The organism is Streptomyces chengmaiensis, from assembly GCF_029846775.1.
Taxonomy (GTDB): Bacteria; Actinomycetota; Actinomycetes; order Streptomycetales; family Streptomycetaceae; genus Streptomyces; species Streptomyces chengmaiensis.
Window position 1 is genome coordinate 1 of record NZ_JARWBG010000049.1, and the last position, 47,535, is coordinate 47,535.

The 47,535-nt window shown below is 72.1% G+C and carries 43 protein-coding genes and 1 pseudogene; 19 read left to right on the forward strand and 25 right to left on the reverse strand.

Going from position 1 to position 47,535, the window contains the following annotated elements; translation table 11 throughout:
- Positions 1-315: adenosylhomocysteinase (locus QCN29_RS29325; protein ID WP_279931962.1), on the forward strand; the 315-nt coding region annotated here is incomplete at its 5' end.
- Positions 316-410: 95 nt separating this feature from the next.
- On the opposite strand, the gene QCN29_RS29330 is transcribed toward QCN29_RS29325, so the two are convergent.
- Genes QCN29_RS29330 through QCN29_RS29340 form a run of 3 tightly spaced genes read right to left on the reverse strand, consistent with a single transcriptional unit; the run spans position 411 to position 1,727 of the window.
- Positions 411-803, reverse strand: coding sequence for a hypothetical protein (locus QCN29_RS29330; protein WP_240137189.1), 393 nt, complete (start codon positions 801-803; stop codon positions 411-413).
- A gap of 28 nt (positions 804-831) precedes the next feature.
- On the reverse strand, positions 832-1,341 hold the full coding sequence (locus QCN29_RS29335) for a hypothetical protein (RefSeq protein WP_279931963.1): 510 nt from the start codon (positions 1,339-1,341) through the stop codon (positions 832-834).
- Complete coding sequence (locus QCN29_RS29340; protein ID WP_279932007.1) at positions 1,305-1,727, reverse strand: ATP-binding protein; 423 nt, start codon at positions 1,725-1,727, stop codon at positions 1,305-1,307. The genes QCN29_RS29335 and QCN29_RS29340 overlap by 37 nt, the downstream gene beginning before the upstream one ends.
- 168 nt (positions 1,728-1,895) lie before the next feature.
- Here QCN29_RS29340 and QCN29_RS29345 point away from each other — a divergent pair, with 168 nt between their 5' ends.
- Positions 1,896-2,756 carry a helix-turn-helix domain-containing protein gene (locus tag QCN29_RS29345; protein WP_240137187.1) on the forward strand — a complete coding sequence of 287 codons (861 nt, stop codon included), beginning with the start codon at positions 1,896-1,898 and terminating at the stop codon, positions 2,754-2,756.
- A 78-nt stretch (positions 2,757-2,834) separates the two neighbouring features.
- The gene (locus tag QCN29_RS29350) at positions 2,835-3,062 is read left to right on the forward strand and encodes a DUF397 domain-containing protein (RefSeq protein WP_279932008.1); all 228 of its coding nucleotides are present in this window, start codon (positions 2,835-2,837) and stop codon (positions 3,060-3,062) included.
- A 24-nt stretch (positions 3,063-3,086) separates the two neighbouring features.
- Here the strand turns inward: QCN29_RS29350 and QCN29_RS29355 are convergent, their stop codons facing one another.
- Both QCN29_RS29355 and QCN29_RS29360 read right to left on the reverse strand, forming a co-directional pair.
- A complete protein-coding gene (locus QCN29_RS29355; protein ID WP_279931964.1) occupies positions 3,087-4,886 on the reverse strand; it encodes a M64 family metallopeptidase in 1,800 nt (599 codons plus the stop codon).
- Positions 4,887-5,459: 573 nt separating this feature from the next.
- Positions 5,460-6,902: a glycosyltransferase family 87 protein gene (locus tag QCN29_RS29360; RefSeq protein WP_279932010.1), complete on the reverse strand. Its 1,443-nt coding sequence runs from the start codon at positions 6,900-6,902 to the stop codon at positions 5,460-5,462.
- A 108-nt stretch (positions 6,903-7,010) separates the two neighbouring features.
- On the opposite strand from QCN29_RS29360, the gene QCN29_RS29365 reads away from it, so the two are divergent.
- Positions 7,011-8,261: a molybdopterin-dependent oxidoreductase gene (locus QCN29_RS29365; protein WP_279931966.1), complete on the forward strand. Its 1,251-nt coding sequence runs from the start codon at positions 7,011-7,013 to the stop codon at positions 8,259-8,261.
- Positions 8,261-8,716, forward strand: a complete 456-nt coding sequence (locus QCN29_RS29370) for a hypothetical protein (protein WP_279931967.1) — start codon at positions 8,261-8,263, stop codon at positions 8,714-8,716. Before QCN29_RS29365 ends, QCN29_RS29370 begins: the two co-directional genes overlap by 1 nt.
- A gap of 447 nt (positions 8,717-9,163) precedes the next feature.
- On the opposite strand, the gene QCN29_RS29375 is transcribed toward QCN29_RS29370, so the two are convergent.
- From QCN29_RS29375 to QCN29_RS29400, 6 genes are all read right to left on the reverse strand, one after another.
- Entirely contained in the window at positions 9,164-9,874 is a 711-nt protein-coding gene (locus QCN29_RS29375; RefSeq protein WP_279931968.1) for a class I SAM-dependent methyltransferase, read from the reverse strand.
- Positions 9,871-10,488 carry a TIGR04282 family arsenosugar biosynthesis glycosyltransferase gene (locus QCN29_RS29380; RefSeq protein ID WP_279932011.1) on the reverse strand — a complete coding sequence of 206 codons (618 nt, stop codon included), beginning with the start codon at positions 10,486-10,488 and terminating at the stop codon, positions 9,871-9,873. The genes QCN29_RS29375 and QCN29_RS29380 overlap by 4 nt, the downstream gene beginning before the upstream one ends.
- 176 nt (positions 10,489-10,664) lie before the next feature.
- The gene (locus QCN29_RS29385; RefSeq protein ID WP_279931969.1) at positions 10,665-11,333 is read right to left on the reverse strand and encodes a glycosyltransferase family 2 protein; all 669 of its coding nucleotides are present in this window, start codon (positions 11,331-11,333) and stop codon (positions 10,665-10,667) included.
- Positions 11,330-12,397 (reverse strand): NAD-dependent epimerase/dehydratase family protein, encoded by a 1,068-nt coding sequence (locus tag QCN29_RS29390; protein ID WP_279931970.1) that lies wholly within the window; start codon positions 12,395-12,397, stop codon positions 11,330-11,332. Before QCN29_RS29390 ends, QCN29_RS29385 begins: the two co-directional genes overlap by 4 nt.
- Positions 12,398-12,505: 108 nt before the next feature.
- Positions 12,506-13,855, reverse strand: a complete 1,350-nt coding sequence (locus QCN29_RS29395; protein WP_279931971.1) for a 6-phospho-beta-glucosidase — start codon at positions 13,853-13,855, stop codon at positions 12,506-12,508.
- A gap of 28 nt (positions 13,856-13,883) precedes the next feature.
- Positions 13,884-15,641, reverse strand: a complete 1,758-nt coding sequence (locus QCN29_RS29400) for a hydroxysqualene dehydroxylase (RefSeq protein WP_398860215.1) — start codon at positions 15,639-15,641, stop codon at positions 13,884-13,886.
- 186 nt (positions 15,642-15,827) lie between these two features.
- Between QCN29_RS29400 and QCN29_RS29405 the strand changes: the two genes are divergently transcribed.
- The gene (locus QCN29_RS29405; RefSeq protein WP_279931972.1) at positions 15,828-16,283 is read left to right on the forward strand and encodes a YchJ family protein; all 456 of its coding nucleotides are present in this window, start codon (positions 15,828-15,830) and stop codon (positions 16,281-16,283) included.
- A 146-nt stretch (positions 16,284-16,429) separates the two neighbouring features.
- Here QCN29_RS29405 and QCN29_RS29410 read toward each other — a convergent pair whose 3' ends face one another.
- Both QCN29_RS29410 and QCN29_RS29415 read right to left on the reverse strand, forming a co-directional pair.
- Entirely contained in the window at positions 16,430-16,705 is a 276-nt protein-coding gene (locus tag QCN29_RS29410) for a hypothetical protein (protein ID WP_279931973.1), read from the reverse strand.
- 243 nt (positions 16,706-16,948) lie between these two features.
- Positions 16,949-18,115: a helix-turn-helix domain-containing protein gene (locus tag QCN29_RS29415; protein ID WP_279931974.1), complete on the reverse strand. Its 1,167-nt coding sequence runs from the start codon at positions 18,113-18,115 to the stop codon at positions 16,949-16,951.
- A 358-nt stretch (positions 18,116-18,473) separates the two neighbouring features.
- On the opposite strand from QCN29_RS29415, the gene QCN29_RS29420 reads away from it, so the two are divergent.
- Positions 18,474-19,118, forward strand: a complete 645-nt coding sequence (locus QCN29_RS29420) for a hypothetical protein (protein ID WP_279931975.1) — start codon at positions 18,474-18,476, stop codon at positions 19,116-19,118.
- Positions 19,119-19,165: 47 nt separating this feature from the next.
- On the opposite strand, the gene QCN29_RS29425 is transcribed toward QCN29_RS29420, so the two are convergent.
- Positions 19,166-20,230 carry an ATP-dependent DNA ligase gene (locus QCN29_RS29425; protein ID WP_279931977.1) on the reverse strand — a complete coding sequence of 355 codons (1,065 nt, stop codon included), beginning with the start codon at positions 20,228-20,230 and terminating at the stop codon, positions 19,166-19,168.
- Between the two features lie 52 nt (positions 20,231-20,282).
- Between QCN29_RS29425 and ligD the strand changes: the two genes are divergently transcribed.
- A complete protein-coding gene (ligD, locus tag QCN29_RS29430; RefSeq protein WP_279931979.1) occupies positions 20,283-21,296 on the forward strand; it encodes a non-homologous end-joining DNA ligase in 1,014 nt (337 codons plus the stop codon).
- Positions 21,297-21,554: 258 nt separating this feature from the next.
- Here ligD and QCN29_RS29435 read toward each other — a convergent pair whose 3' ends face one another.
- Both QCN29_RS29435 and QCN29_RS29440 read right to left on the reverse strand, forming a co-directional pair.
- Positions 21,555-23,699, reverse strand: a complete 2,145-nt coding sequence (locus QCN29_RS29435; RefSeq protein ID WP_279932013.1) for an OmpL47-type beta-barrel domain-containing protein — start codon at positions 23,697-23,699, stop codon at positions 21,555-21,557.
- A 113-nt stretch (positions 23,700-23,812) separates the two neighbouring features.
- Positions 23,813-26,302: a ThuA domain-containing protein gene (locus QCN29_RS29440; protein WP_279932015.1), complete on the reverse strand. Its 2,490-nt coding sequence runs from the start codon at positions 26,300-26,302 to the stop codon at positions 23,813-23,815.
- A 184-nt stretch (positions 26,303-26,486) separates the two neighbouring features.
- Between QCN29_RS29440 and QCN29_RS29445 the strand changes: the two genes are divergently transcribed.
- The 3 genes from QCN29_RS29445 to QCN29_RS29455 all read left to right on the forward strand — a co-directional run bounded on the left by QCN29_RS29445 (position 26,487) and on the right by QCN29_RS29455 (position 28,640).
- A complete protein-coding gene (locus QCN29_RS29445) occupies positions 26,487-27,452 on the forward strand; it encodes a multicopper oxidase domain-containing protein (protein ID WP_279931981.1) in 966 nt (321 codons plus the stop codon).
- Positions 27,453-27,495: 43 nt separating this feature from the next.
- The gene (locus QCN29_RS29450; protein ID WP_279931982.1) at positions 27,496-28,275 is read left to right on the forward strand and encodes an SDR family NAD(P)-dependent oxidoreductase; all 780 of its coding nucleotides are present in this window, start codon (positions 27,496-27,498) and stop codon (positions 28,273-28,275) included.
- 104 nt (positions 28,276-28,379) lie between these two features.
- A complete protein-coding gene (locus QCN29_RS29455) occupies positions 28,380-28,640 on the forward strand; it encodes a WhiB family transcriptional regulator (RefSeq protein ID WP_279931984.1) in 261 nt (86 codons plus the stop codon).
- A 269-nt stretch (positions 28,641-28,909) separates the two neighbouring features.
- Here QCN29_RS29455 and QCN29_RS29460 read toward each other — a convergent pair whose 3' ends face one another.
- The 4 genes from QCN29_RS29460 to QCN29_RS29475 form a co-directional block, all read right to left on the reverse strand.
- The gene (locus tag QCN29_RS29460) at positions 28,910-29,887 is read right to left on the reverse strand and encodes an acyl-ACP desaturase (RefSeq protein ID WP_279931986.1); all 978 of its coding nucleotides are present in this window, start codon (positions 29,885-29,887) and stop codon (positions 28,910-28,912) included.
- 136 nt (positions 29,888-30,023) lie between these two features.
- Entirely contained in the window at positions 30,024-30,800 is a 777-nt protein-coding gene (ddaH, locus tag QCN29_RS29465) for a dimethylargininase (RefSeq protein WP_279931987.1), read from the reverse strand.
- A 245-nt stretch (positions 30,801-31,045) separates the two neighbouring features.
- Positions 31,046-32,695: an ABC-F family ATP-binding cassette domain-containing protein gene (locus tag QCN29_RS29470; RefSeq protein ID WP_279931988.1), complete on the reverse strand. Its 1,650-nt coding sequence runs from the start codon at positions 32,693-32,695 to the stop codon at positions 31,046-31,048.
- A gap of 399 nt (positions 32,696-33,094) precedes the next feature.
- Positions 33,095-33,511: a spore wall synthesis regulator SsgD gene (locus QCN29_RS29475; RefSeq protein WP_240137162.1), complete on the reverse strand. Its 417-nt coding sequence runs from the start codon at positions 33,509-33,511 to the stop codon at positions 33,095-33,097.
- Positions 33,512-33,820: 309 nt separating this feature from the next.
- On the opposite strand from QCN29_RS29475, the gene QCN29_RS29480 reads away from it, so the two are divergent.
- The gene (locus QCN29_RS29480; RefSeq protein ID WP_279932016.1) at positions 33,821-34,849 is read left to right on the forward strand and encodes a WD40/YVTN/BNR-like repeat-containing protein; all 1,029 of its coding nucleotides are present in this window, start codon (positions 33,821-33,823) and stop codon (positions 34,847-34,849) included.
- A 155-nt stretch (positions 34,850-35,004) separates the two neighbouring features.
- Here the strand turns inward: QCN29_RS29480 and QCN29_RS29485 are convergent, their stop codons facing one another.
- A complete protein-coding gene (locus QCN29_RS29485) occupies positions 35,005-35,301 on the reverse strand; it encodes a YciI family protein (RefSeq protein WP_279931990.1) in 297 nt (98 codons plus the stop codon).
- A 63-nt stretch (positions 35,302-35,364) separates the two neighbouring features.
- Between QCN29_RS29485 and QCN29_RS29490 the strand changes: the two genes are divergently transcribed.
- Positions 35,365-36,066, forward strand: coding sequence for an endonuclease V (locus QCN29_RS29490; RefSeq protein WP_279931992.1), 702 nt, complete (start codon positions 35,365-35,367; stop codon positions 36,064-36,066).
- Between the two features lie 194 nt (positions 36,067-36,260).
- Here the strand turns inward: QCN29_RS29490 and QCN29_RS29495 are convergent, their stop codons facing one another.
- On the reverse strand, positions 36,261-37,451 hold the full coding sequence (locus QCN29_RS29495) for a saccharopine dehydrogenase family protein (protein WP_279931994.1): 1,191 nt from the start codon (positions 37,449-37,451) through the stop codon (positions 36,261-36,263).
- Between the two features lie 94 nt (positions 37,452-37,545).
- Here QCN29_RS29495 and QCN29_RS29500 point away from each other — a divergent pair, with 94 nt between their 5' ends.
- From QCN29_RS29500 to QCN29_RS29520, 5 genes and pseudogenes are all read left to right on the forward strand, one after another.
- Positions 37,546-37,929, forward strand: coding sequence for an MmcQ/YjbR family DNA-binding protein (locus tag QCN29_RS29500; protein WP_279931996.1), 384 nt, complete (start codon positions 37,546-37,548; stop codon positions 37,927-37,929).
- Between the two features lie 103 nt (positions 37,930-38,032).
- Entirely contained in the window at positions 38,033-39,229 is a 1,197-nt protein-coding gene (locus tag QCN29_RS29505) for a CaiB/BaiF CoA transferase family protein (RefSeq protein WP_279931998.1), read from the forward strand.
- Positions 39,226-40,368, forward strand: a complete 1,143-nt coding sequence (locus QCN29_RS29510) for an acyl-CoA dehydrogenase family protein (protein WP_279932000.1) — start codon at positions 39,226-39,228, stop codon at positions 40,366-40,368. The genes QCN29_RS29505 and QCN29_RS29510 overlap by 4 nt, the downstream gene beginning before the upstream one ends.
- A gap of 37 nt (positions 40,369-40,405) precedes the next feature.
- Entirely contained in the window at positions 40,406-41,620 is a 1,215-nt protein-coding gene (locus tag QCN29_RS29515) for an acetyl-CoA C-acetyltransferase (RefSeq protein ID WP_279932001.1), read from the forward strand.
- Between the two features lie 46 nt (positions 41,621-41,666).
- Positions 41,667-43,915, forward strand: a pseudogene (locus tag QCN29_RS29520) (3-hydroxyacyl-CoA dehydrogenase NAD-binding domain-containing protein).
- A gap of 28 nt (positions 43,916-43,943) precedes the next feature.
- On the opposite strand, the gene QCN29_RS29525 reads toward QCN29_RS29520, so the two are convergent.
- Entirely contained in the window at positions 43,944-44,669 is a 726-nt protein-coding gene (locus tag QCN29_RS29525; protein WP_279932003.1) for a MerR family transcriptional regulator, read from the reverse strand.
- A 119-nt stretch (positions 44,670-44,788) separates the two neighbouring features.
- On the opposite strand from QCN29_RS29525, the gene QCN29_RS29530 reads away from it, so the two are divergent.
- The gene (locus tag QCN29_RS29530; RefSeq protein WP_279932004.1) at positions 44,789-45,274 is read left to right on the forward strand and encodes a macro domain-containing protein; all 486 of its coding nucleotides are present in this window, start codon (positions 44,789-44,791) and stop codon (positions 45,272-45,274) included.
- A 30-nt stretch (positions 45,275-45,304) separates the two neighbouring features.
- Here the strand turns inward: QCN29_RS29530 and QCN29_RS29535 are convergent, their stop codons facing one another.
- Both QCN29_RS29535 and sph read right to left on the reverse strand, forming a co-directional pair.
- Positions 45,305-46,222 (reverse strand): cation diffusion facilitator family transporter, encoded by a 918-nt coding sequence (locus QCN29_RS29535; protein ID WP_279932005.1) that lies wholly within the window; start codon positions 46,220-46,222, stop codon positions 45,305-45,307.
- 190 nt (positions 46,223-46,412) lie between these two features.
- A complete protein-coding gene (gene sph / locus QCN29_RS29540; RefSeq protein WP_279932006.1) occupies positions 46,413-47,435 on the reverse strand; it encodes a sphingomyelin phosphodiesterase in 1,023 nt (340 codons plus the stop codon).
- Between the last annotated feature and the right edge of the window lie 100 nt (positions 47,436-47,535).

The window sequence follows — 47,535 nt, forward strand, 5'->3', positions numbered from 1 at the left end:
ACCTTCCCCGGCGGCAAGGTGCTGATCGTGCTGTCGGAGGGCCGGCTGCTGAATCTGGGCAATGCCACCGGTCACCCGTCGTTCGTGATGTCGAACTCCTTCGCGGACCAGACTCTGGCGCAGATCGAGCTGTTCACCCGGCCCGAGGCGTATCCGACGGATGTGTATGTGCTGCCCAAGCATCTGGACGAGAAGGTCGCCCGGCTGCATCTGGACTCGCTCGGGGTGAAGCTGACGACGCTGCGGCCGGAGCAGGCGGAGTACATCGGCGTCGACGTCGACGGCCCCTACAAGCCCGACCACTACCGCTACTGACCCACACCCCCGCCACCCCCGACCGGGACGTGCCAAGGCCCCCGCCCTCGGCGGGGGCCTTGGCACGTGCTCGTACCGGCCCGTCCAGGGGTGGGTCAGCGCATCGACGCGACGGCCCACTCCCCGGCGAGCGCCACCGCCACACCGAGCCCGAGCACCGCGGTGGCCACTCTCGTACGGCCCTGTTTGCTCAGTACCAGCGCGCTGCCGGAGAGGATCAGTGCCATGCCGTAGAAGCCGACGGTGAGCATGGAATGGGTGCTGCCGAGCCGCAGCGCCAGCACCGCGGCCGCGGCGAGCATGATGAGCGCCGAGAGGACTATCCGTACCCGGCGGGCCTGCCGCGGAGTGAGGCCCTCCCGCTCCGCGCCCTCCTCGGGGCCCGCCTCCGGGGCTGCGTCCGGGTCTGGGCCCGCATCGGCTGCGTCCAGGGTGGTGTCCGGGCGCGCGGCCACGCTCGCATCTGGGCTCGTGTTGGCTTCTGACATGGTCAGAAGAGTAGTCGCCGGGGCTGGCTCAGCGTCCGCTGCCCGCACCCGCCGTCCACAGCGGCGTGGCGCCCGTGAGCTGGCAGGCGAGCACATAGAGGGGGATGGGCGGTGTGTAGGGGGTGGCGACTCCGTGCGCGCCGTCGTGTGTCTCGTCGGGCCGGTGGATGAGCCGCGGGCGGGTGACCGGCACCCGGGCGCCCGGCGCGTAGTGTGCGGGCAGGGGCCAGACGACCTCCAGGTCGGAGCCGGCCGGAACGATCCACCACCACCAGTGGCCTTCCGCGAAGACACAGCCCGCGCGCGGCAGTCGGGCCAGCATCCGGGCGCCGTAGCGCGCAGGAAAGCCGACGGCGTCGCAGCCGAGGGTGGGGTCGAGCCGGGGCGGGAGCTCCAACTGGAGGAGCGTGGGCGGACCGCTCTGGTGGGCCGTGGCGCGGTGTCCTGCGGCAGGGTGTCCCGCGGCGCGGCGGCTGCGGCTCAGCAGCGTCGCCAGATTCCTCAGCACGGGCGTGCCGCGCGGGGCAGTTCGGCCCATACGACGCGGCCCGCTCCCGTGCCCGCCGCATACGTGCCCCATGCGCTGCTGACGGTTTCGACCAGCAGCAGCCCGCGGCCCCGCTCCTCGTCCGAGACCCGGCAGACGTGCGGACCCGTGGGAGCGACGCCCTGGTCCTGGACGGTGATGCGCAAGTACTCGGCCTGCATGAGGAGTTCGCAGGCGACAAGTGCGCCGCCGGTGTGCACGACTGCGTTGGTCACCAGCTCGGAGACGATCAGCAGCGCGGTGTCGCGGACTTCGCCGCCGATGCCCCAGCCGCCGAGGCGTTCGCCGGTCAGCGTGCGGGCGCGGGCGACGAATTCGACGCGCGCGGGCAGCTCGAAGCCGAATCGGTGGTGGTCGGTTCCCGAGGACGGGTCCATGAGCTGGGCAGTGAGCGCGTCACGGTTCACGTGACCACTCTCCCGTCCCCGCGCCCACCTTGGCAAGGCCCACTTTGAATTTTTCAGAGTGGGCATATTCATTATCGCGGGGCCCGTGGCACACTGCTCGCAACAGCACGTGGGAGGGATCGAAGTGGGTGACGCGAAGTGAGCGAACCGCGGTCCGCCCCCACCGTCGGCCAGGTGGTCCTGGGCAAGCGCCTGCAGGACCTGCGGGAACGAGCAGGGCTCCGGCGCGAGGACGCGGCGAAGGTGCTGCGCGTCGCGGCGGGCACGATCCGGCGGATGGAGACCGCCGAGGTCGCCTTGAAGATCCCGTATGTGCAACTGCTGCTGGGCGCGTACGGCGTGCCCGAGGAGGAGGCCCGGCACTTCGTCGAGCTGGCGGAGGAGGCCAACAAGCCCGGCTGGTGGCAGCGGTTCCACGATGTGCTGCCCAACTGGTTCAGCATGTACGTCAGTCTGGAGGGGTCGGCCAGCCTCATTCGTTCGTATGAACCGCACTACGTTCCCGGTCTGTTGCAGACCGAGGACTACGCGCGCGCCATCATGCGCAGCGGCGCCCTGGGCCAGACCGATCCGGAAGAGATCGAGGGGCATGTGGCCCTGCGCATGGAACGCCAGTCCCTGCTCACCCGGCCCGATGCGCCCAGATTCTGGGTGATCATGGACGAGACGGTGTTCCGCAGGCCGGTCGGCGGGCCGGGCGTGATGCGCGCCCAGATCGACAGGTTGCTGGAAGGGGCGCAGCTGCCCCATGTCACCCTGCAGATCGCGGAGTTCGCATCCGGGCACCACCCGGGCACCTATGGGCCGTTCGTCCTGTTCCGGTTCGCCATTCCCGAACTGCCGGACATGGTCTACAGCGAGTATCTGACCGGAGCCGTCTATCTCGACGCCCGCCCCGAGGTCGCCTCCCATCTGGAGGTCATGGACCGCATGGCGGCCCAGGCCGCGACTGCACAACGTACGAAGGAGATCCTCCGCGATCTCCGCAAGGAGCTGTGAGCTGTGACGGACGGCAAAGCCGAGGGGAAGCGCGACGGTGCGCGGGACGGCATATACCGGGACGGCATATACAACGGCATGCCCGCCTCGGAACTCGGCGAGGCGGGCTGGTTGAAGCCGTGGAGCGGAGGCAACGGCGGCAACTGCGTCGAAGCGCTCAGGCTCGCGGACGGCCGCGTCGCCGTACGCCAGTCCGCCGACCCCGACGGTCCGGCGCTGATCTACACCTCCTCCGAGATCGCGGCTTTCATCGAGGGGGCGAAGGCGGGGCAGGCGGACTTCCTGCTCACCCCGAGCCTCGGCTGACGCCGCCCCGCCGGCCCCCGGCGGCTACGGCGTCTTGGGGCCGTACGGCAGCGGCGGCAGCAGCGTCACGAGGAAGGTCCCCGGTTCTGAGACATTGCCCGCGGCGTCCACCGTCCGGTACTCGATCGTGTGGGTGCCGTAGTCGGGTGCGGCGTCGTCCCACGGCACCGCGCGATGCCTGCCGAGCTTGCCGAATACCAGGCCGTCGATGACGGTGCCGCTCGGAGTGAAGCGGTACGGGGCGTTCGAGTCGGTCGGCCAGCCGTAGTACGTCTGCCATCCGTCGCCGTCGACCCGGAACTCCCGCACCACCGCGCCCTCCCGGTCGTCCCGGGCCGAAAGCGCCATCGTGAACGGGCCGTCGTACACATACTCCACCGGCCGGCCCGGGCGGTGCACCGTGCGCAGCGGCTCCGAAACCCGGTACGAGGCCCGCGCCGGGGAGGCGTCCACCGTCCAGCTGAGCTGCGCCGCGGTGCCCGCGACACGGGCCGTGAGCAGATGTGTGCCGGGCCGCAGCCGCAGCGTGCCCAGATCCAGATCGCGGTCGTTGCCCCGGTCGGCCAGCGGACGGCCGTCCAGGGCCCAGCGCACCGACAGCGTCCGGTCGACCGGATGGGTGGTGTCGGCATGCACCACGGTCGACGCGCCCACCGGCGTCGCCGTGTCCGTGTGGCCGGTGAACGCGGACGTCACCGGCTCGGGACGGGTGTCGACCGAGGTGTCGACCGTCCAGACGACCGTGCGGGTCAGCGCGGCGGAGCGCCGGATCGCCGGGTCGCGGACGAACGGCGTCGGATCGCTCACCGTCGCGGTCAGCGTATGGCTGCCGGGAGACAGCCGCAGCCGGCGCAGATCGACCGTGCGCGCCCCCTGCGTACGCAGCGGACGCCGGTCGAGCCGCCACACCACGTCCAGTTCACCGCCCAGCGGATGCAGGGTCTCCACCCAGACCGTGCGGTCGTCGCCGATCGGGGCCGCGTTGGGCGTATGGTCCTGGACGAGGTCCACCTTGGCGGAGATCCTCTGCGTCAGCACCTCGCGCTCGACCTGGTCGAAGGCATAGCCCAGCGTCTTCATCGCCGAGTGCCGGCTGGGCCGCCACACCCCTTCGGTGCTGTAGAGACCGCCCTCATGACGGCCGATGATCCCGCCGGCCTCGCTCTCCTCACCCAGCCAGCGCCACCATTTCGCGCGCCGCTCGCGCATCTGCTCCTCGGTGAGCAGCGTATGGTGCGCCGAGCCCGGCTCGCCGCCCTGGTAGCCGCCGCCGGGCACCCCGCGCCGGTAGTAGTCGTACTCGTCCTGGAGCTTGCCGAGCGAGTGCCCCAGCTCATGCGGGGTGATCAGTGCGGAGAGCGCGTTGCCGCCGGACGCGGTGGCGTAGCTGCCGCCCGCGCCCCCGTAGGTGTCGCTGTTCGCGAGCGCGAGGATCTGCCGGTTGGCGGAGGTCGCACCCGGCACGAGATCGGCGAGCTCACCCGCCGGGCCGCGGTCGACCGTCAGCAGCCGCTGCACGCTCCCGGGATCGCAGCCGCCCCAGAAGCCCATGTTCAGGGGCGTGTCGCGGCGCGGCGAGTCCAGGGACGGGTCGCAGTCGACGCCGGACTCGCGGGAGGGGACCTCCACCGCCCACACGTTGATGTACGACCGGTACGAGGCGAACGGCTCCATGGACCACAGCACATGGAGATGCTCGTCGACGTCGGCGCGGAAGGCGGGCATCTCGTCGGAGGTGTAGCCGTCGCCGAGGACGACCAGATTGAAACGCTTGTCCGCGGGCCCCGTGGTCTGGACGGGGACGACGGTCGCGGACTCGGTCACCGGACCGGCCGTGTCTTTCACATCGGCGACGGCGGCCGAGGGGGCGCCGCCCAGCAGACAGGCGGCGACGTATGCCGGGTAAGGTCATGGGCCCGGAGGCTAGAGCCGGGCTCAGCGGACCGTAAAGACACCGATGTCGCCTGTGCGGGGCCGCTGTCCGGAAGCATGCGGGGTGCCGCGCGCCCGCGCTGCGGCGCCGGGCGTGACGGCCCGTCGCGCCCGGGCGCGACGAACGCGTCCGCCGCACTGCCCCGACCGTCGGGGGCGGCGGCCGTGCACGCCGATCCCGGGCCCGCTCGACGGCCGTCTCTCGCGCCGAGGTTGCCGTACGGCCGCGGTCATGCGTGCCACGCTCACGTTGCCCGGGGCACGGGCTCTGCGCGCCGCGGTCCGCGGTCGGGTGCGTTCGACGGCCGAGCGTCCCTGGCGCGTCGGACCGCGGGGTGTGCGCCGGGCTCCGGCAGTACCGGCTCCGGGCAGGCGTGCCCCGCTCGACGGCCGGGCTCCGCAGGGCGCAGCCGCCCGATGGTTCAGGGCGGCGGCTCAACGGGCGTCGGCTCAACGGGCGTCGGCTCAACGGGCGGTGGATCCCGCCGACGACAGCTCCGCCCGTTCCCCGTCGCCCGCCGCGCCCCCGGCACGGGCCTGCCGACGCGCCCGCCCCGCACGGCGCGCCACCCCTGCCGCGAGCACGATCCCGGCCGCGACCCCGTACGCCGTGGCACTCATCACCTGCGCATCCGCATCCGAGTTGCCCGTGACGTACTTCGCCGCCCCGGCGGCGGCCACCGCCAGCCACTCCCAGCGCCCGTCCAGCGCCACCAGGGCGGCCAGCAGCAGCGCGTACCACGAGTAGCCCGGGGTGGCGAGCAGAAAGGCCGCACCCGTCACCGCCAGGGCCCCGCTCCACGGGCGCTCCGGGTCCCCGCGCAGCAGCACATGCGCCACGACCGCGAGCACCCCTGCGACCAGCGCGGGCAGAGCCCAGTCGTCCGGCAGCACCAGACGCAGCAGCGCGTACCGCTGACGGGCCGAGGGGTCGTCATACCCCTCTTCCTCCGTATAGCCGCCGAGATAGCCCAGCACGGAGCTGTTCGAAACCAGCAGATACGGCAGATAGGCGAACGCCGTCACCGCGGCGGCGGGCCCCAGCACGGCGGCCGCGTCACGCACCCGCCGCACACCCGCCAGTGCGCCGGGCAGCACCACGGCCGGCATCAGCTTGGCCGCGACCGCCGCGCCGAGCAGCGCCCCGCCCGCGCCGCGTCGCCGCTGTGCGACCAGCGCCAGACCGGCCACCGCCAACAGCACCCCCAGGACGTCCACATGGGCGTTGTTGACCGCCTCGATCGGCACGATCGGGCACCACGCCCACAGCGCGGCGAGACGGGGATCGCCGCGCCGCCGCAGGACCAGCAGCAGGACCGCCGTCACACCGGCCGACAGCGCGACCCCGCCGATCTGGAGCCCCTTGTGCCGGGAGCCGTCCGGGGACAGCCCGTGCACCAGCAGGAAGTAGCCCTCCGCCACCGGCGGATAGATCGTGTGAACCTGCGGCCGGTTCATCCGGGTGCAGTGCGGTTCGCCCTTCGGCCCCGGAATCCGCACCCGCTCCGGAAGCCCGCAGGCGTCGCCGGCGGGGAACAGCCAGTCGTCGCGCAGCTTCACCAGCTCCGGCGCGGCGGGCGGATGATCGTACGGGGAGATCCCGGCGGCCTGCACCCGGCCGTCCCACGCATAGCGGAACGAGTCCGTGCTGGTCCGCGGGGGAGCCAGCAGCCCGGTCGCCGCGACCGCGACGCCCCCGGCCGCGATGAGCACCGCCGCCTGACGCGCCGGAACCTTCCGCACCGCGAAAACGGCCACGGCGAACAGCGCCCAGCAGGCGGCATACCACCAGGCCAGCCCCACGGGGTCGGAGACATAGCCGTCCTTGCGCACGGTCAGGGCGACGACGGCGGTCAGGGCCGCCAGCAGCCCTCCGGCGGCGAGGGTACGCGGATTGATCACAGGCATCAGCCTGGCATCCGGGGCGGGCGGGGAGAGCGACGCGGCACGCGACGTCCGCATTCCGTAAGGTGTCGCGCCCCCCGGGAGGGGCCCGCCGGGGGGATGGTGGAGGACATGAGGACCCCACGGCTCCCCTGGCCCCCGCGCTTCCGGCTGCCCAAGCCGTCGCTGCGCATGCCGTCGTTGCGGCTCCCCTCGGTGAAACTGCCGAGGCCCCGCCTGCCGAAGCCGCGCTTGCCGAAGCCGCCGCTGCCGGAGTTCAAAGGGCGGCTGCACGATCCGCGCACTGCCACGGTGATCGGCCGCTGGCTGGGCGTGCTGATCGCCCTGTGCTTCCTCACCGGGTTCCTCAGCCACTATGTGCAGCGGCCGCCCGACTGGCTGGCCGGGGTGCTGCCCAGCAGGCCCGTATGGGGCTACCGGCTCACCCAGGGCATCCACGTCGCCAGCGGCATCGCCGCGATCCCCCTGCTGTTCGCCAAGCTGTGGACCGTCTACCCGAGACTGTTCGTCTGGCCGCCGGTCAGCTCCGTGCGGCACGCGCTGGAGCGGCTCTCCATCGCGGTGCTCGTCGCGGCGTCGGTGTTCCAGCTGCTCACCGGGCTGCTGAACATCATCCAGTGGTACCCCTGGCCGTTCTCGTTCGTGCCCGTGCACTTCGCGGTCGCATGGGTCGTGTTCGGTTCGCTGGTGCTGCACATCGCCGTCAAGTACCCGGAGATCAAGGCGCACTGGAGTCGGCAGTCGCCCGGCACGCTGGAGCTGCCGGCGGCGGACGGTCCGGACCGGCGGTCCCTGCTGATCGGCGTGTCGGCCGCGGTCGGCGCGGTCACCGTGACCACCGTCGGCCAGACCGTCACCCCGCTCAAGAGCCTCATCCTCTTCGCACCGCGAGACCCCGACTACGGGGAACAGGGCCTGCCCGTCAACCGCTCCGCGGCCCAGGCCGGGATGGTCGGCCGAGACCTGTCCGGATACCGGCTGACCGTGCTGGGCCGCGACAGCTACGAGCTGACCCTCGACGAACTCGCCGCCATGGCCCAGCACACCGTGCGGCTGCCGATCGCCTGTGTGGAGGGCTGGAGCAAGTACGCCACCTGGAGCGGCGTCCGCATGCGCGACCTGGTCGCCCGCGCCGGAGGCCGTCCCGACTCGCTCGTCCGGGTCGTCTCCATGGAGCGGCGCGGCGCCTACCGGGTGATGGAGATGGGCGGAGGCTACACGGAGGACCCGCTGACCCTGCTGGCCCTGCGTCTCAACGGCCAGGTCCTCTCCCTGGACCACGGCTTCCCGGCCCGTGTCATCGCGCCCAACCGGCCCGGCGTATGGCAGACCAAGTGGGTCGCCAGAATGGAGATCATCTGATGGTGCGGTACGCCGTGGGCGCGTTCGGCGTCCTGCTGATCGCGATCGGCGGGCGGCTGCTGTGGACCGGCGGCGAGCTGTCGGAGGTGGCGGTGTGGCTGGCCGGGGCGATCGTGCTCCACGACGGCCTCATCGCGCCGTTCGTGCTGACCGTGGGGCTGCTCGTGGCGAGCGTCCCGGCGCGCGGGCTGGTCCGCGGGGCGCTGATCGTCGCGGCCGCGCTGACGGCGATCGCGCTCCCGCCGATGCTGGCCCCGGTCCGGCGCAACCCGTCGGTGCTGCCGCTGGACTACCCCCGCAACTGGCTGCTCGCCATGGCGGCGATCGCCGTCGTCACGGCCCTTGTCCTGACGGCCCGCGCCCTGCGGGGCCGCCGTCCCCGCCGCCCCTCCTGGCTCCGCGTCCCCCGCCGCCCCTCCTGGCTCCGCACTCCCCGTCTCCACCGCGACCAGTGAACATGGTGCGCTCCCCACGCGCCCGCCCGTTCCATGCGGGACAGGCTCCCACACCCTCAGACGGGTGGCGCCGCCCCGGCGCCGGGCGGTGGCCTGCCGCGGCAGGACCCCAGCCCCCTGTGTGTCCTTCGGCCGAGTCGTCCGTCCCCCCCGACCGCCTTCCCCGGACGGGCTGGAGATTCTCGGCCCCTCCGGCGATTGAGGAGCAGGGTCCGGGGCGGAGCCCCCGCCAGGTGAACCGGTGTCCCCCTGCCCGGCCGGCCCCGCGCGCCAGTCCGAGGGCACATCCCGGGAGCGTCGTCCACTGCCCGTGCGACGGGGCGCCGTCCCGGCGCGTTGCGGCGGCGTCGCGGTCCGGGCGGCCGCTCCCCCGTGCCGGTCCATGGCCGCCATCATCACGATCCGGCCCTCGCGGCGCGAAGCCGCCGCCTTCCGGGGAGCGGGGCGTCAGTCCTGCGGCTCCCTCCGGCGCGGGGGGCCGGGGACAGGGACCCCGGTCCGGGACGCCCGTCGCAGCGCCACGAACGCCCGGCCGCCCACCGCCCACCGGTCCACCCGGTGTTCCGGCGGGGTCGCCCACCCCGCCTCACGGGCGTGGCGGAGCAGTGCCGGGGCGCCCACGCGGGCCCAGGGGAACGCGGCGCCCTGGGCGCGGCCGCCGTCGCAGACGTGGACCTGGGCGCGTTCGTCCACGTCCTGGGCGGCCGTCTCCGCGAGCAGCACCCCGTCGGGCGCGAGGAGTGAGGCCACCCGCTCGAGGAGGGCCCGAGGGTCGCCGCCGATGCCGATGTTGCCGTCGATCAGGAGGGCGGTGCCCCAACTGCCCTCCCTCGGCAGAGGGTCGAAGACCGACCGGCGGAGCGCGCTGCCGCCGAGACGCACCGTGCGCTCCACCGCCTCCGGGGAAACGTCGATGCCCAGCGTCGGCCGGCCCAGCTCCGCGAGCGCGGCGACCAGCCGCCCGGGTCCGCAGCCGATGTCGAGGACCGTGCCCCGGCAGCGGCGCAGCACGGTCAGGTCCGCGGCGTCCGGGGCCCCGCACCACCGTTCCACCTCCAGCGGCAGCAGCCAGCCGTCGGCCCGCCGCAGATACAGCGGCCCGCGGCCGGTGCGCAGCGCTTCGGCGTACGGGTCGGCCTGCCAGGCGGGCGCGGTCATCGCACCCCGCTGGGCGTGCCCGACAGCGCGGCAAGGGCCGCCGCGAACCGCGTCCACGGGGCCTCGGCGGCCACCGTCCGGGCGTCGTGCGGCGTGTCGACGTCCCGCAGGACGGGCAGCTCGCCCACCGCGAGACCGGCGCGCACCAGCCGTGCACGCTGTACGGCCCCGGTGTCGGTCGTCGACATCGGCACCCCGAGCAGCAGTTCCGGGGCCGGCCGGGCGAGGCCCAGCGCCCAGAAGCCGCCGTCGGCGGCCGGGCCGAAGCAGGCGCCGCGGGCGGTGGTCTCAAGGCCCTCGGCGAGCAGTGCGCAGGTGATCTGCGGGGTGTCCATCCCGACCAGCAGGGCGGGCCCCGCGCACTGCCCGAAGGCGTGCGCGAGCCGGGTGTCGAGGCCGCCCGGACACTGCGGCACCACCTCGAAGCCGCCGGGCAGCCAGTCGCCGGGGCGCCCGTCGAGGACCAGGATCCGCCGCGCCGCCGGGGTGGCGCGCACGGTCTCCAGGGTGTCGGCCAGGGCCGCCTCGGCCAGCCACGCCGCCTCCCGCGGCGAGAACTCCGCCGTCAGCCGGGTCTTCACCCGCCCCGGCACCGGCTCCTTGGCGATGACCAGGAGGGTGCCCGCCGTCCGGCCGCCCGCCGTCCGGCCGCTCGCTGCCTGGCCGCTCGCCGTCTGGCCGCTCGCCGTCTGGCCGCTCGCCGTCTGGCCGCTCGCCGTCTGGCCGCTCGCCGTCTGGCCGCTCGCCGCCTGGCCGCTCGCCGCCTGGCCGCCCGCCGTCTGACCGCCCGTCACCGGACCGCACCTCCCGGCTCCGCCAGGACCGCCCGCATGTCGTGCACCGCCTGCCATGTGCCGCGCCAGGTCCCGGTGACCTTCGACCTGCCCGCGCGCGGCAGATACGGCACATCCCGCTCCGCGACCCGCCAGCCCGCGTCGGCTGCGCGCACCACCATCTGGAGGGGGTAGCCGCTGCGCCGGTCGGTCAGCTCCAGGGACAGCAAATCCTTGCGGCGCGCGGCGCGCAGCGGACCGAGGTCGTGCAGCCGCAGCCCGGTGCGGCGGCGCAGCATCCGGGAGAGCGCCAGATTCCCGGCGCGGGCGTGCAGCGGCCAGGCGCCCCGTCCCCGCGGTCGCCGCCGGCCGAGCACCAGGTCGCTCTCCCCGTCCGCCACCTGCCGGACGAACTCCCGCAGCAGGCCGGGATCCAGCGAGGCGTCGCAGTCGCAGAAGCAGACGACGTCCGCGTCGGCCGCCTGAAGTCCCGCATGGCACGCGGCTCCGAAGCCGCGCCGCCCCTCGTACACCACACGCGCGCCGAGCTCGCGCGCGATCCGGTCGGAGCCGTCCGTCGAACCGTTGTCGACCACGATCGCCCGCCAGCCGGCCGGGATCCGCTCCAGCACCCACGGCAGAGCCTCCGCCTCGTCCAGACAGGGCAGCACCACATCCGCCGTCACTCCGACGTCTCCGTTCCTCTGCGCAGGGCGCTCGCCGCGAACTCCGCCATGCCCTCGGCGAAGCCGACCCGTGCCTTCCAGCCCAGGTCGGCGGCGAGCCGTGACGAGTCCGCGGTGATGTGCCGCACATCGCCCAGCCGGTACTCGCCGGTGACCTCCGGCGCGGGCCCTCCGTACGCCCGCGCCAGCGCGGACGCCATCTCGCCGACGGTGTGCGGGGCGCCGCTGCCGGCGTTGTACGGGGTCAGCACGCCCGGCTCGCGCCCGTGCAGCGCCTCCAGGGCGGTGGCGTTGGCCTCCGCCACATCCCGGACATGGACGAAGTCCCGACGCTGCCGCCCGTCCTCGAACACCCGGGGGGCCTCGCCGCGGGCCAGCGCGGACCGGAAGAAGGAGGCGACGCCCGCGTACGGGGTGTCCCTGGGCATTCCGGGGCCGTACACGTTGTGGTACCGCAGTGCCACCGCCCGGCCGCCCGTCGCACGGGCCCACGCGGCCGCCAGATGCTCCTGGGACAGCTTGGTCGCCGCGTACACATTGCGCGGGTCGGCCGGTGCGTCCTCGGTGACCAGACCGGGCGTCAGCTCCGCCCCGCACACCTGGCACCGCGGCTCGAACCGCCCCGCGTCGAGGTCCGCTGCCGCCCGCGGCCCCGGCCGCACCGGCCCGCAGCGTGCGCAGTCGTAGCGGCCCTCGCCGTAGATCACCATCGAGCCCGCCAGCACCAGCTCCGCCACGCCCGTCTCGGCCATCGCCGCCAGCAGCACCGCCGTGCCCAGGTCGTTGCAGCCGACATATGCGGGCGCGTCGGCGAAGTCCCTGCCGAGACCCACCATGGCCGCCTGGTGGCATACGGCGTCCACACCGCGCAGCGCCCGCAGGACCGTCGCCGGGTCCCGTACGTCCCCGTGGATCAGCTCGGCGTCGGGGTGCGGCGGAGGGGGCTCGGGATGGGCGGAGGGGAGCAGTGCGTCGAGCACGACCGGATCGTGCCCGCGTGCCGCGAGAGCCGCCACTGCCTGCGAGCCGATGAAGCCCGCGCCTCCTGTGACAAGTACACGCATATCGCTGACGCTACGGGTCCGAGCGCCCCAGGTCGGTGTTGCGCGCCGGGCCGTCACAGGTACGTAAGGACTCCGCTGCTGCGTCCGGGTGAGATCGCCGGAGGCCGGTCAGCCGCCTCCGGCCAGATGAGCGAGCTCGCGATGCCCCGCGGCGTAGGCGTCGACGAGCCGGCGCGCGGTCGTCACCGAGTCGACCAGCGGATGCAGCGCGAACGCCTTCACCGCGCTCGCCCGCGAACGGTCCGCCACAGCGTTGAGCACCTCGCGCTCGACCGCCTTCACCGCGGTCACCAGCCCCGCCGCGTGGTAGGGCAGCGGCTCGACCGCCACCGGATGAGCGCCATTGGCGTCCACCAGGCACGGCGCCTCGATCACCGCGTCGTCGTCGAGCTCGGACAGCGTCCCGCGGTTGCGCACATTGAGGATCAGCGTGCTGCGCTCGTCGCACGCGATCGCCCGCATGAGCGCGAGCGCGACCTTCTCGTAGCCGCCGGACTCCAGGTCCTGCGCGGCGCGCTCCCCGGCCCCGGCGGCCGCCCGGTTCGCTGCCATATAGGTGGCCTCGCGTTCGGCGAGCGTCTCCCGCCACGCGGCCAGTGCGGGCGTGTCCGGCCGCCGCATCCGCTCGTAGAAGCCGGACTGCTGGTCCAGCAGAAACGCTCCGCGGGTGCGCCCGGCCTCCTGGTAGGCGCGCACCGCCTCCCGGTTGAAGTAGTAGTAGTGGAGGTACTCGTTGGGGATCGCGCCGAGCGACCGAAGCCACTGAGGGCCGAACAGCCGGCCCTCCTCGAAGGATTCCAGAGCCTTCTCGTCGGCGAGCAGCCGCGGCAGCTCGTCACGGCCGCCGACACGCAGTCCGCGCAGCCAGCCGAGATGGTTGAGGCCCACGTAGTCGAACCACGCCGTGCCCGGATCGGCCCCGAGAACACGCGCTACGCGCCGCCCCAGGCCCACCGGCGAGTCGCAGATGCCGATCACCCGCTCCCCGAGGATCCGTGACATGGCCTCCGTCACCAGGCCTGCCGGATTGGTGAAGTTGATGACCCAGGCGTCCGGGGCGAGCGCGGCCACCCGGCCCGCGATATGCATGGCGGCCGGCACCGTGCGCAGCCCATAGGCGATCCCGCCCGCGCCGACGGTCTCCTGTCCCAGCACCCCCTCGGCCAGCGCGATCCGCTCGTCCGCCGCCCGGCCCGCGAGCCCGCCGACCCGGATCGCCGAGAAGACGAAGTCCGCGCCCCGCACCGCCTCGTCGAGATCGTGCGCGACCGCTGTCTCGGGCGCGTCGGCGTGTCCGGCCGCCTGCTCGGCGAGGACCCTCGCCACCGCCGCGACCCGGTCGGCGTCCACATCGTGCAGGGTGACCCTGGTGACCCGGCCCTCGCCGCGGTCGCCGAGGAGCGCCCCGTAGACCAGGGGCACCCGGAAACCTCCGCCGCCGAGAATGGTGAGCTTCATGCCTCCGTACGCTACCGGCAGCAGGCCGTCATCCCAGGTCGAAGATATTGCGCAGCCCCAACCGGTAGCGGAGGCGGTCGTGCCGCTTGACGGCTTCCAGCTCCCGCGGACGGTACAGCGGTGTGACCGTGCAGCGTTCGGCCGGCGATTCGGTCCGCTCCAGCAGCGCGTTGACCGCTTGGCGCGCGGAGGCGTTGGCTCCCTCCATGGTCGCCAGATCGATGTCGACGGCGACGAAGTCCCCGGACAGATAGAAGTTGGGAATGCGGGTCCCGGCCGACGGCCGGTTGTGGAAGGTGCCGACCGGATGGATGAGCAGCTCGTCCTCGTTGACCGGGTTCGGTGTCCCCAGGCCGTCCACGCCCGGGTCGAGATGCCACGAGTGCAGCGCACTGTCCTTGAGCACCGCTTTTCCGGTGTCGTTGACGGAGGCCTTGAGCTGTGCCCACACCTCGCGGGCGACCTCGGTGCGGGTGCACTGCTTGGCCGTCCTGCCGTACAGGATGCCCGGCCTGTCCCACTCCGAGATGTCCACCGACAGGCAGTCCACGACCGTGCCGTCGCCGTAGTCCGCCGCGAAGGCCCGGCCGGGCCAGTGCCGGGCCTGGGCGATCGCGGTCAGCGACCAGGGGGAGTCGATGCAGTTGAAGTGGCCGCGCACGGTCGGCGGCGGCTCGGTGAGATAGAACTGGATGCCCGTCATCCAGTCCGTCTGCAGCAGGTCGCAGCGGCCCAGCTGGGGGTCGGCCGCCCGAAGAGCCGCGCCCCAGGTGCGCCGGGCGTGCTCCACGGGCATCGCCGAGACGTAGTGGTCGGCGGTGACGGTACGGCGCACGCCGCCGGGGTCGTCGACCGCGACGCCGGTCACCCGCCCGTCCCCGTACAGCACCTCCCGCACCGTCCAGCCGATCCTGAACTCCACGCCGAGCGAGCGCAGATGTGCGGCCCACGGGTCGAGCCACGCCTCGTTGGTGGGCGCGTTCAGCAGCCGGTCGGGCGGGCCGTCCGCACCGCGGCCCAGGGCGTTGAAGACAAAGGCCTCGCCGAGGGCGCCGACCGTGCGGGTGCTGGCTTCCTCGGCCTTGGTGGCCACGATGTTGCGGGTGATGCCGACCGCGAGGATGCGCTGGTAGTCGTACGACATCTCTGCGGCGCGGGTGAAGTCCCACCAGGGTGTGCGCTCCCAGGGCCCGTTGCGGCGCTCGTCGCAGCTGGTGAGGAAGACCAGAGCACGGTTGACGAAATACGCCGTCTCATGGAAGGGGAGGCGGAAGGCGGTGTCGAGGGCCGCCGTCAGGGCACGGCGGAGCTCCTCGGGGGTCAGCTCCTCGGGCCGGTGGCCGGGGTAGGGGATCGGCAGCCGGATGTCCTCGCGGCCGCCCGTCCGGGCGAACATCATCTCGCCGGGTGCGACCAGGTTGTCCCACACGCCGCGGGCGTTGCCGGGGAAGGGAATGCGCCGCATCGTGTCCGGCAGGTTGTGGTAGATGCCGGGGATGAAGCGGAAGCCGTGCTCGGCGGGCAGCGGCCGGCGGCCGCCCTTCGCGCTGCCGGGGACGTCCATGCTGCGGGCCTTGCCGCCCAGTGCCCGCCGCTCGTACACGGTGACGTGGAAGCCCCGCTCGGCGAGTTCGTGGGCGGCGGTCAGCCCTGCGACCCCGCCGCCGAGCACGGCTGCCGACGGGCGGCCGGCCCTTTGGGGCGGCCTCCGCTCCCTCGCCCGAGCCGTGCCGGCGCCCGCCGTTCCGAGCGCCGCCGTGCCGCCTGCCGCCGCGGTCCCCGCCATGAAGGTGCGTCGTGTACTGCCCACCCGTGGCCTCCCCATGCGCGCGTAGAGTGACATGGCGAGCGACATGGCCATGACACCTCTTTACCGGTGGTAACGCAGTGCTCGACGCAGGAGCATACGGAGGACCCGAGCGCCTCGGAAGGCACACGCGGGCCCCCGTGCTCAATGGCGGAAAATGGAGGCATGTCTCGACGCAGCCGCCTCCGCCCCGGACGAACCCGCACCCCGGAGCTCACCGCCGAATCGCCCTGCCCCTGCGGACTGCCGGAGCCGTACGGGAAATGCTGCGGACGATTCCACTCTGGCGAGTCGGCCGCCCCGACCGCCGAGACGCTGATGCGCTCCCGCTACAGCGCCTTCGTCGTCCGCGACGCGGCGTATCTGCTGCGCACCTGGCACCCGCGCACCAGGCCCGAGCGGCTGGAGCTCGACCCCGGCATCCACTGGACCGGCCTGGAGATCGAGGACACCGAGGACGGCACCGCCTTCCACACCACCGGGACCGTGACCTTCCGCGCCCGCTTCCGGCGCCACGGCAAGCGGGGCGCGCTGCACGAGCGCAGCTCCTTCGAGCGCCACGAAGGGTCCTGGGTGTACGTGGACGGAGTCTTCCTCAACCCCGCGGACGACGCCGGCTGACCGCCGTCAGGCCCCGGTCGTGGAACCCGGGCGGACGATCATCAGCACGGTGACCGTGGCCCACAGGGGTCGGCACCAGCCCGCACGCCTGCCGCCGTGCCTTCCGGTCGGCTGCGGGGGTGTAGAAGGGGTTCCGCCCCGGGGGGTCACACCCCGTACGGAGCGCCGCCGGAGCGCCGCGGCCGGACCGTCAGGCCCGGGTTGTAGGCGGCGAGGACCTTGTTGGCGGAGGCCAGGGCCGACAGGGCGTGCTCGCGGGCGGCCCGGGACTCGCCGGACAGAGGGTCGCGCAGCCGGTGCACCTCACGCGCGGCGCACTCCGCGTCCACCTCGGCCTGCAGGACGTGGATCGGCATGCAGGCCCCAATCATCGCTGCGACGCGATCGGGGATCGGCACGGGTACGAGGGGCGACGCGGTCACATGAAGTCCTTCGGGGTCTCGCTCTGCTGCGGCCGGCTCCGGGCGGTACCGGCCGCCGGCCTCGCCGAACACATCCGCCCCGAAGTGATCAGGGGAACGGCTCGTACAGGAGACGGCGCACAACCGGGCTCGCTGCACCCCCACAGCCGGGCAGCGCCGTCGGCCCACCATACGCGACCCCGGGCCCCGCACCCCAATCGATCGTGGTCCGGCGCCGCGGCGACGACGCACAGTGGCGTCCCGTCACCGCCGGTGGGTGGCCCGCAAGGCCGCCTCCATGGCGAACCGCCGCTCCGGGTCCGCCAGTTGGTCGCCGAAGAGGGACTCCAGGCTGCGCATCCGGTAGCGCACCGTCTGCGGGTGGACGGCGAGCAGCTCGCCCATCCGCACGGCCGTGCCGCGGGTGTCCAGCCAGACCCGCAGGGTCTCCACGAGCCGGCCCCGGCGCGCCGGCGTCAGCCCGGCGATCGGGGCCAGCTCCCGCTCGGTCAGCCGGTCGAGCAGGGCCGGGTCTGAGTGCAGCCACAGCGGTACGAGATGGTCCGCGGCCTGCGCCAGCGGGCCCGCCTCGATGACGCCCGCGTCGACGAGCTCCAGCGTGCGGCGCGCCCAGCGCAGCGAGTGGCGGGCCTCGGCGGTCGCGACGGTCAGGCCGACGGCGGCGCGGGCGCCGAACAGCGCGGTGTCCAGCATGCGCCGTCGGCCGGGGGTGAGGGGGCCGGGGATCAGCAGATGGGGCCGGGGGTCGCCGAGATCGGTGAGGACATCGTTGTCCAGATCGGACCGCTCCAGCTCGGCCGGTGCGCGCAGCGCGACCAGGGTCACCTGGACTGGCAGCGGCCAGGCGGCCTGCTCCGCCAGCTCCGCGACCGCCGTCCCGGGCGTCGGCCGACCCGCGAGCAGCAGATGCAGCAGCCGCCGGCGCAGCACCTCCGACTGCTCCCCGGACCGTGCCCGCACCTCCAGATAGCCCTCGCGGGAGAGCGCCTCCAGCTCCTCGACATAGGCGAACAGGGCGTCCGCGAAGCTCAGCATCGTCGTGGGGGAGAGATGGTGCCTGCGGCCCACCTTCTTCGCCCGGCGCAGCGCGATGCGCGCCCCGAGCCGGTAGGCGCCCTGGAGTGATTCCATGCTGCGGCCTTCGTACGCCTCGAACCTGCCGAACCTCCGGCACATCTCGTCCCGCAGGGCGGAGGGCGCCGAGGGCTCGGCCACCCGGTCGACGAAGGCGGAGATGGACTGCTCGACGCCGACGCGGATGCCGTGGCCGTAGGGGGCGTCGAGCAGCCGGGCGTACTCGGGGTAGGCGTGGACGACCTCGATCCCGATCTCCTTGATCAGACCGGGCAGTTCCGGGCGGATGAGAGCGGCGAACTCCGGGGGCAGCGGGCCGAGCGTGTCTTTGGGCATGGGGGTCTCTCCCCGGGGCGGCAGGCGGGGGCGGCATCGGCTGCCGAACATAGACCAAGTCCATACCAGTGCACACCGGTCGGGAGGGCGGGGCAGGGCGTGAGGGAGTGCATCCGGACACGGTTGTTCCGTCGCCGAGCACCCGGATTGCGCACGGTCTGACAAAGCGGCCGAAAGATTCGCTCGGCTGGTGCCAGGAAATTCCGCACCTCGGAAAATCTTGACCAGCGGCATTGTGCAGCTAAGTTTCCCGCAAGTAACGTCACGGATCGTCACGGTGCGCATGTGAACCGGAACACCGCGGCGTCCTGAGCCGCTCGCGTCGCGAAACCATTCCGACCCATCGGAGGAACGTCCCGTGGATACGTCCCGAAAGCAGCCGTTAGGAGCGCTCGCCGCCGTCACCGCGGCCGCGACCGCCGCCCTCGCCCTCGCCGCCGCCCCCGCCTCCGCGGCGCCGTCCGAGTGGACTGTCGGCCCCGCCTCTCCCGCCGCCTTCACCGCCCTGTCCGCGGACACCGTGCTGTCCGTCAACGGCTTCCAGGTCACCTGCCCCACGGCCGCAGCCGCCGGAGAGCTCTTCGACGCCACCGGCAACCCGGCCCACGTCGGCGACATCGCGGAGGCGAGCTTCGGCGCCGAGTCCCAGCCCTGCGCCAGCCCCGTGGGCTCCGTGACCCCGATCGCCGACACCGACCCCGCCTGGCGCGTCCAGGCGGTGACACACCAGGCTGAGACCGGTGTGACCACCGGGTTCATCGAGGGGATCAGCGCCCATCTCTCCATCGTCACCTGCGACTTCGATGTCACGGGCGAGGTCGCGGTGACATACGACAACGCCACCGGCACGCTGAGCATCTCCAACGACGACACCCGTCTGCTCACCGTCTCGAACGCCACGCCGGGCTGTATCGCCCTGGTGGAGGACGGCGACCACCCGACCTTCACCGGCTCCTACGTCCTGGACGCGGACGGGCAGCACCCCACCATCACCGGCGCCTGAGCAGCCGGCCGGCCCGGGAAGGCGCGTCGGGAACCCGGGGCGGCGATTCAGGGAGCCGACAGCACCTCGGCGAGGTCATAGCCGACCGGCTCCTCGAGCTGCGCATAGGTGCAGCTCTCCGGCGTACGGTCCGGCCGCCAGCGTCGGAACTGGGCCGTATGCCGGAACCGGTCGCCCTCCATGTGGTCATAGGCCACCTCGGCCACCCGCTCCGGCCTCAGCGCCACCCATGACAGATCCTTCTTGCCCGACCAGCGGCTCGGCGCACCCGGCAGCCGCGCGGTCTCATGCGCGCTCTCCCTGGCCCACGCGGCCCAGGGATGCTCCGACGCGTCCGCCATCCGCAGCGGTTCCAGCTCGGCTGCCAGCTCCTCGCGCCGTTTCATGGAGAACGCCGCGCAGACGCCGACGTGCTGGAGCGTGCCCCGGTCGTCGTACAGCCCGAGGAGCAGCGAGCCGACCACCGGACCGCTCTTGTGCCACCGGTAGCCGGCCACGACCGCGTCCGCGGTCCGCTCATGCTTGACCTTGAACATCAGCCGGGCGTCCGGCCGGTAACGAAGATCCAGCGGCTTGGCCACGATCCCGTCCAGGCCCGCCCCCTCGTACTGCTCGAACCACCGGGCCGCCACGGACTCGTCCCTCGTCGCGGGCGCCAGATGGACCGGCGGCCGCGCCTGGGCCAGCATCGCCGTCAGCCTGGCCCGGCGCTCTGCCAGCGGGGCGTCGAGCAGGGACTCGTCGCCCAGCGCGAGCAGATCGAAGGCGACGAAGCTCGCCGGGGTCCGCTCGGCGAGCATCCGCACCCTGGAATCCGCCGGATGGATGCGTTCGGTGAGCCGGTCGAAGTCCAGCCGCCCGCCGTGCACGATCACGATCTCGCCGTCCACCACGCAGCGCGGCGGCAACTGCTCCGCCAGGACGGCGGCCAGCTCGGGAAAGTAGCGGGTGAGCGGCTTCCCGGTGCGGGAGCCGAGCACGATCTCGTCCCCGTCCCGGTGGACGATCGCCCGGAAGCCGTCCCATTTCGCCTCGTACTGCATGCCGGGCGGGATCTTCTTCACGGACTTGGCCAGCATCGGCTTGACCGGGGGCATCACGGGCAGATCCATAGATGGATTGTCTGATATGCAATAAATATCGGCACGGCATACGCTGACGCACATGGCCGGAGCCGTGGAACTGGAGGTGGGGGAGCGGACCGTACGCGTCTCCAACCCCGACAAGGTCTACTTCCCCGAGCGCGGCTACACCAAGCTCGACATGGTCCGCTACTACCTCGCGGTCGGCGACGGGATCACCCGGGCCCTGCGCAACCGCCCCACCACCCTGGAGCGCTACCCCGAGGGAGTGAACGGCGAGTCCTTCTTCCAGAAGCGCGCCCCGAAAAACCTCCCCGACTGGATCCCCACCGCGCACATCACCTTCCCCAGCGGCCGCTCCGCCGACGAGATGTGCCCGACCGAGCCCGCGGCCGTCGTCTGGGCCGCCAACCTCGGCGCCGTCACCTTCCACCCCTGGCCCGTACGGCGCGACGACACCGAGCACCCCGACGAGCTGCGCCTCGACCTCGACCCGCAGCCCGGCACCGACTACGCGGACGCCGTCCGGGCAGCCCACGAACTCCGCGCCGTCCTCGACGAGCACGGACTGCGCGGCTGGCCCAAGACCTCCGGCGGCCGCGGCCTCCATGTCTTCGTGCCCATCGAGCCCCGCTGGACCTTCACCCAGGTGCGGCGCGCCGCGATCGCCTGCGGCCGGGAGCTCGAGCGCCGGATGCCCGACCGGGTGACCATCAAGTGGTGGAAGGAGGAGCGCGGCCAACGGATCTTCGTCGACTACAACCAGACCGCGCGGGACCGCACCATCGCCTCCGCGTACTCGGTGCGCCCCCGCCCCCATGCGCCCGTCTCCGCGCCGCTGCGCTGGGACGAGGTCGACGACGCGTCGCCGCAGGACTTCGACATCACGACGATGCCCGTCCGCTACGCCGAGGCGGGCGACGTCCACGCGGACATGGACGACACCCGATTCAGCCTGGAGAGCCTGCTGGAGCTGGCCCGCCGCGACGAGGCCGAGCACGGCCTCGGCGATCTGCCGTACCCGCCGGACCATCCCAAGATGCCGGGCGAGCCGAAGCGGGTCCAGCCGAGCCGGGCCCGACGCGACGGCGCCTGAACGCCCAGGGCTCAGCCCCGGACCCCGCGCCTCAAAAACGCCCAGGGCTCAGCCCCGGACCCCGCGCCTCAAAAGCGCCCAGGGCTCAGCCCCGGACCCCGCGCCTCAAACTCCCCCAGCTACCTCCCCCAGACTCCGTCCGGGGGCGCCCCCACGGAGGTGCCCCCAGGCGAGGCTGAGTACCGGCCCGGCCGGGGGAGTTCGGGGACACGGCCGGAGGTCCGGCGCCCGGGGGCGGAGCCCCCGGGCGCATCGCACTCACAGCTCCTTGATCCGGATGTCGCGGTAGGAGATCACATCCGCCGTGCCGTGCACCTGCAAGCCGATGTACCCCGTCGCGTACCGCCGACCGTCCGTGCCGGGATCGCCGGCGCGCGGCGGATAGAACTCCTGACCGCGGTCGTTGTCGAACTCATTGACCAGAACGCCGTTTCGGTAGACCTCGTAGTGCTGGCCTGTCACCCGGATCTCGTAGTCGTTCCAGGTGCCCTTGGGCGTCACCCCGGCGCCCGCGAGCCCCACCCGGTCGAACCCGTACACCGAACCCGTCTTGTACATGTCGCCGTCCGGCCGGTCGAGCACCTGCACCTCGTGGCCGTACCTGATGGCGACCCACTCGGGGCGCGGCTCCTCCGGATGGTCGTGCACCGAGGGAAAGCGCACGAACACCCCGCTGTTGGCGTTGGCGTCGCCCGCCGCGTCATCGCGCCACCGGAGCTTGAGGGAGAAGTCCCCGTACTGGCGCTGCGGGAACCACAGCATCCCGAGACCGCCCTCGGTCACGCCGCTGGTCATCGACCCGTCGTCGTTCAGAGCGAAGGAACCGCCCCCGACATGCTGCCACTTCGCGAACGACGAGGCCGTGCCGTCGAAGAGATCGCGGTAGCCCGTGTGCTGCCCCGGCCTGCCGATGCCGGAGTCCTCCGCCGCCCGGTAGACCGTCCCGTGCTCGCGCCGGTCGATCACCCCGTCGGCGAGCAGCCCGTCGAGCACCGCGTCGACATGCTTGAGGAAAAGGGCGTGCGACGACCAGTCCTTCTCGTCCTCGATCAGCTCGTTGACCGTGCAGCGGCGGTTGGTCATCCGGTTCGGCACCCCCGAGTCGACCGTGCCCACGATGACGGTCAGCCGCTCGTCGTACTCGGGGCAGTGGGGCGCGGGCACGCCCCCGCCCTCCGCGACCGTGAAGGAGACCTTCCGGGCCTCGGAGGTGTTGCCCGCCTTGTCGGTCGCCCGGTGCAGCACCGCGTGGTAGCCGACCCGGTCGACGACGACCGGCGCCGTGTACGCGAGATAGGGGCCGCCGTCGAGGGAGTACTCCGTCCTCTCCACCCCCGAGTCGTCGTCGGACGCCGTCAGCCGCACGGCGGCGCTCGTGATGTACGCGCCGTCCGAGTTCCGCTGACCGCTCACGGCGGCCGACGTCGTGGGCGGCGTGGAGTCCGGGGTCGGCGGGGTGACCACGGTGAAGGCGACCTCCTTCGGCGAGGACGCGTTGCCCGCCCTGTCTCTCGCCCGGTAGCGGACCGTGTGCTCCCCGGCCTCGTGGACCGCCACCGGCGCCGTGTAAGGCTGCCAGTCGCCGTCCGCGCCGAGCGCGTACTCGATCGCGTTGACTCCGGAGCCGGTGTCGGAGGCGGTCACGGTGACCGTGGCCGTCCCGAGATACCCGCCCTGATCGTTCTGCTCGCCGCTCACCGTCGCCGAGGTGTCGGGAGGCGTGGTGTCGTGTGTCGGCGGGGCGGCCACCGTGAACTCCGCGGACTGCTCCGGGGCCGTGTTGCCCGCCCGGTCGACGGCCCGGTAGCGCACCCGGTGCGCCCCCACCTCGCTGACGACCAGCGGATCGCCGTACGGCCGCCAGTCGCCGTCCGCGCCGAGCGCGTACTCGATCCGCTCCACGCCCGACCCGGCGTCGGCCGCCGTCAGGGTGACCGTCGCCTGCCCGACGTATGCGCCCTCGGCGTTGCGGTCGCCCTCGACCTTCGCGGAGGTGACGGGCGGCTCGGTGTCCTCGCCGCCGTTCTCGGAGACGGTGAGAACGCCCTGCATCGCGCCGTGGCCCGGGATGGTGCAGTAGTAGCGGTAGCGACCCGGAGTGAGCGTCACCTCGGCCGTGTGCCTGCCCCCCTGGGCGTCGCCCGGGTTGGCCAGGATGTTCAGGGAGACGTCGCCGTTGTACTCGGGGTCCGAGACGTCGAAGGTGAGCGTGTGCGGCATGCCGGTGGTGTTGCCGGTCGCCGCGCTGTTCTCGAAGACGATGGTCGTGGGGCCCGCCGTGGCCGTCGTGGGGAAGGACAGATAGCGGTCGATCGGATCGCCGGCGGTCCAGATCAGCGTCTGCGCGGCCCGCGCCTCGTCGGCCTTGCCGTACGCGACCGCGGACATCAGGCCCACGACCATGGCGAAGGCGGAGACGAGAGCCGCCCAGAAGCCCGCCGTCCGCCGTGGTCGTCCCGGCCGCCGTCCCGGCCGTCGTGCCGGCCGTCGTGCCGGCCGTCGTGCCGTCGTGAGCTTCACCGGGCCCCCTTGCGTACGACGTGATCGGCCGGAGGCGTCGGCCCGCCGCCCGTGTAGGTGATCCGCCACAGTGCCGACGCCGAGTGCGAGGTGAAGAACCCGCGGCCGTAGTCGAGGACGTACAGCGAGCCGTCCGGTGCGAATTTCCAGTCCATGAGGTTGCGGATGCCGCCCTCACCGACCGGGACGATCTTCTTCAGGGTCTCGGCGTGCACCGGGAGCCCGCCCTCGCCGGCCGTCCTGGGGTCGGTCAGCACCGCATGACGCGGCTGGCCGCCGTCGTAGAAGTCGCCGAGGAACCACTTCCCGTCCCAGTACGCGGGCCACTTCACCGTCGAGTCGCTGTCCGCGTCATAGCGGTACACGGGTCCGTTCATGGCTGCCTGCGCGCCGCCCTTGAGCCAGGGCAGCAGCAGTTTCTGGTCCTGGAGCCGATAGCTGGGCACGCCGTCGGCGTCGCGCGGGAAGTCCGGCGCGCCGCCCTGGGGCGCGTACCAGACGGTGTTCGGTGTGACGGGCGGCAGCCGCACCAGTCCGTCGTTGTGGGGGGACTCGTTCCTCGGCGCGTCGCAGTCGTACCAGCCGAGCGGCTTGCCGGGGTCGGGCAGATTGCGGTCCCGATAGGGCTGGTTGTTGCCCATGCAGTACGGCCAGCCGTGGTTGCCCGCCTTGGTGATCGCGGCGAAGGTGTCGTACTTGGCCGGACCCCAGGTCGTCGACGGCGCGCCCGCGTCCGGGCCGACCCAGCCCGCGTAGAGTACGTCGGTCGTCTTGTCGACGAAGATGCGGGCGGGGTTGCGCACCCCCATCACATAGATCTCGCCGCGGGTCTTGCCGCCGCCCTCGTCCGGCTCCTCGCCGGTGAACAGGTTCCCCGGGGGCAGGGTGTACGTTCCGTCGTCTTCCGGGTGGATGCGCAGGATCTTGCCGTTGAGGTTGTTGGTGTTGCCCGCGGTGCGGCGGGCGTCGGCGAACCCGACGCCCTTGAAGGCCGGCTCCGGGTTGTTGCCGGAGTAGCCGCCGCTGAAGCCGGAGGAGTTGTTGTCCCCGGTGGCGATGTAGAGATTGCCCCGCGAGTCGAAGGCCATCCCGCCGCCGGCGTGGCAGCAGCTGTGGATCTGCACCGGCCACTTCAGCAGCACCTTCTCACTGGCCGGGTCGAGTCGGCCGGCGGCCGGGTCGAAGGTGAGGCGGGAGACGCGGCGCTCGGCCATATGGGTGTCGCGGTCGATCCGCGAGTGCGGGGTGTAGTGCAGATACACCCAGCCGTTGGCCGCGAAGTCCGGGTCGAGCGCGATCCCGAGGAGCCCCTCCTCGTTCTTGATCAGCTCACCGCCGCCGCCCTTGTTGCCGAAGACCGTCAGCGAACCCGCCAGGGTGACCTGCCGCGTCCGCGGGTCATAGACATGGATCTCGCCCTGGCCCTTGCCGATGTCCGGGTCGTCCCAGTCGGTGACCACCGGCCGGCCCGGGTCTCCGCCGCCGCGCCCGATGTAGAACACCCGCCCGTCGGGGGCGATGTCCAGGCCGTGCGGCTCGCCGATCTGGTCGTGCCGGCCCGGCTGATTGGGCTTGGTGACCCGGGTCGCCGTGTAGTGGGCGTCGACAGTCGCCTTGCAGTCCGCGCGTGCGAGGCGCGTCGTCCAGGCGAGCGCGCCGCGCAGGTGCTCACGGAAGTCGGTCTCCGCGAAGGCGGCGGGCGTGCCGCCCATCGCGGTGTAGAAGGAGCGTCCGCCGTCGTAGTCGCGGCACCAGGACACCGGGTGGTCCCAGCCGTTCGGGCCCGCGGCCGGGGTGTAGCTGCTCTCTCTGACCCGGGCCACGGTGTGGACGGCGCCGGACGGGTTGTCCGTCCAGTTGAACCACCTGTCCAGACGCCTCCATTCGAGCGGCAGCGCGGCGGCGGCCGGATGGCGGCGGTCGCCCACCTCGACGACCGCACGCTGCACCGTACTCGGCGCGCCGGTCGGCCGGGCGCCGATGAGCCCGGTGAACCAGTCGGAGTACGGCTCTGTGCGCGCGGCCTCGTGGATGCCCAGAAAGCCGCCCCCGGCCTCCATATAGGCCTCCAGGCCCAGCTCCTGCTCCGGGTCCAGGACGTCGCCGCCGCCGGTGAGGAAGACGACCGCGTTGTAGCGGCCCAGACTCCGCTCGTCGGTGAATACGGACGCGTCGTCGGTGGCGTCCGTGCTGAACCGCCCAGCGGCCGGGCCGCTCAGTCCGATCGACTCGATCGCGGCGATCCCGGCGTCGACGGTGGGGGACTCCTCGGTCGCCGAGGCATGGAAGACCAGCACCCTGACGTCGTCCCCGCCGGGCGGCGAGGGTTGCGACAACGTTGTCGCATCCGGCTCCGGATGTGGCTGGGCCGCGGCGGACGTACCGCCTCCGGCGAACAGGGACGCAGTCAGTGCCCCGACCCCGAGGGTCAGGGCCAGACGATTTCGTAAGCGGTGCTGGGGCCGTACGGTGCGAGCGCGCTGCATAAGGTCACTCACCCCTCTGTGGTCACAACGACAGCCGTTGAAACTAGACGCCTTCTTGCCGTTCGCCAATAGGAAATACCGCAATGGCATGAACTTTGTCCTGAGCGTGGATAAACAAAGATCATTTCATTACGGTGTGATCGTCGTGTTCGTCAGTCTCCGGACGAGAGTGGAGTGTTCCGACATGGACAGACGGAGCTTCAACCGTCGGCTGCTCGCGGGAAGCGCGGCCGCGGCCGCCGGCGTGACATCGTTATCCATCCCCTCCGCCTCGGCGGCCGACACGGCCGAAACCGCCCCCCTCGGAAAGGCCCCGGCGGGCGGCCGGGTGCGCCATCTGAAGCTCTATGCACAGAAGCTGCCGGACGGCCGGCTCGGCTACGGTCTCCGAAAGGGCGAGCCCACCGTCCCCGGGCCGCTCATCGAACTGGTCGAAGGCGACACCCTGCACATCGAGTTCGAGAATCTGCTGGACGTGCCGGCGAGCCTGCACCCCCACGGGGTCGACTACGACATCGCCAGCGACGGCACCAAGCTCAACCGCAGCCACGTCCCCGCAGGCGGCGCCCGCACCTACACCTGGCGCACACATGCACCCGGCAGGCGCGAGGACGGCACCTGGCGTCCCGGCAGCGCGGGCTACTGGCACTACCACGACCATGTGGTGGGCACCGACCACGGCACCGGCGGCATACGCAAGGGTCTGTACGGCCCGCTGGTCGTGCGCAGGGAAGGCGACATCCTGCCCGACAAGCAGTTCACCGTCGTCTTCAACGATATGACGATCAACAACAGACCCGCGGACGACCCTCCCGAGTTCCGTGCCGTGATCGGCGACCGCGTCGAAATCGTCATGATCACGCACGGCGAGTTCTACCACACCTTCCATATGCACGGTCACCGCTGGGCGGACAACAGGACCGGCCTCCTGGAAGGCCCCGACGACGTCAGCCGCGTCATCGACAACAAGATCACCGGCCCGGCGGACTCCTTCGGCTTCCAGATCATCGCGGGGGAAGGCGTCGGAGCGGGGGCCTGGATGTACCACTGCCATGTGCAGAGCCACTCCGACATGGGGATGGCCGGACTGTTCCTGGTCGCCAAGCCCGACGGCACGATCCCGGGCTACGACCCCCACGACCACGGGTGACGCACCGTCCGGCGCCTCCGCCCGGCGCGCCTAAGGTGCGGGCATGGATGCACAGACGTACCTCTCGGACCTCTTCTCCCTCGACGGCCGCACCGCCCTCGTCACCGGCGGGAGTTCCGGCATCGGACGAGCCATCGCCGGAGCTCTGGCCCGGGCGGGCGCGGGCGTCGTGATCGTCGCCCGCAGGGAGGCGGAGCTCGCTGCGGCCGTCGGGGAGTTGACGGACGACGGCTGCCGGGCCGCCCGGGTGAGCGCCGATCTGAGCACCCGCGACGGTGTGCGCGCCGCAGCCGAGGAGGCGGCCGTGGCGTTCGGGGAGCCCGACATCCTCGTCAACTGCGCGGGCGTCAACCTCAGGCCGCCGCTGGACGACCTCGGCGAGGACGTGTGGGACGCCACGATGGCGGTCAATCTGGAAGCCCCCTACCTCCTGGGGCAGCGGTTCGGCCCCGGCATGGCCGAACGCGGCTTCGGACGGATCATCCACATCACCTCCCAGCAGGCGCACCGGGCCTTCGTGCGGAGCGGCGCATACGGGGTCTCCAAGGGTGCGCTGGAGTCGCTCGCCCGCTCGCAGGCGGAGGCCTGGTCGCCGTACGGGGTCACCTGCAACACGCTCGTGCCCGGGTTCGTGCCGACGCCGCTCAACGCACACCTGTCGGCGGACCCCGAACGAGTCGCGGCGCTGGCGGCCCGCACCATGGTGGGGCGCAACGGCCTGGCCGGGGACTTCGCGGGCGCGGCGGTGTTTCTGGCGAGCCGCGCCTCCGCCTATGTCACCGGGCAGGCCATCCACGTCGACGGAGGCTTCTCCGTCCACTGAGCCGCCTGTTCCGGACCGCCCGCAGTCAAGGCGGCGCGACCGGCGGACGCGCACGTCAATGGTTCGTTGATCGGTCGTTTATCGGCCCCGAGCAGTCTGTCCGCATGCCGATCAACACCACTGCCGAGCACACCGCCGACGGCCGCGAGCTGTCCTGGCCGGAGACCGCCCTGTGCGCCCAGGTCGGGCCGGAGTTCTTCTTCCCCGCCCCCGGGTCGTCCACCCGCGAGGCCAAGCAGCTCTGCGGGGCGTGCGAAGGGCGGGTGGCCTGTCTGGAGTACGCCCTCGCCCACGACGAGAGGTTCGGCGTATGGGGCGGGCTCTCGGAGAAGGAGCGGTACCGTCTCAAGCAGGGCAAGGGCTGACCGACCGATGCGGGGGCGGAGTCGGGCGCGAACGAGTACGACCACGTCGTGGTCGGCGAGGGTTCGGCGGGCTGTGTCCTCGCCCCGGCTGAGCGAGGACCCGTCGGCGCGCGTGGCGCTCGTCGAGTCCGGAGTTCGACGGGGTGCGCGCCGCGGGAGTCGTCGCGGGCCGGGCGTCGGGTGTCATCCGGGCACGCCGTGAGGTGATCCTCAGCGCCGACCGCGGGGCGGCCGGCGCCTGACGGCCCGATCGCCCCGCCGGGGCCGGGTCAGCCGGCGGCCGCGCGGGCCGCCATCCGGGCCTTGCGGGCGGCCAGCTTCTCGTCGAACTTCGTCGCCTCGGTGTTCAGCCCGCCCATGTAGCAGCCGAGCTCCTCCTGCGCCTTGAGGCCCTCAGGCCCCAGACCGCCGATCTCCATGACCTTCAGATAGCGCAGCACCGGCTGCAGCACGTCGTCGTGGTGGATGCGCAGGTTGTAGATCTCGCCGATCGCCATCTGCGCGGCCGCCCGCTCGAAGCCGGGCATTCCGTGCCCGGGCATTCGGAAGTTGACGACGACGTCGCGCACGGCCTGCATGGTCAGGTCCGGTGCCAGCTCGAAGGCCGCGCTGAGCAGATTCCGGTAGAAGATCATGTGCAGGTTCTCGTCGATCGCGATCCGTGCGAGCATCCGGTCGCAGACGGGGTCGCCCGACTGGTGTCCGGTGTTGCGGTGCGAGACGCGGGTCGCCAGTTCCTGGAGGGAGACATACGCGATCGAGTGCAGCATCGAGTGCCGGTTGTCGGACTCGAAGCCCTCGGACATATGGGCCATCCGGAACTGCTCCAGCTTGTCCGGGTCCACGGCGCGCGAGGTCAGCAGATAGTCGCGCATCACGATGCCGTGTCTGCCCTCCTCCGCGGTCCAGCGGTGCACCCAGGTGCCCCACGCGCCGTCCCGGCCGAAGAGCGTGGCGATCTCGTGGTGGTAGCTCGGCAGGTTGTCCTCGGTGAGCAGATTGACCACGAGTGCGATTCGGCCCACCTCGCTGACCTTGGACTGCCCGGGCTCCCATGCCTCGCCGTCCTCGAAGAGCCCCGGGAAGTTCCGGCCGTCTCCGAAGGGCACGTACTCGTGGGGCATCCAGTCCCGTACGACCTTCAGATGGCGGTTGAGCTCCTTTTCGACCACCTCTTCCAGTGCGTACAGCAGCTTGGCGTCGGTCCACGCTTCCGAGCTGCCGAGATGGGGAGAGGCGATCGTCACGAGGGCTCCTGGGGGCGGGAGGAATACATTGCCTACGGGGGCGTTACCTACGAGGTCGTAGGTTACGAAACCGTAGGTTAAGCACGCGATAAGCCCTCGTCCAAGCCCGCCAGGAGAGATATCCGGTTACGTTCTGTTATGTGTACAGGTGGCGCAGGCGCACCGAGAGGCAGGTCACGCAGCCCTCGAGCTTCTCGAACTCGCTGATGTCGACCGGAACCGGCTCATATCCCAAATCCGCGTACAGCTCCGCGGTCTTGGGCGCGCTCGCCGCCATCAGCAGTTTTCCGCCGCCGAGGAGCACCACATGTGCGCCCGACTCCTCTGGAACCGGCAGAAAGCGCTCGAACGCGGACGGGTTGTCGACCAGCGGCGGATGGCCCACGACCGTCGAGTCGGGCAGCGCGGTCACGGCCGACTTGAGGTGCAGCACCTTGCTCACCGGCACGGCGGTCACCCGCGCCCCCAGCGGCTCGAACGCGGCCCTCAGCTGCTGGACCCCGGCCGCGTTCGTCCTGCCGCCGCGGCCGACGTAGACGGTGTTGCCGATCTTGAGCACATCCCCGCCGTCGAGGGTGCCCGGAGCCCACACCCAGTTCACCGAGCAGCCCAGCTCGACCAGAGTCTGCTCCACGGCCGTCGTCTCCGGGCGTCGGGACTGCGCCCCGGGCCGGGCGATCAGCGCGACATTGCGGAACATCACCACTGTGTCCTCGACGAACACACCGTCCGGGCAGTCGTCGGCCGGGTCGACCTCGACCGTCTCCCAGCCGTGCGCGCGCAGTGCGGCCGCGTAGCCCTCCCACTGTTCGAGCGCCAGCGCGGCGTCGACGGGATGGCGTTCGATATGGGTGACCAGCCCCTCGGCGAGGCGCGGGCTCGGACGGCGGATCAGGGCTTTCCTGCTGGGCACGGCGGCGGTCTCCAGGTCGTACTCGGAGGTTGGGAGTGCCGCCCATCTTTAGCCGCTGCCCCCGGGGCGCGTAAAGACCCATCCGGCGCGAGCCCGCGCCGGGCCCGGCGCGGCCTCCCCCGGCCCGGCGCCCGGGCCCGGTTCCGCCTCCGGGCCCGGTGCGGCCTCCCTTGGCGGGATGCCCGTGCCCTTGCGCGATGCCCGGGCCCCTTGCGCGATGCCCGGGCCCGGCCAAGGGGCTCCGGTCAGCCGAACGCCGCCTGCACCTCGTCGGGGGATGCATCGCGCAGTTCCCCGTCGAGCATCAGCCACCGGGTGATCCCGATCGACTCCAGGAACGGCACGTCATGACTCGCCACGATCAGCGCTCCTTCGTAGGACTCCAGGGCGGCCGTGAGCTTCCGCACGCTCGCCATGTCCAGATTGTTGGTCGGCTCGTCGAGCATCAGCAGCCGCGGCGCGGGCTCGGCCAGCAGGAGCGCGGCCAGCGTGGCACGGAACCGCTCCCCGCCCGACAGCGTTCCGGCGAGCTGGTCGGCGCGCGCCCCGCGGAACAGAAAACGCGCCAGGCGTGCGCGGATGCGGTTGTTGTCCGCGTCCGGCGCGAACCGCGCCACGTTCTGCGCCACGCTCAACCCTTCGTCGAGGATGTCGAGCCGCTGCGGCAGAAAACGCAGCGGCACCTCGGCCCGCGCCTCGCCCGCCGACGGGGCGAGCTCGCCCGCGATGGTGCGTAGCAGGGTCGTCTTGCCCGCGCCGTTCCGGCCGAGCAGCGCGATCCGCTCCGGGCCGCGTACCTCCAGTTCGCCTTTCACCCGGCCTCCGTAGAGCAGTGTCAGCTCACTGAGCCGGAGTACGCCGAGCCCCGGATGGACCGTGGTCGCGGGCAGTTCGATGCGGATCTCGTCATCCTCGCGCACCGCCTCCACGGCCTCGTCGAGCCGCTCCTTCGCCTCGGCGAGCTTCTCGGTGTGCATGATGCGGTGCTTGCCCGCGGACACCTGGGCCTGTCGCTTGCGCTCCTTCATCACCGCCCTGGGTTCGCGTTTGGTTTCGTACATCTTCTGGCCGTACCGCTTGCGGCGGGACAACTTGACGTGCGCGTCGGCCAGTTCGCGCCTTTGCCGCTGGACGTCGGCCTCCGCGACCCGCACCATCCGCTCGGCGGCCTCCTGCTCGGCCGCGAGGGCCTCCTCGTACGCGGTGAAGTTCCCGCCGTACCAGGCCACCTCGCCGTCGCGCAGATCGGCGATCTGGTCGACGTGCTCCAGCAGTTCGCGGTCATGGCTGACCACTGCCATCGCCCCCGACCAGCCGGCCACCGCGTCGTAGAGCCGCCGCCGCGCATACAGATCGAGGTTGTTGGTGGGTTCGTCGAGCAGCAGCACATCCGGCCGGGCCAGCAGCAGCGCGGCCAGCCGCAGCAGCACGCCCTCCCCGCCGGAGACCTCTCCGATCGTCCGGTCGAGACCGATGTGACCGAGCCCCAGCTGGTCCAGCGCGGCCCGCGCCCGTTCCTCGACGTCCCAGTCGTCGCCGATCGCGGTGAAGTGCTCCTCACGCGCGTCTCCGCCCTCGATCGCGTGGAGCGCGGCGCGCTTGCCGGCGATGCCCAGCGCCTCGTCCACGCGCAGTGCGGTGTCGAGCGTCAGGTCCTGCGGCAGATAGCCGATCCGGCCGGCTGCGCGCACCGTGCCTTCGGACGGGGTCAGCTCACCGGCGATCAGCCGCAGCAGCGTCGACTTGCCGCACCCGTTGAGTCCGACGATCCCGGTTCTGCCCGGGCCGATCGCCAGCTGGAAGCCGTCGAAGACGAGGGTGCCGTCCGGCCAGGAGAAGCCGAGCGAGGTGCAGACGATATGCGCGGAAGAGTGAGCAGCGGAACAGGTGGACATAGGGGCCTCCCCGGTTGCGAGAAAAGGTGGTGCGAGGGCAACGGGTGGAGACACCGGATCGCGTGCCCGGCCGGGCGTCGGCCACAGAGGCGGAAAACCCCGAAAACCCGGAAAACCCGGCGGGGATGCGGCTGATGACGGCTGACGCCTCAACGCCTTGGACCGCCGTGGCAGGGACGTTCATCCGCTCGTCCGCCGAGGTCGCACGCGATGCGCGGCACAGCCTTGTGTCGGCTGTGGCACACGGTGTCTCAAGACCTCAGACGAGCAACGTCCTTCTCCAATCGGCGGCGACAGAACCGGTACAGACCGTAGAAGGGACACCCTGCGGCGTCAACGCATTTAATCGCCGGCGGGTGTCAGGTGGTCAGGTGGTCAGGTGGTCAGGTGGTCAAGCGGTCAGGCGGCATCGCGCATCAGCTCGGCCAGATCGTGGTCCAGGTCGAGATGCAGATGCTCGCGGCCGACCGGCACCAGCGACTGGGCGCGCCTGAGGAAGCGGCGCAGTTCGCCGGTGCGGATATGGACGATTGCCACGCCCTGCGGGGCATGGAACTCGATCACCGTGCGGTCGTAGCCGTAGGGGCGTACGCGCACATCCCCGACCCCGGCCGGGGCGTCGACCCCCGACATCAGCAGCTCACGGGAGAACACCCAGGACACTTCGGCGCCCTCGAGGGTCGCGGGCGGCGGAAAGGCCATGCGGACCGCGAAGGGGTCGACGCGGTCATAGCGAAGCGTGACGGGAATGGTTTCCATCCGGGGCGCCGAAGCGACCATCCGTGCCTGCGCGGCCTGCTCGATGACGGTGGACAAGGCCGTGCTCCTTGCTGCGGTGCTTCGCTGACGTCTCGCTGACGCTGGGGAAGACGGCGGATGAAGCGATTCAGTGCACGGCGGACAGTGTGACCTGTATCACTTGGAGGCGGTGTGCGGGGCCTGATCCGCCCGGGTCCTGCCGGGCTCCGGCGCTCTGGACGGGCGCGCGGCCCTGGGCTAGCTTCCGGCGCCATGACACCCATGACACCCATGACACCCATGACACCCAGGACGTCCAAGGGGGCGGCGAGGCGGGCGTTATCGCCGGGGTTGTGTGCGGTGGCGCTCGCCACCGCGCTGACGACCATGCTGACCGTCGTGTTCGCCGTCACGCCCGCCCAGGCCGCGGTGCAACGGGCGGCGCAGCCGGGGTGGCGGCTCAAGGACACCGGCACGGATGCGCGGTTCCGGGGCCTCGCTCCCGTCAGCCGCGGCGTCGCCTGGGTGGCGGGCTCCCGGGGAACCGTGCTCCGCACGGACGACGGCGGCCGCAGCTGGCGCGATGTCTCCCCGCCGGACGCGGAGGACCTGGAGTTCCGCGATGTCGAGGCGTTCGACCGGCGGCGCGCCGTTGTGCTGGCCATCGGCGAGGGGGACGCCTCCCGGATCCTGCGCACCGACGACGGAGGCGCGACCTGGACGGAGTCGTTCCGCAACGCCGACTCCAGGGCCTTCTACGACTGCATGACCTTCTTCGACCGCCGGCACGGACTCGCGATGAGCGACCCGGTGGACGGCAGATACCGCATCCTGTCCACGCGCGACGGCGGCCGCTCATGGACGGTCCTGCCGAGCGACGGGATGCCCGCGGCCCAGCCGGGGGAGGCCGGCTTCGCCGCGAGCGGTCAGTGCCTGGTCAGCTCCGGCCCCCGCGATGTATGGCTGGCGACCGGGGGCGGAGCGACCGCGCGCGTGCTGCACTCCGCCGACCGCGGCCTGACCTGGACGGCCGCCGAGACGGCCATCCCGGCGGGCGACCCGGCGCGCGGCGTCTTCGCGCTCGCCTTCCGCGACCGCGGCCACGGCCTCGCGGTCGGCGGCGACTACCGCGGCGACCAGGAGTCCCCGCACGCGTCCGCGGTCAGCCGCGACGGCGGCCGCAGCTGGGTGCGCTCGGCCGTCCCGCCCCCCGCCTACCGCTCGGGCGTCACCTGGCTCCCGCACTCCCGCACAGCCGCGCTGGCCGTCGGTCCCACGGGAACCGACCTCACCGTCGACGGCGGCCGCACCTGGCGGACCGTCGACTCCGGCTCGTACGACACGGTCGACTGCACCCCCGACTTCGGCTGCTGGGCCTCGGGCGAACGGGGGCGCGTCGCCCGTCTGGAGTTCTAGGCCGCTTCAGCTGAAACTCGGCCTCGCCCCGCGTCTGAGGCGCGGGGTCTGGGGCGCGGGGTCTGGGGCGGAGCCGCGGTCCGGGAAGGGGCGCGCAGGGGCGGGGCAGGAGAAAGATCCGCCATGCGCACCCCGGACCCGCAACGGCCTTGCGGCTACGGCATCTGCTCGCGGTACTCGGCGAGCGCGGGTGCGGTCTTCGTCGCATGGAACTCCGTGATCCGGTACGCGCACACCTCGCCGACGACGAAGGGATCGGCCGCGGCGATCTTCTCGATCTGCCCGCGGTCGTCCCCGACGGCGAGGATCACCCCGCCGTCGCGCGGGTTCTTGCGGCCGGAGGCGATGAAGACGCCCTCGTCGTAGTACGTGTCCAGCCACTCCCGATGCGCTTCGAGGAGCTCGTCGACCCGCTCGACGGGCGCGGTGTAGGTCAATTCGAGTACGAACATGATCGCCAGGCTATCGACCGGGGTCGGCGGCGCCGCGCGGGCCCGCCGTAGGCTGACGCCATCATGAGGATCATCGAAACGCCCGCGGACTGGCCCGCCGACGAGGCCGCGGCCCTCGCCGTCCAGGACCGGCTGCGCGCCCGCGTCATCCTGGACGAGCCGGGCCCGCCGGTGGGGGAGGGGCGGGTGACCGGGGTGGACGTCGCCTACGACGACGAGCGCGACATCGTCGCCGCGGCCGCCGTCGTCCTGGACGCAGCGGGTCTGGACGTGGTCGAGGAGGCCACTGCGGTGGGCCGGGTGGCCTTCCCCTACATCCCGGGGCTGCTCGCGTTCCGGGAGATCCCGGCGGTGCTGGCCGCGCTTTCCTCGCTCTCCGGGGAGCCGGGCCTGGTCGTCTGCGACGGCTACGGCGTGGCGCATCCACGGCGCTTCGGGCTCGCGAGCCATCTGGGAGTGCTGACCGGACTGCCGACCCTGGGCGTCGCGAAGAACCCGTTCGTCTTCTCGTACGACGCCCCCGGCCCTCGCCGCGGCGACAGCGCACCGCTGCTCGCCGAGGACGGCGAGGAGGTCGGCCGGGCCCTGCGCACGCGCGACGGAGTGAAGCCGGTCTTCGTCTCGGCAGGCCACCGCGTCACCCTCGACGCGGCCTGCGCCCACACCCTGCACCTCGCCCGCCGTTTCCGCATCCCCGAGTCCACCCGCCGCGCGGACACCCTGTGCCGCGCCGCCCTGGCCGCGGCGCGCGCCGCCGCCGCATGAACCCGGCCCCTGCCCCGTTCGGGAGAGGGCCGTACGGGGCCGGAGACCACGACGGCGCGTCACACCCGGCCTGTCGGCCTGCTGGAGCGGGGGGACTGCGCCGCAGCCTGCTGCCAGCGCCATGGCAGGGCAGCGCGGGGGCGAGTCCCGGGCAGGCGCGTACGACTTAACGCTTACCGCGTGGCACTTACCGCCTACCGCGTGGCCGCGACGCGGAATGTCAGGCCCGCCTTCCGCAGCCGGGACAGCAGTGCGTCGCCCATCGCCACGGCCGTCGTGACCTGGCCCGATGTCGGCGGCAGGTCGTCCAGGGCGAGGCACAGCGCCGACTCGGCGAGCATCTTGGCCGTTTCGCCGTAGCCGGGGTCGCCCCCGGCGACCTCCGTGAAGACGCGGCGGCCGCCGCCCTCGCCGACGAAGCGGACCGTGAACCAGCTCGCCGCCCGGCGCTCGGCGTCGGGGCCCTCTCCCGCGGGATAGCGGTCCATCAGCCGGCGCCGCGCGGTCGGCAGCTGGGCGAGCGCGACGCCCGCGCCCATCGCCGCCGCGCCGCCGAGCGCCACCGGCAGCCACTTGACCGCGGCGTAGTGGCGGTAGCGGAAGTCGGGGCCGTACCGGCGCAGCGCACGGGCCGAGCGCGTCACGATCTGCGGATCGACCGTCGGCAGCGGCATCGCCCACATGCCGGTCTCCCGGCTGAACCGGGGGGCGGACAGCGGGGCGCGCGCCCGCCGGTCCACCAGCCGCGGCTCGTGCAGCCGCCGCTCGTGCGCGGCGCGCCGCACCTGCCGGCCGTGGCTCATGACGGTGAGCGCGGAGGCCAGCGTGCCTCCGGAGAACATGGCGTTGGAGCGAACGAAGCCGTCCACCCGCAGCGGGACGTCCTGCGGCAGCTGCTGCACCGTGAAGTAGACGCCGAGATCGTGCGGCACCGAGTCGAAGCCGCAGGCATGGACCAGCCGTGCGCCGCTCTCCCGGGCCCGGGCGTCGTGCCGTACGTACATCAGATCGATGAACTCCGACTCGCCGGTGAGATCGGCGTAGTCCGTCCCGGCCTCGGCGCAGGCCGCGACGAGCGGCTCGCCGTACCAGAGGTACGGTCCCACCGTCGTGGCCACGACATGCGTTGATTCGGCGAGTTCACGGAGCGCCGCGGGGTCGCCGGCGTCGGCGACGAGCAGCGGGAGGTCCGCGCAGTCCGGGTTGAGGGCCGTCAGCCGATCCCTGAGCCGCTCCAGCTTCTCCCGGCTGCGGCCGGCGACCGCCCACCGGCAGTCCTTCGGTCCGTGCTCGGCGAGGTGGCGCGCGGTCAGTTCGCCCACGAAGCCCGTGGCTCCGTAGAGCACGATGTCGTGCGCACGTTCTGCCCCGACCCGTCTGTTCATGCCGCCCTCCTGGACGTCCTCGCCGCACCGCGCCGTTGTCGGCAGCCGAGGCTAGCGTGAGTCACCGAGAGCCGCGCGATCAGGGAGGTGGACGATGGCCGCCGTGCCGAAGGGTCCGTTGAAGAAGCGGGAGCGGGTGCTGGCCTTTGCCCTCGGGCTGCCGGGGGCGTACGAGGACCATCCATGGGGCGAGACGGTCGTCAAGGTCAACAAGAGGATTTTCGTCTTTCTGGGGGTCGGGGACGGCAGTCACCCGCTCGGCGTCGGCGTCAAGCTCACGGACGAGGCCGTGCACGCGCACGCCCTGACGTCGCCGGGCGCGACGCCGTCGGGGTACGGCCTGGGCAAGGCCGGCTGGGTGCAGATCCCGCTGGCGGAGAAGGGCGCGCCGGCCGCCGAGCTGCTCTGCGAGTGGGCGGAGGAGAGCTATCGCGCCATCGCGACGAAGAAGCTCGTCGCCGAGCTCGACGCCCGCTGACCGGACCAATGCCCACAGGCCTTGTGTCGGGTGGAACGTGTTCTTACCATCACTGGTGTTACATCAGTTGTGTCATAGCTGGCCGGACAGCGCAGGGGGCGCGATGGCGGAGTCGACGGCAAAGACGCCGACAGCAGCGGAGACGCCCGGGACCGGGGGTCCGCTGGCCGGGGTGCGCGTGGTGGAGCTGGCGGGCATCGGCCCGGGCCCCTTCGCGGCCATGCTCCTCGCCGACCTGGGCGCCGACGTCGTGCGGGTCGACCGCCCCGGCGGCGCCGGGCTCGCCATCGACCCCGCGTACGACCTGACCAACCGCAACAAGCGGTCCGTGCTGGTCGACCTCAAGGCCGAGGACGGCCCGGGACGGGTCCTCGACCTCGTCGAGCGGGCCGACATCCTGATCGAGGGCTACCGGCCCGGCGTCGCCGAGCGGCTCGGCGTCGGCCCCGACGCCTGTCTGGCCCGCAATCCGCGGCTGGTGTACGGGCGGATGACCGGCTGGGGCCAGGAGGGGCCGCTCGCCCAGCGGGCCGGCCATGACATCGCGTACATCGCCGTCACCGGCACCCTCGGGATGATCGGCAAGGCCGGGGAGCCGCCCGCCGTCCCCGCAAACCTCGTCGGGGACTACGCGGGGGGCTCCCTCTACCTCGTCATCGGCGTGCTGGCAGCGCTCCACCACGCCCGCGCCGAAGGCGGCGCCGGCCAGGTGGTGGACGCCGCCATCGTCGACGGCGCGGCCCATCTCGCCACGATGATCCACGGCATGATGGCGGCCGGCGGCTGGCAGGACCGGCGCGGGGCGAACCTGCTGGACGGCGGCTGCCCCTTCTACGGCGTCTACGAGACGGCCGACGGACAGTACATGGCGGTCGGCGCGCTGGAGCAGCGGTTCTACGACCGGTTCATCGAGCTGCTCGGTCTTGAGGAGCAGGTCCCGGCCCGTAAGGACTTCGCCCGCTGGGGCGAGCTGCGGGACGCGGTGGCCGCCTGCTTCAAGACCCGGACACGGGACGAGTGGACCGCGGTCTTCGAGCACTCGGACGCCTGCGTCGCTCCCGTGCTGTCGCTGCGGGAGGCCCCCGCCCACCCCCATCTCGCCGCCCGCGCCACCTTCGTCGAGCACGGCGGCATCACCCAGCCCGCGCCCGCGCCGCGGTTCGCCGCCACGCCCGTCTCCGTACGCCGCGGCCCCGCGCTGCCGGGCGCGGACGCGGCCGAGGTGGCCCGCGACTGGAACGTGCCGTCGGCCGCTCCCGCGGCCGGGAGGCAGAGTCGACAGCCGGGAGGCCCGAGTTGAAGCGCCAGATCTTCGCCGCCGAGCACGACGCGTTCCGTGACACGGTGCGCGCCTTCCTCACCAAGGAGGTGCTGCCGCACTACGCGCAGTGGGAGAAGGACGGCATCGTCAGCCGGGAGGCGTGGCGTGCGGCCGGCCGGCAGGGGCTGCTCGGGCTCGCCGTCCCGGAGGAGTACGGAGGCGGCGGGGAGCCCGACTTCCGTTTCGCCGCCGTCCTGGCCGAGGAGTTCACGCGCGCCGGCGCCGCGGGCCTCGCCGTGGGACTCCACAACGACATCATCGGCCCGTATCTGACCTCGCTCGCTGACGACGAGCAGAAACGCCGCTGGCTGCCCGGCTTCTGCAGCGGCGAGACCATCACGGCGATCGCCATGACGGAGCCGGGCGCGGGCTCCGACCTCCAGGCCGTCCGCACCTCGGCCGAGGACCGCGGCGACCACTGGGTGCTGAACGGGACGAAGACCTTCATCTCCAACGGAATCCTCGCCGACCTGGTGGTCGTCGTGGCGAAGACCACCCCCGAGGGCGGGGCCAAGGGGCTGTCCCTGCTGGTCGTCGAGCGCGGCGCGGAGGGCTTCGAACGCGGCCGCAACCTCGACAAGATCGGCCAGAAGGCGCAGGACACGGCTGAGCTGTTCTTCCACGACGTCCGGGTGCCCAAGGAGAATCTGCTCGGCGAGCTGAACGGCGCTTTCGCCCATCTGATGACCAACCTCGCGCAGGAGCGCCTGGCCATCGCGGTCTCCGGCATCGCCGCCGCCGAGCATCTGCTGGAGATCACCACGCAGTATGTGAAGGAGCGCGAGGCCTTCGGACGGCCACTGGCCCGGCTCCAGCACACCCGCTTCGAGATCGCCGAGATGGCCACCGAGTGCGCCGTCACCCGTGCGTTCATCGACCGCTGCATCGTCGATCACTCGAACGGGGAGCTCGACGCCGTACACGCCTCGATGGCCAAGTGGTGGGCCACCGAGCTGCAGAAGCGGGTCGCCGACCGCTGTCTGCAACTGCACGGCGGCTACGGCTATATGAACGAGTACCCGGTGGCCAGGGCCTTTGTCGACGGCCGCATCCAGACCATCTACGGCGGCACCACCGAGATCATGAAGGAGATCATCGGCCGCTCCCTGCTCGGCTGACCCTCCTCCCCACCGACTTCCCGGAAAGGCACGACCAGTGAGCACCGAAGCGTACGTCTACGAAGCGATCCGCACCCCGCGCGGTCGCGGCAAGGCCGACGGGGCCCTGCACGGCACCAAGCCGATCGACCTCGTGACCGGACTCATCCACGAGCTGCGGGGCCGCTTCCCCGGTCTCGACCCGGCCGCGATCGACGACATCGTCCTCGGCGTCGTCGGCCCGGTCGGGGACCAGGGCTCCGACATCGCCCGGATCGCCGCCATCGCCGCAGGACTGCCCGACACCGTCGCCGGGGTCCAGGAGAACCGCTTCTGCGCCTCCGGCCTCGAAGCGGTCAACATGGCGGCGATGAAGGTCCGCTCCGGCTGGGAGGACCTGGTGCTGGCAGGCGGGGTCGAGTCGATGTCGCGGGTCCCGATGGCCTCCGACGGCGGCGCGTGGTTCGCGGACCCGATGACCAACTTCGACACCGGATTCGTCCCCCAGGGCATCGGCGCCGACCTCATCGCCACCATCGAGGGCTTCAGCCGCCGCGATGTCGACGAGTACGCGGCGCTGTCCCAGGAGCGCGCCGCGGCGGCCTGGAAGGACGGCCGCTTCGACCGCTCGGTCGTGCCCGTCCGCGACCGCAGCGGCCTCGTCGTGCTCGACCACGACGAGCACATGCGCCCCGGCACCACGGCCGACACCCTCGCCGGGCTCAAGCCCTCCTTCGCCGCCATCGGCGAGATGGGCGGCTTTGACGCGGTGGCGCTGCAGAAGTACCACCGGGTGGAGCGGATCGACCACGTCCACCACGCGGGCAACTCCTCCGGCATCGTCGACGGCGCGGCGCTCGTCGCCATCGGCTCCCGGGCGGTCGGCGAGCGGTACGGGCTCACTCCGCGCGCCCGCGTCGTGTCCGCCGCGGTCTCCGGCTCCGAGCCGACCATCATGCTCACCGGTCCCGCGCCCGCCACCCGCAAGGCGCTCGCCAAGGCCGGACTGACCATCGACGACATCGATCTGGTCGAGATCAACGAGGCGTTCGCCGGCGTGGTGCTGCGTTTCGCCCGCGATATGGACCTCTCCCTCGACAAGGTCAACGTCAACGGCGGCGCCATCGCCATGGGCCACCCGCTGGGCGCGACGGGCGCGATGATCCTGGGCACCCTCGTCGACGAACTGGAGCGCCAGGACAAGCGGTACGGGCTGGTCACGCTGTGCGTGGGCGGAGGGATGGGAATCGCCACGGTCGTCGAACGCCTCTGAGGCACGCCCGCCCACAGCCGCACCGCACACCTCACGGAGACATCGCATGACCGAGACCACCGCCAGCGCGAGCACCATCCGCTGGGAGCAGGACGACGACGGCGTCGTCACCCTCGTCCTGGACGACCCGAACCAGTCCGCCAACACCATGAACCAGGCCTTCCGGGAATCCCTCGGCGCGGTCGCCGACCGCGCCGAGGCGGAGAAGGACGCCATCCGGGGCATCGTCATCACCTCCGCGAAGAAGACCTTCTTCGCGGGCGGCGACCTCAAGGACATGATCAAGGCCGGCCCCGGAGACGCCCAGCGCATCTTCGACGCGAGCATGGACGTCAAGCGCGCCCTGCGCCGTATCGAGACCCTCGGCAAGCCCGTCGTCGCGGCGATCAACGGCGCAGCGCTCGGCGGCGGATACGAGATCGCGCTCGCCTGCCATCACCGCGTCGCCCTCGACGCGCCCGGCTCCAAGATCGGCCTGCCCGAGGTGACCCTGGGCCTGCTGCCCGGCGGCGGGGGAGTCACCCGCACCGTACGCCTCATGGGCATCGCCGACGCCCTGCTGAAGGTGCTGGTGCAAGGCACCCAGTACAGCCCGCGGCGCGCCCTGGACAACGGTCTCGTCCACGAACTGGCNAAGGCACCCAGTACAGCCCGCGGCGCGCCCTGGACAACGGTCTCGTCCACGAACTGGCCGAGACCCGCGAGGAGATGCTCGCCCGGGCGCGCGCCTTCATCGACGCACACCCCCGGTCCCAGCAGCCCTGGGACGTCAAGGGCTACAAGATCCCGGGAGGGACGCCGTCCAACCCGCGGTTCGCCGCCGACCTCCCCGCCTTCCCGGCGAATCTGAAGAAGCAGACGGCCGGCGCACCCTACCCCGCCCCGCGCAACATCCTCGCCGCAGCGGTGGAGGGCTCCCAGGTCGACTTCGAGACCGCGCAGACCATCGAGGCCCGGTACTTCACCGAGCTGGTCACCGGCCAGACCGCGAAGAACATGATCCAGGCGTTCTTCTTCGACCTCCAGGCCGTCAACTCCGGAGCCAGCCGGCCCCAGGACGTCGAGCCCCGGCGGGTCCGCAAGGTCGCCGTGCTCGGTGCGGGCATGATGGGCGCGGGCATCGCCTACTCCTGCGCACGCGCCGGTATCGACGTCGTCCTCAAGGACGTCTCCCTCCAGGCCGCCGAGAAGGGCAGGGCGTACTCGGAGAAGCTGCTGGACAAGGCGGTGGCCAAGGGCCGCAGGACCGAGGCGGAACGCGACGAGCTGCTCGCCCGCATCACGCCCGCGGCGGACGCGGCGGATCTTGCGGGCTGCGACGCCGTGATCGAGGCGGTCTTCGAGGACACCGCCCTGAAGCACCGGGTCTTCCAGGAGATCCAGGACATCGTGGAGCCGGACGCGCTGCTCTGCTCCAACACCTCCACGCTGCCCATCACCCTGCTCGCCAAGGGGGTGGCGCGGCCCGCGGACTTCATCGGGCTGCACTTCTTCTCACCGGTCGACAAAATGCCCCTGGTGGAGATCATCAAGGGGGAGCGGACCGGCGACGAGGCCCTGGCCCGCGCCTTCGATCTGGTCCGCCAGATCAACAAGACGCCGATCGTCGTCCATGACTCCCGCGGCTTCTTCACCTCCCGGGTCATCGGTCAGTTCATCAACGAGGGCGTCGCCATGGTCGGCGAGGGCGTCGAGCCCGCGTCGATCGAGCAGGCAGCGGCCCAGGCGGGCTACCCGGCGAAGGTGCTCTCCCTCATGGACGAGCTGACGCTCACGCTTCCCCGCAGGATCCGCGACGAGACGCGCCGGGCGGTCGAGGAGGCCGGCGGGACCTGGCCGGGCCACCCCGCGGACGCCGTGATCGACCGGATGGTCGACGAGTTCGGCCGTACGGGACGCAGCGGCGGCGCCGGCTTCTACGACTACGCGGAGGACGGCGGCCGGACGGGCCTGTGGCCGGGCCTGCGCGAGCACTTCGGCGTGCCGGACGCCGCGGTCCCCTTCGAGGACATGCAGGAGCGGATGCTCTTCTCGGAGGCCCTGGACACGGTCCGCTGCCTGGAGGAGGGGGTGCTGACGTCGGTGGCCGACGCCAACATCGGCTCGATCATGGGCATCGGCTTCCCGGCGTGGACCGGCGGCGTGCTGCAGTACATCAACGGCTACGAGGGCGGGCTGCCCGGCTTCGCGGCACGCGCCCGCGAGCTGGCGGAGCGCTACGGCGACAGGTTCGAGCCGCCGGCGCTGCTGCTTCAGAAGGCGGAGAAGGGCGAGCGGTTCACCGACGACCGGTGACCGGCGCGCCCACGCCTGCGGGAGGCGTTCACCGCGTGGCGAACGCCTCCCGCAGCTCCTCCTTCAGGAACCGCTGAAACGCGGTCACCAGCGCCTGCACCACGATCGGCTGCATATGCGCGGACAGCGACCTCATCGCCGCCACCTGCTCCGGGTCCCACACCTCGTCGCGGAAGAGCCGGGTGAGCTCCTGGGCGGCCGCCCGCGAGTGCTCCAGCAGCACGCTGCGGGCGGCGAGGATCGTCTCGTGCGCGACGGGCACGTCGAGCAGCTCCACGCCGAGCCTCAGCAGCCCCGGATCGAGCCGGTAGCCCTCCGCGTCCTCGCCGGCGCGCTGGAGCACGCCCATGGCCGCGAGCCGCTCGACGTCCTGCTCGGACAACTCCCGCCCGGCGCGCCGCTCCAGGTCGGCGCGGGTGGCCTCCTCGGGCGAGTCCGGCGCCCAGGAGGCCACCACCGCACGGTGGATGGCCAGGTCGTGGGCGCTCAGATCGCCGGGCAGCTGCTCCAGATAGCGTTCGATCGCGGCGAGCGTCATTCCCTGGTGCTGGAGCTCCTCGATCAGCGCCAGCCGGGCGAGGTGGGCCGGGCCGTAGCGGCCCACGCGCCGGGGCCCGATCGACGGCGGGGGCAGCAGCCCGCGGGTGCCGTAGAACCGGACGGTCCGCACGGTCACCCCGGCCCGCGCGGCCAGCTCGTCGACGGTGAGCGTCATCTCCTCGCCGTGGCCATCGACGTCGGCCTCGGTCGCCATGTGCCTCGCGCCTCACTTCCCGGGTGCCGCCTCCTCGCCTTAAGTCCAACAGTATTGCTGTCTCACCACTTGTGAGAAACCCTGAGGCGCCTGTCAGCGCCGCCCCCTACTGTGAACCCATGTCCGAGATCTCTTATCTGCGGGGGGACGCCACCGCGCCGCACGGCGCAGGTGTCAAGATCATCGCGCATGTCTGCAATGACGCGGGCCGCTGGGGCAGAGGGTTCGTGCTCGCGCTGTCCCGCCGCTGGCCCGAGCCCGAGGCCGCGTTCCGCCGCTGGCACCGCGAGCGCGCGGACAGCGGTTTCGGCCTGGGCGCGGTCCAGCTCGTGCAGGTCGCGCCGTACACATGGGTGGCCAACATGGTCGGCCAGCACGGCATCCGCATCGGCCGCACGGGCCCGGACCCCGTGCGGTACGAGGCCATCGACGCCGCTCTCGCCGCGCTGGGCGACAAGGCCCTGGAGCTGGGCGCCTCGGTCCATATGCCGCGCATCGGGTGCGGGCTGGCGGGCGGCACCTGGGAGCGGGTCGAGCCGCTGATAGCCGAGCGGCTGACGGCGCGGGACATCGCGGTGACGGTGTACGACGCCGACGCGGCATAAGCCTGCCGGGACGGCCAGCCTGACGGAGCGTCAGGGGTGGATCTGGACCGTCGCCGCCGTCAGCCGGCGGACTCCGCGGACCAGCGCGTGCTCCGCCGCCTGCGCCACCGCATGGGCCTGCGCCACCGTCAGCGCCGGATCGACGCGGATCGAGGTCTCGGCGCGCAGTCCATGGCCCAGCCAGCGCAGCCGCACCGCGCTCACCGCCCGCACGCCCTCCACCCCCGTCAGGGCGGTCTCCGCCTGGTCGACCAGCGCCGGATCCACGGCGTCCATCAGCCGGTGCCAGATGTCCCGGGCCGCTCCCCGGAGCACCGCCATGATGGCCGCGGTGATCGCCAGGCCGATCAGCGGGTCCGCCCAGCGCCAGCCCAGCGCCGCGCCGCCCGCGCCCAGCAGCACGGCGAGCGAGGTGAAACCGTCGGTGCGGGCGTGCAGCCCGTCGGCGACCAGCGCCGCGGAGCCGATCCTCCTCCCGGTGCGGATCCGGGCTCGGGCCACCCATTCGTTCCCGGCGAAGCCCACCAGGCCGGCCGCCGCAACCGCGGGCAGATGGGTCACGTCCTGCGGTTCGACCAGCCTGCGCACGGCTTCGTATCCGGCGAAGAGCGCGGAGGAGGCGATCACCAACACCACGAAGACGCCCGCCAGATCCTCGGCGCGCCCGAATCCGTAGGTGTAGCGGCGAGTGGCGGCCCGCCGCCCCAGGACGAAGGCGAGAGCCAGCGGCAGCGCGGTCAGCGCGTCCGTCGCGTTGTGCACGGTGTCGCCCAGCAGCGCCACCGAGCCCGACGCCGCCGCGATCACCGCCTGCACGAGCGTCGTCACCGCCAGCACCGCGAAAGAGAACCAGAGCGTCCGCAGGCCCTGTGCGGACCCCTCCAGCACCTGATCATGATGGTGGTGATGATGGTGGTGGTGGCCATGGACGTGACCAAGACCCGTCATGACCACCACCGTGGCACAGAGAACCCCCTGCAGCCACTGCCGAAGAACGGCCTCTGACCAGCTGCGAAGAGCTTGCGAATGCCGTGCGGCGGCTACAGCTCGGCGGCTGCTGCCCGCCGGTCACTGCCCGCCGGTCATTGCCTGCCGGTCATTGCCTGCCGGTCATTGCCTGCCGGTCATTGCCTGCGGGTCACTGCCCGGAGGCGACGACGGGGTAGTGGTCGGAGAGATTGGCGTAGGTGTAGTCCACGCCCCAGCTGGTGACCGTCCAGGGCGCGGACGCTTCCTTGATCACCTCATTGGTCCAGCCGGCCGGCCGGGCGTGCCCCGCCCGGTGAAGCACGTAGTCCAGGTCCTCGCGCGGGTCGTCCGGGTAGCGATACGAGGCGATCGAGTTCTCAGCGGTGTCGAAGGAGTACGGGTGGCCGGTGCGCGCGTCCGCGTCTGCCAGACCGGCGTCGGACAGCATCGAGCCGTACTCCGCGGTGCGCGAGTCGACGTTGAAGTCGCCCGCGACCACGACCTGCTCCGAGGCGGGGATGTTCTTTCCGTCCAGGAACGCGTCCATGGCCCGGAACTGACGGCTGCGCATCTCGGCCGCCTCACCCGGGTCGCAGCCCGGGTCGGTCGACTGCGCGTGCGTGCCCACGACATGCACCTTTGTGCCGTTCACATCGAGCACCGCATAGACGAAGCCCTTGTTGGACCACCAGTCGGCGCCGCAGGCGTCCTTGTAGACGTACTGCTCCTTGCGGATGATCGGCCACTTGCTCAGCACCGTCACTCCGCCGTCCTCCGGCGTCATGGAGGAGTACGCGCCGCCCGTGGCGTCCCAGCCGCTCCTGGACCGCCCCATCACCGGCGTCTGGTACGGGTACTCGGCCGCGGCCCGGTTCATCAGCGCGTCCGAGGACGAGTTGTCGAACGCCTCCTGCAGCACGACCACGTCATTGCCCTTGAAGAACGCGGTCTTCGGCATCTCGGCGGCACGGTGGTCCTGCCCCCAGTTCGGGTACAGGTTCTTGCTGAACAGGAACACGTTGTACGACAGCACCTTCAGCCCGGGCGTCTGAGCGGCCGACCCGGCCGTCGCGGTCGAGGCGGCGGAGGCGGCCGTCGCGCCCGGCGCGGTGACGGCGAGGAGCGTGGCGGCGAGCGCCGAGGACAGGGCTGCGCCGCGGATCTTGCGCAGCGCGGAATGTGAGTGCGGCACGGATTCTCCGTAAGTTGTTAGGTGGCCCGGGAGGGCCGGATGTGGCTGACGGGTTCTTGCCGACCGTGGCTTCCCAGGAGTGGCCGTCCGGCTCTCTCCG

What these genes read in the sequence shown, in the direction of transcription:
- QCN29_RS29330 (WP_240137189.1), bottom strand. Translation starts at nt 803, where the DNA reads ATGTCAGAAGCCAACACGAGCCCAGATGCGAGCGTGGCCGCGCGCCCG.
- QCN29_RS29335 (WP_279931963.1), bottom strand. Translation starts at nt 1,341, where the DNA reads ATGGGCCGAACTGCCCCGCGCGGCACGCCCGTGCTGAGGAATCTGGCG.
- QCN29_RS29340 (WP_279932007.1), bottom strand. Translation starts at nt 1,727, where the DNA reads ATGGACCCGTCCTCGGGAACCGACCACCACCGATTCGGCTTCGAGCTG.
- QCN29_RS29350 (WP_279932008.1), top strand. Translation starts at nt 2,835, where the DNA reads ATGCCCGCCTCGGAACTCGGCGAGGCGGGCTGGTTGAAGCCGTGGAGC.
- QCN29_RS29360 (WP_279932010.1), bottom strand. Translation starts at nt 6,902, where the DNA reads ATGCCTGTGATCAATCCGCGTACCCTCGCCGCCGGAGGGCTGCTGGCG.
- QCN29_RS29365 (WP_279931966.1), top strand. Translation starts at nt 7,011, where the DNA reads ATGAGGACCCCACGGCTCCCCTGGCCCCCGCGCTTCCGGCTGCCCAAG.
- QCN29_RS29370 (WP_279931967.1), top strand. Translation starts at nt 8,261, where the DNA reads ATGGTGCGGTACGCCGTGGGCGCGTTCGGCGTCCTGCTGATCGCGATC.
- QCN29_RS29375 (WP_279931968.1), bottom strand. Translation starts at nt 9,874, where the DNA reads ATGACCGCGCCCGCCTGGCAGGCCGACCCGTACGCCGAAGCGCTGCGC.
- QCN29_RS29390 (WP_279931970.1), bottom strand. Translation starts at nt 12,397, where the DNA reads ATGCGTGTACTTGTCACAGGAGGCGCGGGCTTCATCGGCTCGCAGGCA.
- QCN29_RS29395 (WP_279931971.1), bottom strand. Translation starts at nt 13,855, where the DNA reads ATGAAGCTCACCATTCTCGGCGGCGGAGGTTTCCGGGTGCCCCTGGTC.
- QCN29_RS29400 (WP_398860215.1), bottom strand. Translation starts at nt 15,641, where the DNA reads ATGGCGGGGACCGCGGCGGCAGGCGGCACGGCGGCGCTCGGAACGGCG.
- QCN29_RS29405 (WP_279931972.1), top strand. Translation starts at nt 15,828, where the DNA reads ATGTCTCGACGCAGCCGCCTCCGCCCCGGACGAACCCGCACCCCGGAG.
- QCN29_RS29415 (WP_279931974.1), bottom strand. Translation starts at nt 18,115, where the DNA reads ATGCCCAAAGACACGCTCGGCCCGCTGCCCCCGGAGTTCGCCGCTCTC.
- QCN29_RS29425 (WP_279931977.1), bottom strand. Translation starts at nt 20,230, where the DNA reads ATGGATCTGCCCGTGATGCCCCCGGTCAAGCCGATGCTGGCCAAGTCC.
- ligD (WP_279931979.1), top strand. Translation starts at nt 20,283, where the DNA reads ATGGCCGGAGCCGTGGAACTGGAGGTGGGGGAGCGGACCGTACGCGTC.
- QCN29_RS29435 (WP_279932013.1), bottom strand. Translation starts at nt 23,699, where the DNA reads ATGGTCGTGGGCCTGATGTCCGCGGTCGCGTACGGCAAGGCCGACGAG.
- QCN29_RS29440 (WP_279932015.1), bottom strand. Translation starts at nt 26,302, where the DNA reads ATGCAGCGCGCTCGCACCGTACGGCCCCAGCACCGCTTACGAAATCGT.
- QCN29_RS29445 (WP_279931981.1), top strand. Translation starts at nt 26,487, where the DNA reads ATGGACAGACGGAGCTTCAACCGTCGGCTGCTCGCGGGAAGCGCGGCC.
- QCN29_RS29450 (WP_279931982.1), top strand. Translation starts at nt 27,496, where the DNA reads ATGGATGCACAGACGTACCTCTCGGACCTCTTCTCCCTCGACGGCCGC.
- QCN29_RS29455 (WP_279931984.1), top strand. Translation starts at nt 28,380, where the DNA reads ATGCCGATCAACACCACTGCCGAGCACACCGCCGACGGCCGCGAGCTG.
- QCN29_RS29470 (WP_279931988.1), bottom strand. Translation starts at nt 32,695, where the DNA reads ATGTCCACCTGTTCCGCTGCTCACTCTTCCGCGCATATCGTCTGCACC.
- QCN29_RS29480 (WP_279932016.1), top strand. Translation starts at nt 33,821, where the DNA reads ATGCTGACCGTCGTGTTCGCCGTCACGCCCGCCCAGGCCGCGGTGCAA.
- QCN29_RS29485 (WP_279931990.1), bottom strand. Translation starts at nt 35,301, where the DNA reads ATGTTCGTACTCGAATTGACCTACACCGCGCCCGTCGAGCGGGTCGAC.
- QCN29_RS29490 (WP_279931992.1), top strand. Translation starts at nt 35,365, where the DNA reads ATGAGGATCATCGAAACGCCCGCGGACTGGCCCGCCGACGAGGCCGCG.
- QCN29_RS29495 (WP_279931994.1), bottom strand. Translation starts at nt 37,451, where the DNA reads ATGAACAGACGGGTCGGGGCAGAACGTGCGCACGACATCGTGCTCTAC.
- QCN29_RS29500 (WP_279931996.1), top strand. Translation starts at nt 37,546, where the DNA reads ATGGCCGCCGTGCCGAAGGGTCCGTTGAAGAAGCGGGAGCGGGTGCTG.
- QCN29_RS29505 (WP_279931998.1), top strand. Translation starts at nt 38,033, where the DNA reads ATGGCGGAGTCGACGGCAAAGACGCCGACAGCAGCGGAGACGCCCGGG.
- QCN29_RS29525 (WP_279932003.1), bottom strand. Translation starts at nt 44,669, where the DNA reads ATGGCGACCGAGGCCGACGTCGATGGCCACGGCGAGGAGATGACGCTC.
- QCN29_RS29530 (WP_279932004.1), top strand. Translation starts at nt 44,789, where the DNA reads ATGTCCGAGATCTCTTATCTGCGGGGGGACGCCACCGCGCCGCACGGC.
- QCN29_RS29535 (WP_279932005.1), bottom strand. Translation starts at nt 46,222, where the DNA reads ATGACGGGTCTTGGTCACGTCCATGGCCACCACCACCATCATCACCAC.